51 protein-coding genes and 1 other annotated feature (2 of these 52 only partly in view) are annotated in these 57,671 nt (G+C 36.7%); of the genes, 2 read left to right on the top strand and 49 right to left on the bottom strand.

Annotation, left to right across the window (positions count from 1 at the left end):
* The 6 genes from ACTNDN_RS02870 to ACTNDN_RS02845 all read right to left on the bottom strand — a co-directional run.
* Positions 1 to 1,667: the 5' portion of a glycoside hydrolase family 2 protein gene (locus ACTNDN_RS02870; RefSeq protein ID WP_441130757.1), read on the bottom strand. 145 nt of this gene lie to the left of the window's left edge; only the first 1,667 of its 1,812 coding nucleotides appear in the window; it begins with the start codon at positions 1,665 to 1,667; its stop codon lies beyond the left edge, outside the window.
* A gap of 17 nt (positions 1,668 to 1,684) precedes the next feature.
* Positions 1,685 to 3,427, bottom strand: coding sequence for a glycoside hydrolase family 2 protein (locus ACTNDN_RS02865; protein WP_031534378.1), 1,743 nt, complete (start codon positions 3,425 to 3,427; stop codon positions 1,685 to 1,687).
* Entirely contained in the window at positions 3,427 to 3,864 is a 438-nt protein-coding gene (locus ACTNDN_RS02860) for a hypothetical protein (protein WP_031534377.1), read from the bottom strand. The genes ACTNDN_RS02865 and ACTNDN_RS02860 overlap by 1 nt, the downstream gene beginning before the upstream one ends.
* On the bottom strand, positions 3,864 to 4,709 hold the full coding sequence (locus ACTNDN_RS02855) for a carbohydrate ABC transporter permease (RefSeq protein WP_235247712.1): 846 nt from the start codon (positions 4,707 to 4,709) through the stop codon (positions 3,864 to 3,866). Before ACTNDN_RS02855 ends, ACTNDN_RS02860 begins: the two co-directional genes overlap by 1 nt.
* A 16-nt stretch (positions 4,710 to 4,725) precedes the next feature.
* Entirely contained in the window at positions 4,726 to 5,649 is a 924-nt protein-coding gene (locus tag ACTNDN_RS02850) for a carbohydrate ABC transporter permease (protein WP_331280212.1), read from the bottom strand.
* Positions 5,650 to 6,034: 385 nt separating this feature from the next.
* Positions 6,035 to 7,303, bottom strand: a complete 1,269-nt coding sequence (locus tag ACTNDN_RS02845) for an extracellular solute-binding protein (RefSeq protein ID WP_031534370.1) — start codon at positions 7,301 to 7,303, stop codon at positions 6,035 to 6,037.
* A 225-nt stretch (positions 7,304 to 7,528) separates the two neighbouring features.
* On the opposite strand from ACTNDN_RS02845, the gene ACTNDN_RS02840 reads away from it, so the two are divergent.
* On the top strand, positions 7,529 to 8,446 hold the full coding sequence (locus ACTNDN_RS02840; protein ID WP_284561029.1) for an ArsR/SmtB family transcription factor: 918 nt from the start codon (positions 7,529 to 7,531) through the stop codon (positions 8,444 to 8,446).
* Between the two features lie 109 nt (positions 8,447 to 8,555).
* On the opposite strand, the gene priA is transcribed toward ACTNDN_RS02840, so the two are convergent.
* From priA to ACTNDN_RS02805, 7 genes are all read right to left on the bottom strand, one after another.
* Positions 8,556 to 10,967 (bottom strand): primosomal protein N', encoded by a 2,412-nt coding sequence (priA, locus tag ACTNDN_RS02835; RefSeq protein ID WP_441130753.1) that lies wholly within the window; start codon positions 10,965 to 10,967, stop codon positions 8,556 to 8,558.
* The gene (coaBC, locus tag ACTNDN_RS02830; RefSeq protein ID WP_235251026.1) at positions 10,964 to 12,172 is read right to left on the bottom strand and encodes a bifunctional phosphopantothenoylcysteine decarboxylase/phosphopantothenate--cysteine ligase CoaBC; all 1,209 of its coding nucleotides are present in this window, start codon (positions 12,170 to 12,172) and stop codon (positions 10,964 to 10,966) included. The genes priA and coaBC overlap by 4 nt, the downstream gene beginning before the upstream one ends.
* A gap of 314 nt (positions 12,173 to 12,486) precedes the next feature.
* Positions 12,487 to 12,705 carry a DNA-directed RNA polymerase subunit omega gene (gene rpoZ / locus ACTNDN_RS02825; RefSeq protein WP_031534362.1) on the bottom strand — a complete coding sequence of 73 codons (219 nt, stop codon included), beginning with the start codon at positions 12,703 to 12,705 and terminating at the stop codon, positions 12,487 to 12,489.
* Positions 12,705 to 13,319: a guanylate kinase gene (gene gmk, locus ACTNDN_RS02820; RefSeq protein WP_031534359.1), complete on the bottom strand. Its 615-nt coding sequence runs from the start codon at positions 13,317 to 13,319 to the stop codon at positions 12,705 to 12,707. Before gmk ends, rpoZ begins: the two co-directional genes overlap by 1 nt.
* Positions 13,320 to 13,328: 9 nt before the next feature.
* On the bottom strand, positions 13,329 to 13,592 hold the full coding sequence (gene remA, locus ACTNDN_RS02815; protein ID WP_031534358.1) for an extracellular matrix/biofilm regulator RemA: 264 nt from the start codon (positions 13,590 to 13,592) through the stop codon (positions 13,329 to 13,331).
* Positions 13,593 to 13,652: 60 nt separating this feature from the next.
* The gene (locus ACTNDN_RS02810) at positions 13,653 to 14,528 is read right to left on the bottom strand and encodes a YicC/YloC family endoribonuclease (RefSeq protein WP_441130749.1); all 876 of its coding nucleotides are present in this window, start codon (positions 14,526 to 14,528) and stop codon (positions 13,653 to 13,655) included.
* Between the two features lie 324 nt (positions 14,529 to 14,852).
* Positions 14,853 to 17,531: a calcium-translocating P-type ATPase, SERCA-type gene (locus ACTNDN_RS02805; protein WP_441130747.1), complete on the bottom strand. Its 2,679-nt coding sequence runs from the start codon at positions 17,529 to 17,531 to the stop codon at positions 14,853 to 14,855.
* A gap of 332 nt (positions 17,532 to 17,863) precedes the next feature.
* Here ACTNDN_RS02805 and ACTNDN_RS02800 point away from each other — a divergent pair, with 332 nt between their 5' ends.
* The gene (locus tag ACTNDN_RS02800; RefSeq protein ID WP_031534356.1) at positions 17,864 to 19,576 is read left to right on the top strand and encodes an Rqc2 family fibronectin-binding protein; all 1,713 of its coding nucleotides are present in this window, start codon (positions 17,864 to 17,866) and stop codon (positions 19,574 to 19,576) included.
* Between the two features lie 280 nt (positions 19,577 to 19,856).
* Here ACTNDN_RS02800 and pyrE read toward each other — a convergent pair whose 3' ends face one another.
* The 36 genes from pyrE to ACTNDN_RS02620 form a co-directional block, all read right to left on the bottom strand.
* Positions 19,857 to 20,474, bottom strand: a complete 618-nt coding sequence (gene pyrE / locus ACTNDN_RS02795; RefSeq protein WP_031534354.1) for an orotate phosphoribosyltransferase — start codon at positions 20,472 to 20,474, stop codon at positions 19,857 to 19,859.
* Complete coding sequence (gene pyrF / locus ACTNDN_RS02790; RefSeq protein WP_441130744.1) at positions 20,471 to 21,187, bottom strand: orotidine-5'-phosphate decarboxylase; 717 nt, start codon at positions 21,185 to 21,187, stop codon at positions 20,471 to 20,473. The genes pyrE and pyrF overlap by 4 nt, the downstream gene beginning before the upstream one ends.
* Positions 21,159 to 22,100, bottom strand: coding sequence for a dihydroorotate dehydrogenase (locus ACTNDN_RS02785; RefSeq protein WP_441130742.1), 942 nt, complete (start codon positions 22,098 to 22,100; stop codon positions 21,159 to 21,161). The genes pyrF and ACTNDN_RS02785 overlap by 29 nt, the downstream gene beginning before the upstream one ends.
* Positions 22,097 to 22,876, bottom strand: coding sequence for a dihydroorotate dehydrogenase electron transfer subunit (locus ACTNDN_RS02780; RefSeq protein ID WP_031534348.1), 780 nt, complete (start codon positions 22,874 to 22,876; stop codon positions 22,097 to 22,099). The genes ACTNDN_RS02785 and ACTNDN_RS02780 overlap by 4 nt, the downstream gene beginning before the upstream one ends.
* On the bottom strand, positions 22,873 to 26,085 hold the full coding sequence (carB, locus tag ACTNDN_RS02775; protein ID WP_235251061.1) for a carbamoyl-phosphate synthase large subunit: 3,213 nt from the start codon (positions 26,083 to 26,085) through the stop codon (positions 22,873 to 22,875). The genes ACTNDN_RS02780 and carB overlap by 4 nt, the downstream gene beginning before the upstream one ends.
* Positions 26,072 to 27,169 carry a carbamoyl phosphate synthase small subunit gene (locus ACTNDN_RS02770; protein ID WP_031534344.1) on the bottom strand — a complete coding sequence of 366 codons (1,098 nt, stop codon included), beginning with the start codon at positions 27,167 to 27,169 and terminating at the stop codon, positions 26,072 to 26,074. Before ACTNDN_RS02770 ends, carB begins: the two co-directional genes overlap by 14 nt.
* On the bottom strand, positions 27,166 to 28,452 hold the full coding sequence (locus tag ACTNDN_RS02765; RefSeq protein WP_441130740.1) for a dihydroorotase: 1,287 nt from the start codon (positions 28,450 to 28,452) through the stop codon (positions 27,166 to 27,168). Before ACTNDN_RS02765 ends, ACTNDN_RS02770 begins: the two co-directional genes overlap by 4 nt.
* Positions 28,418 to 29,356, bottom strand: a complete 939-nt coding sequence (locus tag ACTNDN_RS02760; protein ID WP_031534340.1) for an aspartate carbamoyltransferase catalytic subunit — start codon at positions 29,354 to 29,356, stop codon at positions 28,418 to 28,420. The genes ACTNDN_RS02765 and ACTNDN_RS02760 overlap by 35 nt, the downstream gene beginning before the upstream one ends.
* Before the next feature lie 265 nt (positions 29,357 to 29,621).
* On the bottom strand, positions 29,622 to 30,947 hold the full coding sequence (locus ACTNDN_RS02755; RefSeq protein ID WP_031534338.1) for a solute carrier family 23 protein: 1,326 nt from the start codon (positions 30,945 to 30,947) through the stop codon (positions 29,622 to 29,624).
* 179 nt (positions 30,948 to 31,126) lie between these two features.
* Positions 31,127 to 31,669 (bottom strand): bifunctional pyr operon transcriptional regulator/uracil phosphoribosyltransferase PyrR, encoded by a 543-nt coding sequence (gene pyrR / locus ACTNDN_RS02750; protein WP_031534336.1) that lies wholly within the window; start codon positions 31,667 to 31,669, stop codon positions 31,127 to 31,129.
* A gap of 197 nt (positions 31,670 to 31,866) precedes the next feature.
* Positions 31,867 to 32,778 carry an RluA family pseudouridine synthase gene (locus ACTNDN_RS02745; RefSeq protein ID WP_031534334.1) on the bottom strand — a complete coding sequence of 304 codons (912 nt, stop codon included), beginning with the start codon at positions 32,776 to 32,778 and terminating at the stop codon, positions 31,867 to 31,869.
* The gene (lspA, locus tag ACTNDN_RS02740) at positions 32,747 to 33,280 is read right to left on the bottom strand and encodes a signal peptidase II (protein ID WP_081836525.1); all 534 of its coding nucleotides are present in this window, start codon (positions 33,278 to 33,280) and stop codon (positions 32,747 to 32,749) included. Before lspA ends, ACTNDN_RS02745 begins: the two co-directional genes overlap by 32 nt.
* A 92-nt stretch (positions 33,281 to 33,372) precedes the next feature.
* Positions 33,373 to 33,654 (bottom strand): hypothetical protein, encoded by a 282-nt coding sequence (locus ACTNDN_RS02735; protein WP_031534331.1) that lies wholly within the window; start codon positions 33,652 to 33,654, stop codon positions 33,373 to 33,375.
* A 327-nt stretch (positions 33,655 to 33,981) separates the two neighbouring features.
* Positions 33,982 to 36,741: an isoleucine--tRNA ligase gene (ileS, locus tag ACTNDN_RS02730; RefSeq protein ID WP_251627342.1), complete on the bottom strand. Its 2,760-nt coding sequence runs from the start codon at positions 36,739 to 36,741 to the stop codon at positions 33,982 to 33,984.
* Positions 36,742 to 36,866: 125 nt separating this feature from the next.
* Positions 36,867 to 37,096, bottom strand: a binding site (T-box leader).
* Positions 37,097 to 37,154: 58 nt separating this feature from the next.
* Positions 37,155 to 37,652, bottom strand: coding sequence for a DivIVA domain-containing protein (locus ACTNDN_RS02725; RefSeq protein ID WP_016201026.1), 498 nt, complete (start codon positions 37,650 to 37,652; stop codon positions 37,155 to 37,157).
* A gap of 203 nt (positions 37,653 to 37,855) precedes the next feature.
* Positions 37,856 to 38,629, bottom strand: coding sequence for an RNA-binding protein (locus ACTNDN_RS02720; protein ID WP_441130735.1), 774 nt, complete (start codon positions 38,627 to 38,629; stop codon positions 37,856 to 37,858).
* 54 nt (positions 38,630 to 38,683) lie between these two features.
* Positions 38,684 to 38,947: a YggT family protein gene (locus ACTNDN_RS02715; RefSeq protein WP_031534325.1), complete on the bottom strand. Its 264-nt coding sequence runs from the start codon at positions 38,945 to 38,947 to the stop codon at positions 38,684 to 38,686.
* A gap of 6 nt (positions 38,948 to 38,953) precedes the next feature.
* Entirely contained in the window at positions 38,954 to 39,445 is a 492-nt protein-coding gene (locus ACTNDN_RS02710; protein WP_251627343.1) for a cell division protein SepF, read from the bottom strand.
* Between the two features lie 12 nt (positions 39,446 to 39,457).
* Complete coding sequence (locus ACTNDN_RS02705) at positions 39,458 to 40,135, bottom strand: YggS family pyridoxal phosphate-dependent enzyme (RefSeq protein ID WP_031534322.1); 678 nt, start codon at positions 40,133 to 40,135, stop codon at positions 39,458 to 39,460.
* Positions 40,119 to 40,961, bottom strand: coding sequence for a peptidoglycan editing factor PgeF (pgeF, locus tag ACTNDN_RS02700; protein ID WP_441130730.1), 843 nt, complete (start codon positions 40,959 to 40,961; stop codon positions 40,119 to 40,121). The genes ACTNDN_RS02705 and pgeF overlap by 17 nt, the downstream gene beginning before the upstream one ends.
* 338 nt (positions 40,962 to 41,299) lie before the next feature.
* On the bottom strand, positions 41,300 to 42,079 hold the full coding sequence (gene sigG, locus ACTNDN_RS02695; RefSeq protein ID WP_441130728.1) for an RNA polymerase sporulation sigma factor SigG: 780 nt from the start codon (positions 42,077 to 42,079) through the stop codon (positions 41,300 to 41,302).
* 149 nt (positions 42,080 to 42,228) lie between these two features.
* On the bottom strand, positions 42,229 to 42,948 hold the full coding sequence (sigE, locus tag ACTNDN_RS02690) for an RNA polymerase sporulation sigma factor SigE (RefSeq protein ID WP_016201019.1): 720 nt from the start codon (positions 42,946 to 42,948) through the stop codon (positions 42,229 to 42,231).
* A 45-nt stretch (positions 42,949 to 42,993) separates the two neighbouring features.
* Positions 42,994 to 43,926, bottom strand: coding sequence for a sigma-E processing peptidase SpoIIGA (gene spoIIGA / locus ACTNDN_RS02685; protein WP_031534315.1), 933 nt, complete (start codon positions 43,924 to 43,926; stop codon positions 42,994 to 42,996).
* A 477-nt stretch (positions 43,927 to 44,403) separates the two neighbouring features.
* Entirely contained in the window at positions 44,404 to 45,570 is a 1,167-nt protein-coding gene (gene ftsZ / locus ACTNDN_RS02680; protein WP_031534313.1) for a cell division protein FtsZ, read from the bottom strand.
* 173 nt (positions 45,571 to 45,743) lie between these two features.
* Entirely contained in the window at positions 45,744 to 47,027 is a 1,284-nt protein-coding gene (ftsA, locus tag ACTNDN_RS02675) for a cell division protein FtsA (RefSeq protein WP_441130725.1), read from the bottom strand.
* Between the two features lie 344 nt (positions 47,028 to 47,371).
* Entirely contained in the window at positions 47,372 to 47,737 is a 366-nt protein-coding gene (locus ACTNDN_RS02670) for a small basic family protein (protein WP_031534310.1), read from the bottom strand.
* Complete coding sequence (locus ACTNDN_RS02665) at positions 47,737 to 48,444, bottom strand: DUF881 domain-containing protein (protein ID WP_031534308.1); 708 nt, start codon at positions 48,442 to 48,444, stop codon at positions 47,737 to 47,739. The genes ACTNDN_RS02670 and ACTNDN_RS02665 overlap by 1 nt, the downstream gene beginning before the upstream one ends.
* 55 nt (positions 48,445 to 48,499) lie before the next feature.
* Positions 48,500 to 49,198 (bottom strand): DUF881 domain-containing protein, encoded by a 699-nt coding sequence (locus tag ACTNDN_RS02660; RefSeq protein ID WP_284561008.1) that lies wholly within the window; start codon positions 49,196 to 49,198, stop codon positions 48,500 to 48,502.
* Positions 49,188 to 49,967 carry a cell division protein FtsQ/DivIB gene (locus tag ACTNDN_RS02655; RefSeq protein WP_031534303.1) on the bottom strand — a complete coding sequence of 260 codons (780 nt, stop codon included), beginning with the start codon at positions 49,965 to 49,967 and terminating at the stop codon, positions 49,188 to 49,190. The genes ACTNDN_RS02660 and ACTNDN_RS02655 overlap by 11 nt, the downstream gene beginning before the upstream one ends.
* Positions 49,968 to 50,084: 117 nt before the next feature.
* Positions 50,085 to 51,188, bottom strand: coding sequence for an undecaprenyldiphospho-muramoylpentapeptide beta-N-acetylglucosaminyltransferase (gene murG, locus ACTNDN_RS02650; protein ID WP_235251112.1), 1,104 nt, complete (start codon positions 51,186 to 51,188; stop codon positions 50,085 to 50,087).
* A gap of 504 nt (positions 51,189 to 51,692) precedes the next feature.
* Entirely contained in the window at positions 51,693 to 52,793 is a 1,101-nt protein-coding gene (gene spoVE / locus ACTNDN_RS02645) for a stage V sporulation protein E (protein ID WP_031534299.1), read from the bottom strand.
* Positions 52,794 to 53,102: 309 nt separating this feature from the next.
* Positions 53,103 to 54,455 carry a UDP-N-acetylmuramoyl-L-alanine--D-glutamate ligase gene (gene murD / locus ACTNDN_RS02640; RefSeq protein WP_235251121.1) on the bottom strand — a complete coding sequence of 451 codons (1,353 nt, stop codon included), beginning with the start codon at positions 54,453 to 54,455 and terminating at the stop codon, positions 53,103 to 53,105.
* Positions 54,455 to 55,429, bottom strand: a complete 975-nt coding sequence (mraY, locus tag ACTNDN_RS02635) for a phospho-N-acetylmuramoyl-pentapeptide-transferase (protein WP_031534297.1) — start codon at positions 55,427 to 55,429, stop codon at positions 54,455 to 54,457. Before mraY ends, murD begins: the two co-directional genes overlap by 1 nt.
* 1 nt (position 55,430) lies before the next feature.
* A complete protein-coding gene (locus ACTNDN_RS02630) occupies positions 55,431 to 55,871 on the bottom strand; it encodes a hypothetical protein (RefSeq protein WP_048719127.1) in 441 nt (146 codons plus the stop codon).
* Positions 55,855 to 57,336: a UDP-N-acetylmuramoyl-L-alanyl-D-glutamate--2,6-diaminopimelate ligase gene (locus tag ACTNDN_RS02625; RefSeq protein ID WP_441130721.1), complete on the bottom strand. Its 1,482-nt coding sequence runs from the start codon at positions 57,334 to 57,336 to the stop codon at positions 55,855 to 55,857. The genes ACTNDN_RS02630 and ACTNDN_RS02625 overlap by 17 nt, the downstream gene beginning before the upstream one ends.
* A 326-nt stretch (positions 57,337 to 57,662) precedes the next feature.
* On the bottom strand, positions 57,663 to 57,671 hold the final stretch of the coding sequence (locus ACTNDN_RS02620) for a stage V sporulation protein D (protein ID WP_031534292.1). Its footprint extends 1,902 nt past the window's final position; 9 of the gene's 1,911 nt are visible here — the last part of the coding sequence; its start codon lies off the right edge, out of view; the stop codon is at positions 57,663 to 57,665.

Below are 57,671 nucleotides of genomic sequence, written 5' to 3'. Positions count from 1 at the left end.
CATAGTCCTTTTGATTGGAAAATTGCTTCCATAATCTTGCGGTATTCTGTTATATAATCCTCTGCGTTCTCTACGGAAGTATAGCCCCAGCCGCTTTGATCACCCATTTTAAAAGCAATTCCTCCGAATTCTGTTAACAGGATTGGTTCCCCTTTATGAGCGTGATTTGCTGCATACACATCCCATTTACTATGAGCATGGGTAAGTAAATTTTCAACCGTTGAAATAGACTCCTTGAAATATTGATATTTCTCCTTCTCCTCTGCATTTCCATGGGCGTAATTATGAATCGCACAAATGTCTGTAACGGTTGCTTCCCAGCCATCATTGGAGATTACAAGGCGTGTGCCATCAATGGCATGGAGCATATGATACATAGTTGTTGAAAAATGCTGCTGTGTTTTATCAGAATGAATATCTGGAATACCCCAGCTTTCATTAAGTGGCACCCAAGTGATAATAGACGGATGATTATAATCTCTCTCCACAATTTCCATCCATTCCTTCATTAATCTTGTCGCAGCTTCTTTCGTATAAACAGGAGCTGATGCGCATTCTCCCCATACTAAGAAACCTAATGTATCTGCATAATGCAAGAATAAAGGATCTTCTGTTTTTTGATGCTTTCTACAGCCATTAAATCCCATTTCTTTAGCGAACTCGATATCTTTTTTAAAGTCTTCTGCTTTCGGCGCTGTTAATAGTCCCTCTGGCCAATACCCTTGATCAAGAACCAGTTTTTGATAATATGGTTTATTATTTAAATAGACCATGCCCTTTTCCGTATGAACTTTACGATAGCCGAAATAGGAATCCACCCGATCTAAAACTGTTCCACTTTCATCACAAAGTTCAAGAGAAACATCAAATAAATTTGGATGCTCTGGTGACCAAGTGTAGCCATCATCATGAAAATTCGTACGGAAGATTTTATTTTGAATAATGTCAACTGCCCGTTTTTCAGCTATATTATTCATTCTAATTCGGTCTTCTGCAATCAAAGTATCCTTAAACATCATTTTATAGTTCACATAATAAGAGGCTTTTGATATTTCTGTTTCTTCATTTAACGATAAATCCATCCATACGACTCCGTGGTCAAAATCTGATGTAAATCGAACTTTATCAATATGTTCTTTATTTACTTGTTCCACCCAAACCGTTTGCCAAATTCCTGTCGAATTCGTATACCAAATCGCCCGGGGCTCCTCTTCCCAGAATTGTTTGCCCCGCGGAATCGTTTCATCTTTTAAAGGATCATAGACCTTAACAGTAATAATTTGATTTTCTTCTGCTAAATAATTGGAAATATCAAATGAAAACGAAGTATGCCCGCCTTCATGCTCTCCAACGAATTGTCCGTTCACATAGACCTTGCAATAATAGTCTACCGCCCCAAAATGCAAGATTGTTTTTTTAGCAGAATCATTAGAAATAACTACTTCTTTTTTATACCATACATATTCATGGACTACTCTTTCTCCAATTCCACTTAACAGAGATTGGTAAACAAACGGAACTTGTATTTCTTTTTCAAATGTTTCTTTATTAAAATACTGCTTTTTTTCTCCAATATTGTCATCATCAAACTGAAATTGCCATGTTCCATTTAAGTTAATCCACTCATCACGCACAAACTGAGGGCGCGGGTACTCTTGTCTCGTCATCTTATACACTCCTATGATTATAATCTTCGAGTATTTACTTGTCTTACTCTCTCAACAGAAACTTTTGGTTTTCTATCGATTGTAAGCAAGCCATTTACTTCTTGTTGGACATCTGTTAGTTGTGTATAACAATAACCACATACATATTCTAAATCCTGAACTGCATGATGGATGTCTTCAAAACGTTTAAAAAACGCTTCTTCATCCTTCACTTGATTCCCATATCCCCAGCCTTCCTCTGTTTGAAAAGCAATTCCGCCAAATTCAGAAATAAGGATTGGCTGACCTTTATATGGGTAATTCTTTGCAAAGGCATAGAAACCTTTATTAAACTGGATGGAATTCGACATTAATTTTTCTTTATCTTCATATCTACTTGCAAGAAGCGCTCCAAATTCTTCATAGTCATGCAATGTGATAATATCGGAAACAGTATGTTCCCAGCCGTCATTTGTGATTACAGGACGATTGCTATCATATGCTTTTGTTAAATGATAGATACTTTCTGTAAAAGCTTGTTGCTGTCTGTCATGATGGATATTACCAATACCCCATGATTCATTAAATGGAACCCATGTGATTACACTTGGATGGTTGTAATTTTGCTTTACAATTTCTAACCATTCATTGGTGAAATTCCGAACAGCTTTGTCACTAAACCCATACGTTGAACCAACCTCTAACCAGACAAGAAGACCTTTTTTATCCGCTAAATATAAAAATCTGCTGTCCTCTACTTTTTGGTGCTTCCGTACTCCGTTATAACCCAATTCTAATACTTTATCGATATCTTCTTCTAAAGCCGAAACACTTGGTGGAGTTAAATCCGATTCTTCCCAATAGCCTTGGTCTAAAATTAAGCGTTGATATAGCTCTCTATTATTCAGAAGGATTCTATTTCCTTCAATAGATATCTTACGCATTCCAAAATAGGATTGGACTTCATCCAGTAATACATCTTGATGGTACAATTTAAGAGTCAAATCATATAGATTAGGATTTTCTGGACTCCACACCTTCATTGTCCATGGATCCAGTCTTTCTAAAACACTTCCTTTAAGTATTGCTACATTATCAACTATATTTGCCGTTAATTCATTGATTACTTTGCCATTAAATTGGATTGTTGCTACTACTTTATATCCTTCTGCTGTAAGCGGGATGTCTTTTGTTTCTACTTCTATCGCTACTTTTTGCTCATCAAATAATGGTGTAATTTTAGCATGGTTTAAGTGAGCTTCATTTACATACTCCAACCAAACCGGTTTCCATATTCCCGTTGTTTGAACATACCAGCAGCCAAAATTTTCATCATGCCAGCGTTGTTTTCCTCTCGGTTGTGCACAATCCTTTGAATCTTTGACTTTAACAGTCAGTTTATTCTCGCCAGTTGTCACATAGTTAGCTATATCTACAGAAAAACCATGGTAACCTCCTTGATGAATTGTTACGAGATGACCATTTACATAGATAAACGCCTCATAATCTACTCCTTCAAAATGGACAATCGGATGCTTTTGTATATCATCGATTGTAATCGTTCTTTCATACCAAACCGTTTCGTGATGTTCTTGCTGATTAATCCCACTTGCTTTCGTTTCATAGGTGAACGGCACATTTATGGTTGTGCTCTTTGGAAAAGATGCATACCACTTCTCCTTCTCCCCTACTTTTTTATCATCAAAAGCAAATTTCCATTCTCCGTCTAGTGAAACCCATTCCGCTCTGTGGAATTGAGGATTTGGATGCCATTCATTCATTAATTTATACCTCCAACTTGTTCATTTCTTGTCCTATTTATTTTTCGTATAGATTTATTTTTTGCTAAAACTAAGATACCCGCCGACATACATAAAACTAGACTTATAATATCCATGATCGTATAAGATAGTGCCCCACATACGAATAGCCAAACTGCGACCTTTACATGGACTTGATCATCTATCATATATTTTTTTGCACAAACTAAATTAATTAACCCGAGACCGATTAACAAGGCACCAAACATCCCTATAAATATATAGATACTTCCTACATACGATTCCATTGCTTTCATATAAGCGAACTTAGAATCCTCTACAAGCTTTGCACCTTCTACCTTTTTTAATGTCCCATATAGCAAGATCGTAAAGAGACCATCAACAATTTGCCAAACACCCACAATTCTCACTAAATTTCTTTCTAACTTTCTATTCATTATCCTTTCACCCCTGCAGATAACGACATAGATTCCAAGAAATACTTTTGTGCGAATAGATATAAAATAAAGGTTGGAATAATCGCAAACAATGCACCTGCCATTAATAAAGTCGGTTGTGCTTGATACATTCCTTGCAATAATTGTAGACCTGGTGTAATTGGCATCTTTTCTATATCATTAAATACAATGGACGGCCATAAGAAGTCGTTCCATGATCCCGTAAAGGAGAATAAGGCAACAACCAAAAGTACTGGTTTTACCAATGGCAATATTACTTTTCCTAAAATTTGAAAATCATTTGCACCATCCATACGGGCAGCCTCATCAAATTCGAGGGGAATATTATTCATAAACTGTCTAACTAGGAAGATATTAAATACTCCAGCAGCTCCAGGAACAATCATCGCAATCGGTGAATTCACCCATCCAAGGACATCGATAATTTTATAAAGAGGAATAAGATTTACTACTCCTGGAAACATCATCGTTGCCATTAAAAAAGCAAACAAACCGTTTTTACCCCTAAAATCCAATCTGCTAAATGCGAACGCAGATAATGTAACAACAATTAAAACTAAGATTGTGTGTGATACAGAAATAACAACTGAATTTGTAAACCAACGTACCAATGGTGTACTTGTATTATCAACTAATAATGTTGTGTAATTTGTAAGTACCCATTCAATCGGTAAAAATTTAAAGCCCACTGTTTGTAGTTCTATTTCTGATTTAAAGGAGGTTACAACTCCCCATAATAAAGGAATAATCCAAATCACAGCCATGACAAGCAAAAAGGCAAAAGCAATTATTTTCGGTAGTGGATTGGTTCTTTTACTACTCATACTCTTCCTCCTCTAATTAATTCTTTCTCTCTCTTAAGAAAAAGAATTGCAATGATGCAACAACCATTATGCAAAGTCCAAGAATAACAGCCATTGCAGACGAGATTCCAGCAATCGATTGACCTGAACCAAAGGCATTTTGCTGAATATCCATTAATAACACTCTCGTTGAGTCTGTTGGGCCACCACCAGTTAACATTAATGGCTGACCATAGACATTAAATTGGGCAATGGTTGTGATAACAACCGTATAAAGAATTTGCCCTTTCATACTTGGAAGGGTGATTTTAATAAATTTCTGGAAAGAAGAAGCGCCATCAATGTCTGCTGCTTCATAGTAATCTTTCGGAATGCCATTCAGTGCCGCTTGGTAAATGATCATATTCCCACCAATCGTCCACCAAACCGTTACTACTACTAGTGCAATCCATGCAAACGGCTGTGTACCAGTCCAAACTGTTTCAAGATTAAATATATTATTAATTGGACCATACGTTACGTTAAACATAAGTCCCCAAATGATAATGACAGCAGAAATTGCGAATAATGATGGTAGATAGAATAAAGACTGAAAAACTTTCCACAGAGTCGGTTTTGTATTCAATGCCGCTGCAAGAAAGAGAGGTACAAGAATACAAAATGGGACGGTAAATAGAACAAATAAAAAGGTGTTTTTCAAACCACTATGAAGTTGTTCATAAAAGACGGAATCAGATTGAAGTAATAGTTCTTTATAATTATCCAATCCAACAAAGGTTGGGGAACTAATCAAATCCCATTCTGTAAAAGAGATATAAATTCCAAAAAAGATTGGAATCAGAAAAAACACTCCAAAAATAATCAAATGAGGTGCTAAAAATAGCCATGGGGCAAAGGAGGTATTCCTAGTATTTTTCATTTTCATTTGATTCACATATTTCGTAGTGGAAACAGTTTCCATACACCCTACTTCCTTTCCTCTTGCTTTTATTAAAGTAAGATTCGTAGATCCTATACAATTAAAACTTATAGTCTAAATGCACTTATTTTCTTACTAGCAACTTTGATTTCTGTATGTAGGCTGTTGACTATTCTAAATAGATTGGGCCGTTTTGTTGATATTAGCTGCAGCTGAATACACTTCGCTTTTTGCTGGCAAGGTTTTAGTCATCGCGAGCATAACTAGTCATGTTTCCACGTATCTCGCTCGTTTAACCCGGTTGCGCCTTTCGTGTATTCAGTCTGCTTAAGATTGGCTATCCTTCCTTTTCCTGCATGTTTTCAATTATCTAAAAACCCCTAAAATCCCAACTCAAAAAGTAAACACTTTCATTTTTATTCGAAAATCAATTATTCGAATTATCTTTTTCTACCTTTGCAGATATTTCTTTTTCCATATCCTCTAATGCTTTGTCCGTTTCTGTTTTGGAGAATACAACATCGCCCGCTTTCGAATCAAGCAATTCAGAAACATAACCATTGTATTTGTAGTCAAATATTTTTAATGTTGCTTGTTGTTCTGGTGTTGCTAAAAAGAATGATTGCGGCATTGCTTTATATTCTTCATTTTCTAATAGAGAAAGCGTTGCTGGGTTTTGACCGGATTTTGCCCATTCCATTGAATTATCACGAACCCAATCTAGAAACTCAACGACACCTTTTGCTTTTTCTTCGCTACGAGAATCATCTTTAAACATGACAAATTGGTGTGAGGAAGACCAGTTCACTGCTTTAGATAAGTCATCTGATAATTGCGGAGCGTTTGTTAATCCCCAATTTATCTTTGACTCTTTAATTTGGTTTTGCATCCAAATTCCTTCTGGTAGAAAAACAACTTTTCCAGTTAAGAACATTTGCGTAGGATCTTCTCCATCCTTTGTCGTATAGCCAGCCTTCACATAATCTCTCCACAAATTAAAAGTATCTTTCGCTGCTTGGTTAACTAAAGTTGGTTGAATGCCGTCTTCTGTTAGCTCACCGCCATTTTGTGCATATAGTGACAAGAAATTAGGCTTCAGCCATGTTACCCCTAGTGCTCTGATTTTATCCTTTTGCGCTTGCTCACCAACTTGTTTAATCTCATCAAATGTTACAATATTATCATCCAATGCTGTCGGTAAATACTTATCCACTAAATCTTTATTGTAATAAAGTCCGAAAGTATGAATATCTAATGGAATACTATAACGCTCTGAATCTAGTTCTCCAATCTTCCAAGCCTCCGCAACATAATTGTCTGCCTTAATTTCTGGAAAATCGGCGAGCAAATCATTATAAGCAGTTAACATGCCATTATCTTTAAACTGTTTAATTCGTTCTGCATGGACGATTGTTAAATCTGGAATATTCTTTTTGGAGTTTACAATTGTCGGAATCTTCGTATACATGTCCGTTTCTTTTAATGAAACGTTTTTAATTTTGTATTCAGGATTCGTCTTATTATATTCATTTACCATTGCCTGCATGTTTTTCCCGTCAGGCCCTGTGAATGGATTCCAAAACGTAATTTCGTTTTTGGAACTGCTACTAGCTTCCGAATCTCCACAGCCTGCTAAAATACCAATTGAAAGCCCAATTACCCCAAGATACTTCCAAAGCTTACTCTTTGCCCCCACAATAATTCCTCCTTTTTATTTAACTCATTACTCAACTAAATTCTTTAACTAAAAAGTTAAAGTTTATCTTTCAAACCTTTTTACATTACTAATTTAACAACTCAAGAAAGCGTTGTCAATGCTATTTTGTCAATATTTAAAGTGTTTTCTATTGCGGTTAAACACTACGAATGATATAATAAATAAACAAGCTATTGTTTAACTAAATAGTTAAAGGAGGTCCCCATGCAAATACAAATTTCAAAGGATTATTTTCATATTTACCAAGCACTTGCTAGCGAAACAAGAATTGAGATTATTGAAATCCTTGCTAAAAACAATATGAATATATCTGATTTAGCAAAACAATTAGGCATAAGTGCCGCTATCGTTACCCGTCATATTCAAAAGCTAGAAGAAGCAGGAATCGTTAAATCGGAAAGAACCCCGGGAAAATCAGGACTGCAGAAAATAGTCTATTTAGCGATAGACAATATTGAAATTCATTTTCCAAGAAAAATATTTAAAGAATATCAACTCCACCAGACAGATTTAAGAATTGGTCATTATACTGATTTTTCCGCTATGCCTACTTGCGGAATTGCAACAGAAAAAGAAATCATCGGGAAAGCGGATGATCCTAAATTTTTTATGGATAGCCAAAGAGTAGATGCACAGCTATTATGGTTATCTAAAGGATTTGTAGAGTACAAAATCCCAAATTTACTAGGACCAAATGAAATTCCAGAAATGGTAGAAATCAGTCTAGAGCTTGCATCTGAGTTTCCGATTTCCAATAATGTATGGCCAAGTGATATAACGTTTTACTTAAATAACGTGGAGATTGGCACCTACACTGTGCCTGGAAATTTTTCTGATGTGAGAGGTCGCTATACGCCAAAATGGTGGAATGATAAATTTAGTCAGTACGGCCTTTTAAAAACAATCAGGGTAAATAAAATGGATACAGGTATTGATGGGGAGCCGTTTTCTAGTGTCACGATTAATGATTTACAATTAGAGAACTCCCCCTTTCTCACTTTGAAAATTGCGGTTAAAGAAGATTCAGAAAGAGTTGGTGGGATGACTTTATTTGGGGAACATTTTGGAAACCATAAGCAAAATATACAGATTGGGATATATTATTTGGAGAAGGAAAATTAATATAGCAAAATAAAAAGAAATGACCGTTTCCATTCTGTCATTTCTTTTTATTTTCATTTTCACGTTGAAGGTTAATAGCCAACAGTAGCATCGTTTGTAGCAGTCATCACTACATCAAAATAAACGGATTAACATCAATCGAGATCTGCAATCCATTTGTGCTTATTTCAGTCTGATAATGATCTAAAATTGACTTTAGAACTTCCTCTAAGTTTGGTTCTTGTTTATATTTTATTAGGCATTGATAGCGATATTTATTTTTTATTCTAGCGATTGGTGAAGCGACTGGTCCTAAAATAACCGTTTGCGGTGATAATCTATTTCTGACGATCTGCGTAATTTTTTCCGAGACACCGACTACTTTCATCAGCTCTTCATGACTAATCGTAATCATCGTAAGAAAATAGTATGGAGGATAGGCATGCTGTCTGCGAATCATCATCTCCGTTTCATAAAAACGGTCATAATCCTGTTCACTCGCAAGCTCAATACTGTAATGCTCAGGGGTATATGTTTGAAAAATAACTTCTCCCTTTAATTCATGTCTGCCCGCTCTTCCGCTTACTTGTGTCAGTAATTGAAAGGTCTTCTCCGATGAGCGGAAATCTGGCAAATGGAGCATTGTATCAGCTGACAGTACGCCAACTAGCGTAATTCTTGGGAAATCTAGTCCTTTGGCAATCATTTGGGTGCCTAATAGAATATCTGCTTCTCCATCTTGGAATTTTTGCAGCAGCTTTTCATGGGCTCCCTTTCGACTAGTTGTGTCCACATCCATCCGAATAACTCTTGCTTCTGGCAGGATTTTCGCCAGCTCTTCTTCTACCTTCTGCGTACCTGTTCCAAAATACCGAATATGCTCACTGCTACATTCTGGACAAGTGGTAGGCGTATATGTTTCATATCCACAATAATGACACTTCATCTGATTTTGAAAACGGTGGTAGGTTAAGCTAATATCACAATTCGGACATTTAACAACATACCCACAGTCACGGCACATGACAAAGGACGAATGCCCTCGCTTATTTAAAAATAAGACTGTTTGCTCTTTCTTTTCAAGGCGATCTTTCAGCTTATCTAGCAATGCTTCGGAAAACATGGAGCGATTGCCGGTTCGAAGTTCTTCCCGCATATCAATAATTTCTACATTAGGAAGGGATTGGTTATTCATTCGATTAGGAAGGGATAGTAAAGTATATACGCCTTTTTGGGCTCGTGCAAAGCTTTCTAAAGAAGGAGTTGCACTACCTAAAATAATCGAACAACCATGCTTTTTCCCTCTTTCGATGGCAACGTCCTTTGCATGGTAACGTGGATTCTCCTCTTGCTTATAGGTCATTTCATGCTCTTCATCAATAATGATAATGCCAAGATTCGTAAATGGAGCAAAGATGGCGGACCTAGCTCCTACGACAACTTTCACTTCGTTTCTTTGAATTTTTCGCCACTCATCATACTTTTCTCCCACTGACAATCCACTATGCAAAACCGCAACAAGTTCACCAAATCGCCCTTTAAAACGGTTAACCATTTGGGGAGTTAGAGCGATTTCAGGGACAAGCACAATCGCTTCCTCTCCCTTTGCCAATACTTTTTCAATGGATTGCAAATAAACTTCTGTTTTCCCGCTACCGGTTACACCATATAAGAGAAACACTTCATGGCGCTCCTCTTTGACCGCCTGATGGATCGGTGCAACAACTTTCGCCTGATCATCTGTTAAAGGCAAGGCATATGTTCTTTCAAACTCACGCTCTTGATAAGGATCTCGATATACTTCTTTATCTATTTCGCCGAGAAGACCTTTTTCGACTAGCCCTTTTATAGCAGCTGTAGAAATCTTTAATTTCGTTAAGAGCTGTTTTTGTTCAATTGGTTCTGGATGCTCACTAAAAAACGCAAGTAATTCTTTTTGTTTTTTTGCGTTTTTATTCAGCGATTCTTCGTAATCGGTTAAATCTTCTCTCTTTACCAAAGGATAAATATGCTTTACCTTTTTCTTTTGACCTCTTGATTGAACCTCGTAGGAAACTTCTATTGTTCCTTTTTTCACTTCCTTTTGCAGAGCAGAAAGAGATACATTCTTTAGAGCTTCCTCCCACACTACTTCTTCCATATTGCGAAAAAGAGCAGCTACCCCTTCTGCCATGTCTTGTTCTTTTCCCGTTACCCTTTTTACCTTGCGCTCATATTTAGCCTTTAAAGCCGGCGGTAGCATCGCTTGAAAAGCAGAAATTTTATAGCAAAGGGTAGAATGAGACAACCAATCAGCAAGGGATAAAAGCTCTTTATTTAAAACAGGTACTAAGTCCATCGGCTCGATTATCTTTTTAAGTGATTTAAAACTAGACGTTTCCTCCAAGCTTTCCACAAATCCTTGAACCTTTCTAGGACCGAATGGAACAATAACTCGCATGCCTGGTTGAATAACCTCCTCCAGTTCTTCTGGAATGAGATAATCATAGGGTCTGTCCGTTTGTTTTGCCGGAACATCGACAATTACTTTCGCTACAGTCATTTCTGAACAGCTTCCTTCATCAAGACCGCTTGTTCCAAGATTTTTTCCGCTACTTCATCTTTAGAAAGAAGGGGAAGTTCGATGGAAGTCCCATCTTTCTTATACATTGTTACTAAATTTGTATCTGTTCCAAAGCCAGAATCCTGCCTATTTACATTATTAGCAACAATCATATCCGCATTTTTCCGCTTTAATTTATCCATTGCATACGCAGCCATATTTTGCGTTTCTGCTGCAAAGCCAATCAGAATTTGTTGATTTTTTCGCGACCCAAGTTCTGACAAAATATCCTTCGTCCGTGTAAATTCGATTGTTTCTGGACCGCTTTGCTTTTTCACTTTATGATCATATACTACCGTTGGCTTATAATCACTAACTGCTGCAGTTTTAATGATAATGTCAGACTTCTCGCTATAGCTTATCACCGCATTATACATCTCTTCAGCACTTTCCACAGAAATTACCTGTGCACCCTTTGGTGGGGCAAGATTTGTTGGTCCGGATACTAAAATAACATTTGCCCCATATGCAATTGCCTTTTTTGCAATACTATATCCCATTTTTCCAGATGAATGATTGGAAATAAAACGAACAGGATCAATTTTTTCTCGCGTCGGTCCAGCAGTTACGAGAACGGTTGTACCACTAAGGATGTTTTTCTTCCCAGAGAAATAATCCTCCATATGCTGAATAATCATTTCTGGTTCTTCCAATCTTCCCTTCCCCACATACCCGCATGCTAAATAACCTTCACCCGGGTTAATAAATCGATACCCATAGTCATGAAGCGTATTAATGTTTTTAATAACTGCGGGGTGATCATACATATGAACATTCATGGCAGGAGCAATCCAAACATCACTTGTCGCTGCAAGCAAGGTGGTTGTAATCATATTATCAGCAATGCCGTTTGCTATTTTTCCTATCACATTCGCTGTTGCCGGTGCGACTAAAATCAAATCAGCCCAATCTGCCAAATCAATGTGGGCAATCACTTTCGGATCTTTTTCATCAAATGTGTCCGTATATACTTCGTTTTTAGAAAGTGCTTTAAAGGTTAAAGGATTCACAAATTCCATGGCCGCTTCCGACATGATAACCTTCACATCCGCGCCCTTTTGCGTTAATTTACTTGTTAAAGCACATGCCTTATAAACCGCAATTCCTCCCGTAACACAAAGAAGAATCTTCTTTCCATTCAACATTATGCGCTTCCTTCCTTTCTTTCTGTTCTAAGAGTTTATGATAAATAATATTGTTTTATTTGTATTCCGTGGGGACAGCACGATTCACTGGGACGAGCGCCGAGCCGCTTCGCCAAATCTTAAATCGGAAACCAACCTGCTTAGTTAGAATTTAAACATTTATGGGAACACCATTATGTAGTCTTTCATTACTTCTATTATTGTTAAGCATATAATTAAATAACCATTATGTCCATGAAAAAAGACTTAGTAAATGGAATTGCTCCTTTTACCTAAGCCTTTTAGTTTGTACTATATTTTTCAAAAAAATTTAATTATTCCTCGCTTGAACCACTTGGAGTATTTACACGGTAAGTTAGCTGATCTTTATTAATCTCTTCTAATGCTTTTCCTACATTTTTATGAGAAACATATTTTGCTAATTGTGGTCTCGCATTTGTTTGTAGCTTTCTTGCTCTCTTTGCAGCAACAGATACTAATGAATATTTAGAATCGATTTTTGTCATTAATTTATCAATGGATGGATATAACATTATTTAGCCTCCAGCATTTTCTTGTATTTTGGTTCTACTCTTTCTCTGCGACAATGTTCAGCAACAATGATTGCTTTAATTTTTTCACAAGCATTCTCTACTGTATCATTTTCTACGACATAATCATATAAGTGCATCATTTCAATTTCTTCTCTTGCCACATTCATACGGTTGTTAATAATCTCTTCTGACTCTGTACCTCTTGTCACAATACGATTCTTCAACTCTGATAGGCTTGGCGGGCTTAAAAAGATAAATAAGCCGTCAGGAAACTTCTCACGAACCTGCTTTGCACCTTCTACCTCAATTTCTAAAAAGACGTCTTTCCCTTTTAATGTTGTTTCTCGTACGTAATCAACTGGTGTACCGTAGTAATTTCCTACAAATTCTGCATATTCTAGTAATTTCCCTTGTTCGATTAAGCCCTCAAATTCTTCTCTCGATTTAAAGAAATAATCTACACCATCTACTTCACCAGCGCGCGGAGCTCTAGTTGTCATGGAAATAGAATATTCAAAGGATGTATTTTGTTGTGAGAATATTTCCTTTCTCACTGTTCCTTTCCCTACACCAGAAGGTCCAGACAAAACGATTAAAAGTCCCTTTTCTACCAAATCTTTCTCCTACCCTTCGTCTATAATCTCATCACGATCATTTAATCGATGTGCAACCGTTTCTGGCTGAACTGCTGAAAGAACAACATGATCGCTATCCATTACGATAACCGCTCTCGTTCTTCTGCCATATGTAGCATCTATTAATGATCCTCTATCCCTAGCATCTTGGATAATGCGTTTAATGGGGGCAGATTCTGGACTGACAATAGAGATAATTCTATTTGCAGAAACTATGTTTCCAAAACCAATATTAATTAACTTAATGGACATTTGCCTACTCCAATCCTATTATTTTTAGTTTTAACTAGGAAGATTTATTCTAAACCCTATTTATTCAATGTTTTGGATTTGTTCTTTCATTTTTTCCAAACAGCTTTTCACCTCGACAACAATTGCTCCAATTGCTGATGAATTAGCTTTAGAACCTATCGTATTGATTTCTCTGTTCATTTCCTGCAACAAGAAATCAAGCTTTCTTCCAATCGGGCTTTCTTCTTCCATAATTTGATAAAACTGTCTAATATGACTATGTAATCTAACTAATTCCTCATTAATATCTGCTTTATCTGCAAAAATTGCCACTTCTGTAATGAGTCTTGCTTCCTCTATCGGTTCCGGCAAATAGCTTTCTAGACGTGCTTTCAGCTTTTCCCGGTATTGTGTAATCACTTCAGGAGCTAATGACTGTAATTGTTCAACCCAAGTCTCTGTTTGCTTCAGGTTGTTTTCTAAGTCTTTGGATAACTCTAATCCTTCTATTGTTCGCATATTATTTAACTGGACAACCGCTTCTTCAACTGTAGTAAGTAATACTTCTGATAGTTCTTCCATGTCAAGTTCCCGTTCTACTATCTGAAAACACTCTTCTTGATTTAAGAGATCTCGTAGGGAGATAGGCTCTTCAATGGAATATTTGTCTTTTAATTGATGAAGTAATTGGTAATATTGATCAAGCAATGGCCAATCGACGATCATTTCATGGCCCTTCTTCTCTTCATCTTCTAAGCTTACAAATACTTCTACTCTACCTCTATGTATATAGTTTGAAATAATTTTCTTTATTTGTTCTTCCAAATATAGAAATTGCTTTGGCATCCGAATAATCTGATCGCTAAACCTGTGATTGACCGATTTCATTTCAATGTGAAGTGTTGAATGATGATATTGTTTTGTTGCTCTTCCAAATCCAGTCATACTTTTTATCATGCTAACACATCCGTTTTCTTAAAATGTGCGAATTAATGTTGCTCATGCTTTTCCCGCAAAGTTTCGCTACTAACCCGCAGCCTGAATACACTTCGCTTTCCGTGGGGCGAGCGGTGAGCCTCCTCAGCTTCTCCTCCGGGGTCTCACCTGTCTCGCTAATCCCCGTGGTGTCTCCGTGTATTCAGGCTGCTTTATTATTCTTTAATAATTTCTCATCATACTTGCATAGCGTCGAATATTTTAGAAAAAACAGCATTAAAAACCACATTAAATAAATAAAAGGTAATAGAGTGGTCTCTACTACCTTTTGGATTATAACATATTTTATTTTGATTTACTTAATAAAAATGATCCTGCGAGTAAAAAAGTTGGTACGGAAGCGAATCCGATGATCATTGGCCAATCTTTCATTGCTATTGGCAGTGTATGGAAGATTTCTTGTAGGAATGGTACGTAAATGACAACTAGTGCAAGTACAAGGGATGAAATAACGGCCCATACAAGATACATATTGCCAAATGGGTTTCTTGAAAAAATTGATTTTTCACTGCGGCAGTCAAAAACATGTATTAACTGAGCAAGGACTAATGTGATAAATGCCACTGTTTGGGCGTATTCTAGATTTTCTGGATTATTATCATAGGCAAACATAAACGCTAAAATTGTGGAAATCCCGATTAAAAATCCTCTTGAAATTACCTTCCAGCCGAGCCCTCTTGAAAATACACCTTCATTCGGACTTCGCGGACCTCTTTTCATGACATTGTCTTCTGGTCTATCCAAGCCTAAGGCCATTGCTGGCAATCCATCTGTTACTAAATTCACCCATAGAATTTGGATTGGTACAAGTGGTAAAGGTAGAGCTAATAACATCGCAAACAGCATAACCAGTATTTCCCCAACATTTGAAGCTAGTAAATAACGGATAAATTTACGAATATTTTCATAGATATTTCTACCTTCTACGATCGCTGCTTTAATGCTTGCAAAATTGTCATCCATTAATACTAAAGAGGATGCTTCCTTCGCTACATCTGTACCTGTAATTCCCATTGCAATACCGATGTCCGCCTTCTTGATTGCTGGAGCATCATTCACTCCATCACCAGTCATAGCTACGACATGTCCTCTATTTTGGAAAGCTTGAACAATCTTCAGTTTATGTTCTGGTGAAACGCGAGCGAATACAGCAACATCTTCTACAATATCCTCTAATTCTTGTAAACTTAAATCTGTTAGCTCTTTTCCTTCCATTACCTTGGAACGGTTATTGGCAATGCCAAGCTGCTTAGCAATCGCTTTTGCCGTAATAACATGGTCTCCGGTAATCATAACTGTCTTAATTCCAGCTTCTTTACATTCTTTAACAGCTTGTTTTACTTCTGGTCTTGGCGGATCAATAATGCCTTGGAGCCCGATAAAAATTAAATCCTTTTCCGCTTCTCTTTCGTGCATAATAATCGTATTTGGAGATATTTCCTTATATCCAATAGCGATTGTACGAAGCGCTTGGGAAGCTAATCCGTTAATCGCTTCCTGCACTACTTTCTTCTGCTCACTTCCTAATACAGTGGAACGATTTTCAAAAAGAATCGATTTACTTTGACCAATCAACACATCTGGTGCTCCTTTTGTTACGACAAACTGTCTTCCAGATGGGTCCTTTACGATCACACTCATCATTTTTCTTGTCGAATCAAAAGGAAATTCATTCACTATCGTAAATTGATTTAATAATTGAGAGCGCGAAAATCCTGCCTTCATACCAGCAACTAGTATAGCGCCTTCTGTCGGATCACCGTTTAAAACATATTCTCCGTCTTTTTGCAGTATCTCTGCATGATTACAAAGCAGTCCAAATGTTAAAAGCTGTTGTAACGCCTTATCTTTAGCAGGATCGACTAATTTTTCATCTGCATAGTATTTTCCTTGTGGTTCGTATCCTGTTCCATCTACTGTATACGTTTTGCCACCAATCCATGTTCTTGTAACCGTCATTTTATTTTGCGTTAATGTACCGGTTTTGTCTGAACAGATTACAGAAGCACATCCCAGCGTTTCTACTGCAGGCAATTTACGGACAATTGCATTTTTTCGGATCATTTTCTGAACACCAAGAGATAAAGCAATTGTAACAATTGCCGGTAGCCCTTCTGGTATTGCAGCAACTGCTAAGGATACACCTGCTAGAACCATTGTGTATAAATCATGTCCTTGAAGTACACCAATTACTACAACTAATACTGTTAATAGCAAGGCCGTTACAATGAGAATCTTCCCTAACTGCTCTAATCTTCTTTGCAGTGGGGTTGTCACAGAATCTGCATTTTGCAGCAAGTCTGCGATTTGTCCCATCGCCGTCTTCATTCCCGTACCGATTACGACACCAACACCACTTCCACGCGAAACCATCGTACCCATAAAGCCCATATTCTCCATATCACCGAGCGCTAAATTATTATTCTTAATGGCTGATACGATTTTAGGAACAGGTACAGATTCACCTGTTAACGCTGATTCTTCGACCTCTAAACTTCTTGATTCTATTATTCTTACATCTGCACCGATTCGGTCCCCGCTAGCAAATTTAATGACATCCCCAGGAACTAATTCCTTTGATAAAATATTTATCCATTCCCCGTTGCGAAGGGCATGAACATGGGGCTGTGATAACTCCTTTAAAGCAGACAAGGATTTCTCTGCACGAATTTCTTGAAAAAATCCAAGAAAACTATTGAGAATGATGATTGCAATAATGGCAATCGCATCAATATATTCACCCAATAAACCTGAAACAAGCGTAGCAGCTAAAAGAACAAGTACCATAAAATCCTTAAATTGACTGAAGAAAATAAGCAATAGTGATTGCTTTTCTCCTTCCTCTAATTCATTAAATCCAAAATTCTTTCGTCGCTTTTCCGCCTCTTCATCCGTTAATCCAGCCGAAAAATCAGTATTCAATGTTTGTTCTACTTCTTTTTCGTTCATTTCATGATAGTTCATCCGGCCATCTCACTTCCCCCTTTTTCATTCACCGTTCGCGAATAGCACTTTTGCGAAATAATTACGTAGTAGTTCTGAACAAAGGTTAGCAATTCTAACTAACATACATAGTTGTCCCAACACCACTCTATGGAAATCATATTCAGGCTTGGCCGAAAAAATGCTATCAGGGTTAGATTTTTATTTCGTTTTAAAACTAAAAATAATTTTTTGGCCATTTCTTCTTATCACAAGATGCTAATTTTTCTTCATTAAGGCTACCAAATCCTTGTATTTCTTTGTAATTAAAGATAGAGTAAAGAGGGAAATTATTATAAATGAGGTTGTTAGTTATGTCATTTGATGGTTTATTTACAAGAGCAATGTCCCTGGAATTAAAAGAGCTGTTACTAGGAGGCAGAATTAATAAAGTTCAGCAGCCTTTTACAAATGAAATTATTTTATCTGTTCGTGCAAATGGAAAAAATCAAAAGTTGCTTTTATCTGCACATCCGAGCTATGCACGAGTTCAAATTACCGAGGAAACATATGAAAATCCGAAAGAGCCACCAATGTTTTGCATGCTTTTACGCAAGCATTTAGAAGGTTACTTTATAGAAGACATTTATCAGATAGACAATGAACGAATCATTGTTTTTGAGATTAGAGGAAGAAATGAAATTGGCGATACTTCCTATAAAAAACTGATGATTGAAATAATGGGACGACACAGCAATATTATTTTGATCGATCGCGACAAAAATACAATTTTAGATAGCATTAAACATATTTCCTATGCTGTTAATAGCCATAGAGCCATACTACCTGGCTATGAGTATAAGGCTCCACCAAAACAAGAAAAACAAGATCCTTATACAGCTACAGAAGAAGATGTTTTAAGAGCAATTGATTTTAATAGCGGAAAGTTGGACAAGCAGCTTGTACAGCAGTTCGCTGGATTCTCCCCTTTAGTTGCCAAAGAAATTTTCTATCATGCTGGTCTTGCGAACCGCGATACACTGCCAAAGGCTTTTCTTGCTATAATGGATCCAATAAAAAAAGGCAGCTATGCTCCTTCTATTATGGATACTCCCGAAAAAGAATATTTTTACTTTCTGCCAATAGAGCATGTGAAAGGTGAAATTAAAGCTTTCCCTACTTTAAGCAAAATGCTTGATCGATATTATTTCGGAAAAGCAGAACGGGATCGAGTAAAGCAACAAAGCAATGATTTAGAACGTTTCATTGTGAATGAACGGGATAAAAATAGCAAAAAGATTAAAAAGCTAGAACGTTCATTAATGGAAGCAGAGAACGCAGAGGAATATCAATTGCTTGGCGAACTCTTAACAGCAAATTTATATGCAGTTAAAAAAGGCATGTCAGAGGTAGAAGTTCTAAATTACTACGAAGAAGATGGGGTAATGATTAAGATTCCCCTTAATCCAAGACTATCTCCTTCTGAAAATGCGCAAAAATATTTTACGAAATATCAAAAGGCGAAAAACTCTATTGACATTATTAAGGAACAAATTCAACTAGCAGAACAAGAATACGAGTATTTTGAAACATTATACCAGCAAATTCTTGCTGCCTCACCGAAGGATATTCAAGAAATTCGTGAAGAGCTAGTAGAAGAAGGATACTTAAGAGAAAGGCAAAAAAAACAAACGAAAAAACAACAAAATGTAAAGCCAGTACTAGATTATTATTTATCTGATGATCAAACAGAGATTATCGTTGGCAAAAACAATAAACAAAATGATTATTTAACCAATCGTGTAGCTGCCAGGGATGAGATTTGGCTGCATACGAAGGATATCCCTGGATCCCATGTCGTTATCCGGAGCAAGGAACCTTCGGAGGAAACAATTCTACAAGCTGCCAAATTAGCCGCTTATTTCAGTAAAGCTCGCCAATCAAGTTCTGTTCCAGTGGATTATACCCTAGTCCGTCATGTGAAAAAGCCAAGTGGCGCAAAACCCGGTTTTGTAATCTATGATAATCAACAAACAGTTTATGTAACCCCAGATGAGGAAACTGTGATTCGGTTGAAAGCGAAATAAAAAACAAATCGCGAGAGGCAATGCTGCCTCTCGCGATTTGTTTTATTGGTTACACTGGTTTTAGTTTATGCATAAGGAAAATTCAGCTTGAAGGGTTGGCTTTTTGAGACTCTCATGCCTTTGATGAAGACCAGTTTTGTGTCTCCTCCTCTTCTTTTTTGTTTTCATCCACCTTATGAACACCATTTACCAACTAGTTATTTTCATTTATAGACTTTTATCCAAGCCCCAAAAAAACGACACTTTAGTTAACTAAAATGTCGTTATAAACATCATCCACTTACCACTTCTCTGGATTTTCCTTCCAAGCATTCAAGCTCGCTAAATCTCTTTCTTCAATATAGCCATTTTTCTGTGCTACTTCTAATAAGCTCGTATAATCTGTTAATGAGTATGCTGTAATTTCAGCCTCAGCAAGCAATTCTTTCCCCTTTGGCAATTCGTATGTAAAAATCGCAACAACCCCAAGTACATCACTGCCTGCTTCTCTTAAACTATTAACTGCTGTAATGACACTTCCCCCTGTTGAGATAAGATCTTCCACCACTACTACTTTTTGCCCTTTATCTACCTTGCCTTCAATCTGATTCCCTTTTCCGTGGGCTTTTGCTTTGGAACGTACATAGGCCATCGGCAAATCAAGAAGGTCACTTACCCAAGCTGCATGAGGAATACCTGCTGTTGCTGTCCCTGCCACAACTTCTGTTTCTGGAAATTTATCTTTGATTAAACTAGCTAATCCTGTTGCGATATTTTTACGCACCTTCGGATAGGACAAGGTTAAGCGATTATCACAATAGATTGGCGACTTTAATCCTGAAGACCAAGTAAACGGATCATTTGGCTGTAAAAAAACTGCTTTAATATCTAGTAATTGTTCGGCAATTTCATGTTTCATAACGTGATGCCCTCCCACTCGGATTTAAATAATGAATAGCTTTCATATGGATTTGCTGCTCTTGTAATCGAGCGACCAACAACAATTGCTGATACCCCATTTTCTCTCGCAATCTTAGGCGTTGCTACCCGAACTTGATCCTGTACTTCATCTGTTTTTAAACGAATGCCAGGCGTTACAGTTAAAAAGGTATCCCCTAATCTTTCACGAATTGCGAAAGCTTCTAAAGTGGAGCACACGACTCCATCCAGTCCAGCCTCTTTTGTTATCGTTGCATAGTGTAATACCGATTCATGTAAAGGAACTTGAATTAATTGCTCTTTTTGCATGCTCGCTTCAGAAGTACTTGTTAACTGAGTCACACCAATACATTTCGCTCGTTTCATGCCAGATGGTGTACCTGCTTCAAGCCCCTCCACTGCACGAGCCATCATGTCGATTCCACCAGCTGCATGAACATTCACTAAATCAACGCCTAAGCTAGCAATATTTTTCATCGCACTTCCAACTGTATTTGGAATATCATGTAGCTTTAAGTCTAGGAAAATTTGGTGATTTTGTTCCTTTAATTCCTGAATGATGCTTGGTCCTTCTTTATAAAATAGTTCCATACCTACTTTTAAAAACAACGATTCTCCGTTAAATCCTTTTAAAAAAGAATGTACCTCGTCCTTACTTGCAAAATCAAGCGCGATGATAAGCGAATGGTTCATGCTTTCCCCAGCTCCTTCCCGTTACTTCTGAAATATGTTCAAATCCGTATTTGTCTAATAGCTCAGGTAATTCATCTATTATTTTCGGGCAAATAAATGGATCTACGAAGTTTGCTGTACCAACTGCTACTGCACTTGCGCCTGCATAGAAAAACTCTAATACATCTTCAGCAGTGGATACTCCCCCCATTCCGATAATCGGTAGGTTTACTGCTTGACTTACTTCATAAATCATTCGGATTGCTACAGGCTTTACTGCAGGACCAGATAATCCTCCCGTTTTGTTGGCTAGGATTGGCTTGCCTGTTTTTAAATCAAGACGCATGCCAACAAGGGTGTTAATCATGGTAATCCCATCTGCTCCTCCAGCTTCTACCGCTTTTGCCATCTCGACAATATTCGTTACATTTGGTGAGAGCTTTACATATACAGGAACTTCTGACACTTCCTTCACCTTTTTCGTTAATTCCTTAGCAACTTCTGGAATTGTTCCAAAAGCAATGCCTCCTGTTTTTACATTCGGACAAGAAATGTTTAATTCTAGTGCCTTAACATTCGATGCTTTTGATATCTCTTTTGCAACAGCAACATAGTCCTCTTCCACCGATCCAGCAACATTTGCAATAATTGGTACATCGAATTGGCTAAGCCAAGGTAATTCTTCGCCAACCACTTTTTTTAGTCCAGGGTTTTGAAGACCAATGGCATTTAGCATCCCAGAAGTAGTCTCAGCTACTCTTGGTGTTGGGTTACCAAAGCGTGGTTCTACCGTAGTTGCTTTTATCATGATGGCACCGAGCTTGCTTAAATCATATAAGTTACTGTATTCCCGTCCAAATCCAAAACAGCCAGAAGCAGGCATGATTGGGTTTTTAAGCTCTAATCCAGGAAGCTTTACTTGAAGTCGGTTCATAGGACAACCTCCCCTGTTCTAAATACTGGTCCATCTGTACATACCTTTTTATAGCTGAATCCTGTCGGATCATCTGCTGTGTGACATACACATGCAAAGCATGCACCAATCCCACATCCCATTCTTTCTTCTAGAGAAATAAACACCTTTTTAGTAGGAAATGTTTTTTCTAGATTTTTAAGCATTGGCGTTGGTCCACAGGAGTACAATACGTCAAACTCCAGATTTTCTTGAAAAATAACGTCTGTGACAAAGCCTTGTGTACCATGACTACCATCTACTGTAGCGATATACGTATCCCCAAATGAGGCAAACTTTTCTTCATAAAATGCAACGGATTCTGTTTGAAAGCCTAATACAGCAACAACCTTTACCCCTTTTGCAACTAGTCGATTTGCTAATTCATATAAAGGTGGCACACCAATTCCTCCGCCTACTAATAAGGCTGTTTGCCCTGACTTGCTTGCTTCAACGGGGAATCCATTTCCTAATGGACCAAGAATATCAACTGCTTCCCCAGCTGTTTTTTGGGCAAGAAGCTTTGTGCCCGCTCCTTCAGCGCGGTAAATCATCGTAAATGTTTTACTTTCCTGATCAATCCGGCAAATACTAATGGGACGTCTTAATAAAGGTGTAGCATTATCACTTACTTTTATATGAACAAATTGACCTGGCTCGTTCATTTCAGAGACAAGCTCACCTGTTAAGGTGAGCTCCATAATATTTTCAGCTATTTCTTTCTGTTCGACTACTGTACAGATTTCGTTTTTGATCATACTAACACTGCCTCCGGTTGCGTTTTGCTTGGCTCCATTGCATCTGTAGAGAATGTCATCGATTCTACTACTCGAAGGATAGCCTCTGCTGTATCTAATGAAGTTAAGCATGGAATGCCATTTTCAACGGATTCACGTCTAATTCGGAATCCATCTCTTGCTGGCTGGCTTCCTTTGGAGAAAGTATTAATGACAAATTGTGCTTCCCCATTGCGGATTACATCTATTAATGTATGTCCTTCTCCACCGATTTTACCGACTACTTTTACTGGAATGTTATTGCTTTCAAGGTACTCTGCTGTTCCACTTGTTGCCATCAAGCTATAGCCGATATTCGTAAATCTTTTTGCAAGCTGTAAAGCCTCTTCCTTATCTTTATCCCCAATTGTCAAAAGAACCGTTCCAAATGTTTTTATCTTCATTCCTGAAGCAATTAAACCTTTATACAGTGCTTTTTCTAGAGTAATGTCTTTCCCCATTACTTCTCCCGTTGATTTCATCTCAGGGCCTAATGTGATATCGACTCTACGTAATTTTGCAAAAGAGAATACTGGGACCTTCACATACACACCAGACTTCTCTGCTACTAAGCCCGATTGATATCCCTGCTCTTTTAAGGAAGTACCCAAAATTACTTTTGTAGCGATTTTCGCCATTGGCACATTCGTAATTTTGCTTAAGAAAGGTACTGTTCTACTAGAGCGTGGATTTACCTCTAGTACGAATACTTCACCTTTGGAAACAACATATTGGATATTTAGTAAACCTACGATTTTTAAACCTTTTGCAAGTCTCGTTGTATAATCTACTAACGTTTGCTTAATTTCAGCAGACAAGCTTTGTGGTGGATAGACAGCGATCGAATCGCCTGAGTGTACTCCTGCACGTTCGATATGCTCCATAATTCCTGGAATGACAACATCAGTTCCATCACAGATTGCATCCACTTCAATTTCTTTCCCTGTTAAATAACGGTCAATTAAGATTGGTTGACCTGGACTTGCCTTAACCGCGTTTTCCATATATGGAATCAGCTCTTCTTCTTTATATACGATTTGCATTGCTCTTCCACCAAGTACGTAAGATGGTCTTACAAGTACTGGGTAGCCAATTGATTTTGCTACAACAATTGCATCTTCAACTGTTAATGCTGTTTTTCCGTCTGGCTGTGGAATTCCTAATTCTTGCAGACTTTGTTCAAACTTATCACGGTCCTCTGCGCGATCTAAGTCTTCAAGTGATGTTCCTAAAATTTTGACCCCACGCTCTGCTAGTGGGCCTGCTAGGTTAATGGCTGTTTGCCCCCCAAACTGAACCACTACTCCTTCAGGTTTCTCTAAATCGATGATATGCATTACATCTTCAATCGTCAGTGGTTCAAAGTAAAGTTTATCTGAAATACTAAAGTCTGTTGAAACCGTCTCTGGATTGTTATTAATGATAATTGCTTCATATCCAGCTTCTTTAATCGCCCATACAGAATGAACGGTTGCATAGTCAAACTCTATTCCTTGGCCAATGCGAATTGGTCCAGATCCAAGCACAACAATGCTTTTCTTCTCTGTTACAATCGATTCATTTTCCTCTTCATATGTTCCATAATAGTAAGGTGTTTCAGATTCAAACTCAGCCGCACAAGTATCAACCATTTTATAAACGGGCACAATGCCTTTTTCTTTTCTCCAGTTATATACTTCAAGCTCTGTTGTATTCCAAAGCTTTGCAAGTTGAATATCAGCAAATCCCTTTTCTTTCGCTTCTTTTACATATTCCTCATCAAATGGATGATTGATTAACTCTTTTTCGAACTTTATGATGCCTTCAAGTTTGAAAAGGAAGAATAGGTCAATCTTGCTCCACTCATGAATCGTTTCAATACTCACGCCACGATTAAGTGCTTCTGCTATATAAAATAATCTTTCGTCTCCGGCAACTCTTATTCGCTTTTCGAGTAATTCGTCGCTTGTTTCATCTGCTGCATTTAAGGAGAAATGATATACTTTTGCTTCAAGAGAGCGAATCGCTTTTAGTAAAGATTCTTCAAAAGTACGACCAATTGCCATTACTTCTCCCGTTGCTTTCATTTGTGTTCCTAAGTTACGTTTTGCTGATTCAAACTTATCGAAAGGAAAGCGTGGAATCTTACTTACTACATAATCAAGTGCTGGTTCAAAGCTTGCATAAGTTTTTCCTGTAACAGGATTCATCATCTCATCTAATGTTAAACCTACTGCGATTTTTGCCGCTAGCTTTGCAATCGGATAGCCAGTTGCTTTACTTGCAAGGGCAGATGAGCGACTCACTCTTGGGTTAACTTCAATAATATAATATTGGAAGCTATCTGGGTCTAATGCTAGCTGTACGTTACAGCCACCTTCAATTTTTAGTGCACGGATAATTTTTAAAGATGTATTTCTTAATAATTGATATTCACGGTCACTTAACGTCTGACTTGGTGCGACAACGATACTGTCACCTGTATGAATCCCAACTGGATCGATATTTTCCATGTTACATACTACAATCGCGTTATCATTGCTATCACGCATTACTTCATATTCGATTTCTTTAAAGCCTGCGATACTTTTCTCTAATAAACATTGCGTTACTGGGCTATTTTTCAAACCACTTGTTACAATTTCTTCTAACTCCTGATCATTATGGCAAATACCGCCGCCTGTTCCACCTAGTGTGAAAGCAGGACGAACGATTACTGGATATCCGATTCTCTCTACAAATGCTCTTGCTTCCTCCATATTATGGATGATATCACTATCTGGAACAGGTTCTCCTAATTCATTCATCAAGTTACGGAAAAGATCTCTATCTTCCGCTTGCTGAATCGCGGAGAGCTTCGTTCCAAGTACTTCTACTCCGCATTCTTCTAACACGCCTGCCTCTGATAGCTCGACTGCAAGATTTAAGCCAGTTTGCCCTCCTAATGTTGGCAAGATAGCATCTGGTCTTTCTTTGCGAATAATTCTGCTGACAAATTCAAGTGTTAATGGTTCAATGTACACTTTATCGGCCATTTCTGTATCTGTCATAATCGTTGCAGGGTTAGAATTTACAAGAATAACACGATAGCCTTCTTCCTTTAAAGCGATACATGCTTGCGCTCCTGCATAGTCAAATTCTGCTGCCTGCCCAATGATGATTGGTCCTGATCCGATTACTAATATACTTTTAATACTTTTAAGCTTTGACATATGCGGCACCTTCCTGTTTGTGAGATTGTATCATTTCCATAAAACGATCGAATAAATAGTTAGCATCCTCTGGTCCAGGTGAAGCTTCTGGATGGTATTGCACGGTAAATGCTGGGTATTCTTTATGCTGCAAGCCTTCGATTGTTCCATCATTTAAAGCAATATGTGTAACTTCTAAGTTTGTGTGATTAATAGATTCTTCTTCTACTGTATAGCCATGGTTTTGAGAAGTCAGAGAAACCTTCCCTGTTAATAAATCCTTTACTGGGTGGTTTGATCCTCTATGACCAAACTTCATTTTCTCTGTGTTTGCCCCACTTGCAAGTGCGAACAATTGATGACCTAAGCAGATTCCAAACAGCGGCACTTGCCCAATAATTCCTTTAATTGCTTCAATAGACTCGGGCACATCCTTTGGATCCCCAGGTCCGTTCGATAGCATCACGCCATCTGGACTTAAATTTAGAATATCTTCTGCCGTTGTATTATATGGAACGACGATTACATCACAATCTCGTTTATTTAATTCTCGTAAAATTCCATGCTTCATTCCATAGTCTACTAACACAACGCGACTTCCACGGCCAGGACTTGGATAAGGTTTTCTTGTAGAAACTTGCTTTACTTGATCTGTACTTAACGTAATCCCTTTTAATTTTGCAATTACTTCCTCTGCATTTTCCTCGATGCTGCAAATCGCACCCTTTAAAGTTCCATATTGGCGGATAATGCGCGTTAATTTTCTTGTATCAATTCCCGCTATTCCTGGGATATTCTTTTGTTTGAAATATTTGTCTAATGAAAGCTCGTTACGCCAGTTTGAAGGAAAATCACACACTTCTTTTACAATAAATCCATGAATGGCTGGCGTTATCGATTCAAAATCATCTCGATTGATGCCATAATTTCCTACTAACGGATACGTAAGTGTGACAATTTGTCCACAGTAGGATGGATCGGATAGAATTTCCTGATAGCCTGTCATTCCTGTGTTAAATACTACTTCACCAAATTTTTCTGAATCGGCACCGAAGCCTTTTCCGATAAATACCGTGCCATCTTCAAGAATTAATTGTTTTTTCATGCGTGTACACTTTCCTTTCTCCAAGCAATCTTTCCACCAACAATTGTTGCAGCCGGCCAGCCCTGACATTCCCAACCAGCAAACGGGGTATTTCTTCCTTTTGATAAAAATGTTTCTGGGTCAATTTTATTTGTATCTTCTAAATCAAGAATGACGATATCTGCAGTTTTTCCTGCTCCTAAAGTTCCAGCATCCAATTTAAAGCTTTGAGCTGGTTTTATTGTTAGATAATCTATTAATTGTTGTAATGTCATCACCCCTGTTTTTACAAAGTTCGTATAAAGAAGAGGAAATGCTGTTTCTAAACCGACAATTCCAAATGGTGCAAGCTGCATCGACTGTGCCTTTTCTTCTGCTGTATGCGGTGCATGGTCTGTTGCAATAAAATCAATTGTTCCATCTAACAATCCTTCAAGTAAGCTTTTTCGATCCTCTGTTCCTCTTAAAGGAGGATTCATTTTATAATTCGTATCAAGAGAAGGAATATCTATATCTGCTAATAGTAAGTGATGTGGCGACACCTCTGCTGTAACTCTAATTCCAGCTTTTTTTGCATCTCTTACAACGCGCACTGATTCTTTTGTACTGATATGGCATACATGATAATGACAGCCTGTCGCTTCTGCTAAAAGAACGTCTCTTGCTATTTGGACTGATTCACAAACACTTGGAATTCCATTTAAACCTTTCGCCTTTGAAAATTCTCCTTCGTGCACACAGCCTTTATTGATAAGGCTATTATCTTCACAGTGAGCGACAATTGCCATATCTAATGCAGCCGCTTGCTTCATCGCCTCGAGCATTTGACCTGCTTCTTGGATTCCTACACCATCATCTGTAAAAGCAAATGCTCCTAATTCTTTTAGTGCTTTAAAATCAGTAAGTTCAGTCCCTAATTGTCTAATTGTAATGGATGCATACGGTAAGACATTTACATTTGCCGTATTTCGAATTCTTTCATTTAAATTATGTAAATTTTCAACTGTGTCAGGAACAGGTCTTGTGTTTGGCATATTGGCAATCGTTGTAAATCCACCTCGTGCTGCTGCCATCGTCCCTGTTGCAATCGTTTCTTTCTTTTCGCCGCCTGGCTCTCTTAAATGAACATGTAGGTCAATAAATCCTGGCGCCACAACTTTTCCAGCAGCATCAATCACTTCATCTGCATTTGAAGTTATTTCCTTTGCAATCGTCTTAATTGCTCCATTTTCAATCAAGATGTCCTTCTGTTCTAATTCCCCTGTAGTATTAAGCAACTGGCCATTTTTGATAAGTATTGACATGTTCATTTCTCCCTCCGATATTTTCTAATGATCTTTTTAGCACACTCATGCGGATAAACACACCATTTTCCATTTGCTTAAAAATTCTCGAGCGTTCGCATTCAACCAATTCATCAGCAATTTCTACATCTCTGTTTACAGGTGCAGGATGCATGATGATGCTTCCTGGCTTCATTTTTCTTTCTCTTTCTACTGTTAATCCATATAGTCTGTGGTAGCTTTCTTTGTCAAAAGCAGCTCTTTCATCTCCATGTCTTTCATGTTGGACACGTAGCAGCATGACAACATCGGATGTTTCAATCGCTGTATCAATATCTTCATAATTTGCATCTTGTAGGACTGTTTCATCAAACCATTCTCTTGGTCCAGAGAAAACGACCTCTGCCCCGAGTCGTGTTAGGGCATCTGCATTTGATCTTGCTACTCGGCTGTGGCTGATATCACCAATAATACTTACTTTTAAGCCATTGAAGCGTTGGAATTCCTGCTGTATCGTCAGAAGGTCTAGTAGAGATTGTGTAGGATGATGACCACAGCCATCTCCTGCATTAATGACTGGTATGTTTACCTTCCCTACTAATTCATCAAAGTAATGATCCTTTTCATGTCTTATAACAATAGCATTTACTCCTACTGATTCCAGCGTTCGAACAGTATCATATAATGTTTCTCCTTTAACAACACTTGAGGTTGTCGTTTCAAATGGGATTACCTCAAGTCCTAACTTTCTCTCCGCTACTTCAAAGCTGCATTTTGTTCTTGTGCTAGCTTCGAAAAAAAGGTTTGCCACAAAGCTTTGATTTGCCGGTCTCCAAGTTTCTCCATTAGCAAATCTTTGTGCATCTCTTAAGATTTCTTTAATCTCTGTAACGGTTAACTCAGTCGTAGTTAATAAGTTTTCCATGATACTACCTCCCGTTATTTGCTGCTTTTAACTTAGCCCGCAGGCTAAAATACACTTCGCTTTCCGTGGGGCGAGCGGTGTCTACGTGTATTTTAGACTGCTCAGTAATTCTCTAATCCCCAAAAAAAAACCACCCTAACAACTCGTTAGGGCGGCAAAAATCATGATTTTCCATAGATTTAGGCAAAGTGAACCTAGCACATACAATCTATGCATCATTTTTGACACCCTTATAAGTCTCTCTGTACTTGTTTAAAAGGTGTTATTATTTAGTTTCGTCTACTGCGATTGGTTCTTCGAATAAATCGTCCTTTGCTTTTTCTCTACCTGGCAATACTAAATTTAAGATAATGCCTAGGATTGCGGCAAAAGCCATTCCTTCTAGTTTAAAATTTTCTCCCATATGAATGGAGAAGCCTCCAATTCCTGTTACAAGGATAACGGATGCAATCACTAAATTGCGATTTTTATTAAAATCAATCTTTGCTTCTACAATAATTCTTAATCCAGAGGAAGCGATAATTCCGAATAGAAGGATGGAAACTCCCCCCATTACCGGCGTGGGGATGGATTGAATTAATGCTGCGATTTTTCCAATAAATCCAAACCCTATTGCAAGTACTGCAGCTCCTGCTAATACATAAACGCTGTATACTCTTGTGATTGCTAATACTCCAATATTTTCGCCATATGTTGTTTTTGCAGGACCTCCCATTAAAGCGGAAAGAATAGTTGCTGTTCCATCTCCCAAAATACTTCTATGCAATCCAGGATCTTTAATATAATCTTTACCAACAACTTTACTTAACACTAGCTGATGACCGATATGCTCTGTTAATGTAACAATTGCGACCGGTACAAAAATAGTTAGTAGCGCAAGATTAATTGTTACAGGATAATCTACAAACGGGAAGATAAAATCTGGCATTGCAAACCATTTTGCATCTAGCACTTCTTGGAAGTTAACAACACCTACTAGCAAGGCATATACGTAACCTACAACGATTCCTGCTAAGATTGGGATAAAGCTAAATACTCCCTTGCCAAACATGGTGAAAAGTATTGTTGCTAGTAAGGTTACTAGCGCAACAGAGATATAAAGCAAACTATATTCTTGATTCTCACTGCCATTATTTACATACATTGCTTGCCCTACTGCTGTGGAAGCTAATGCTAGCCCGATAACCATGATTACTGGTCCAACAACAATCGGCGGTAGGATATTCATAATCCAACGATAACCAGCTTTTTTGATGATTAAGGAAACGATGCCGTATACAATCCCGGCTATAAATGTTCCAATCATGGCTGCCCCTATACCTCCACCAGGCATTGTCTTTGCTGCAATTACCGGTGCGATAAAGGCGAAGGATGATCCTAAGTAGGCCGGAACCTTAAATTGCGTAATGATTAAGAATGCGAGTGTACCTACACCACTTGAGACTAAAGCAACCGCAGGGCTCATTTCTATTAAGAATGGTACTAACACTGTTGCACCAAACATAGCGAATAAATGCTGTAAGCTTAACGTTACCCACTGAAGGGCACTTGGTTTATCTTTAATTCCTAATAAGGGTTTTGATTCGTTCATTGCTGTCTCCTCTTTCTGTTTAAAAAAATTACTTGTATAATTGCTATTAATATCCCCTATTACATAAATAAAACCCCTTTTCAGCGCAGCTGAAAAGGGGTTTTATACAGGCTTAAAGAAACCTGACGAAAAAAACTCCCCTTCTCAGCCTCACAGGACTGCTATTAAAAGGGCTCTATTTAATTTTCAAAAATATTCACTTCATCATATCCATCCACTTCAGTAAGTTCTACCACAATTTTCTCCGAGCTGGAGGTAGGAATGTTTTTCCCGACATAATCTGCTCTTATTGGCAGTTCTCTATGTCCTCTGTCTACTAGGACCGCAAGCTGTATGGATGCTGGTCTTCCCATATCCATTAGTGCATCCATGCCGGCACGAACAGTTCTTCCTGTATACAAGACATCATCTACAAGGATGACCTTTAATCCTTGTATATCTTTCGGGATATCTGAGCCTTTTACTAATGGCTCCTCATTTTTCGTCTTTTTTGATAAATCATCTCGGTATAAAGTAATATCCAATTCACCAACTTCAATTGGCTTTCCTTCAATTTGAGCAATTTTCTCTGCAAGGCGATTTGCGATGTATATACCTCTTGTTCTTATTCCAACAAGAATACAATTCTCAATCCCTTTATTTTTCTCGATGATTTCATGAGCAATTCTTGTTAATGCTCGTCTTATTGCTTGATCGTCTAGTACAAGTGCCTTTTGTGACATCTCGCTCACCATCCATGCTGTGATTCAATCATATTTTCTAAAAAAAAAATCCTCTCACCCTTTTGGATGAGAGGATAGACGTATACCAATATAGCTATTGCTTAAAATAGCTAGGATCCGTTTCCTTCTCAACCTCACGGGATTGATTTAAAGGACTTATTCAACTAACGTTATCTTAATATAAAATTAAAAGCGTGTCAACGATTATTTCGTAATGTATCTAGAATATTCTCATAGTCTTTAGGAAGTGGTGCTTCAAACTCTAAATATTCCCCTGTGCGCGGATGTTCAAATCCTAGAATTCCTGCATGCAGTGCCTGACCGCCGATATCCAATGTTTTTCTTGGGCCATATTTAGGATCTCCTACAAGTGGATAGCCAATATACTTCATATGCACGCGGATTTGATGGGTGCGTCCTGTCTCTAATTGGCATTCGATAAACGTGTATCCATCCATTCTTTCTAACACATGGAAATGAGTAACAGCATGCTTGCCCTTATCTATAACCGTCATACTTTGTCTATCTTTCGTATCACGGCCAATCGGGGCCTCAACCGTTCCATAATCATGGGGGATAGAACCATGTACCAATGCTTTATATTTTCTCGTTACTGTTTTTGCTACTAATTGATTAACAAGACTCTCATGTGCAGCATCATTTTTTGCAACCATTAATAGTCCAGATGTATCTTTATCGATTCGATGAACAATTCCTGGTCTCATCACGCCATTTATACCGGAAAGATCTTTACAATGAGCCATCAAGCCATTTACTAATGTACCTGTCACATGTCCAGGAGCTGGGTGCACAACCATTCCTTTTGGTTTATTCACTACGATGACATCACTATCTTCATAATAAATATCTAAATCCATTTCCTCTGCTTCTACATCTAGTTCGATTGCTTCTGGTACTTCAATTGTAACTAAATCATTTAAAACACCTTTATACTTTGTTTTAACCGTTTGCCCATTAACTGTAACATGACCGTCTTTTATCCACGCTTGAACCTGTGTTCTCGACCAATCACTGTTAATCATTGAAACGATTTTGTCGATCCGTTCATTTACTTGCTCACTTTGAATGATATGTTCCTTTTTTTCCATGTTTCTTCTCCTTCTTTGCGTCTCTATCCTCCTTCAGCATAACTAGGATTAATAAAATAACGCCAATTACTAAAGATGAGTCTGCAATATTAAATATTGGGAAATCATAATTAAAGATATACGTATTGATAAAGTCTACTACATATTGATGGCGCGCGCGGTCAATAAAATTGCCGATTGCCCCCCCTAAAATAAGACCAAGAGAAACACCATAAAGAATTTTCCCTTTCGTACCTGTCTGAATTAAATAAATCAATCCAATTACAACGATAACAGTGATAATATAGAAGAACACCATTTGATTCTCAAGCATTCCCCAAGCTGCACCACTATTACGATGGGATGTCAGATAGAAAAAATCTTTTATTACTTCGATACTTTCTCCTAGTTCCATATTTTTTACAACTAACCATTTCGTCCATTGATCAAGAATAATAATTATAGCTGCAATTATGTAATAAAACACTAAAGTTTCCTCCAATTCTCGAGTCTCCTTTAGCATTTTAGCATAAACCAGTTGAAAACGATAGCTTGGTTCATTATTTTAAATGGCTGTTTTCGTAAAGTACCCCTTTTTGAATAAAAGCTATTCTCTTAATGAATGGACTTTCTATAATAGGATTGAATGCTATTTATATCCTCTTTCGTTCGAATCGTTGGAATCATTTCCAGCAAATCAACAGGAAGTAACTCTCCTGACATTTCGCACATTCCGAAATTGCCATTTTCTAGTTTTTGCATGGTTTCTTCTACATCTTTTAATTCCTCTTCAATATATTTATTAATTTTCGAGTCTCTTTTAACCCTTAATGTCGTTGCTAATTCGATTTGTGTTATACGGAGTTCTGTATAAAGCTTTTCAATAGTTGAATTCAATTCCATTACCTCCGTTTCTTTAATTATCTTTAGCATTTCCATTGAAGAATACATAAACCGATTAAAGATTTAACAGCCATAACAACTATTAACGGAGGTGGAAGTATTTCTCTTTCTTACCTATGTATAAAAAACTCCACCAGCATCAAGATAATAGACAGACATAACTTTCTCACTATGTAATTATATATTCTTCTTTTCCTTTCCCAATAAAAGGCTTTTACAAAACTTTTTTCCTTGCATTTTTTCTTTGTTTTAAATTATCTTTTAAACACACAAAAAAACCGACAAACTATTGAAAGTTTATCGGTTTTTAAAATTTATCTCTTAATAATTTTCTTCTACTACATGTGCACATCTTTCACATAATGTTGGATGAGCTTCGACTGTGCCAATGTCTGTTGTAACAGTCCAGCATCTTTCACATGTTTCACCGTCTGCTTTTGCTACAACTATTGCAGCATTTTCTAGCTTTAGTGCCTCTTCTGGTGCATTATCATATTTCCCAGCAATTTCAAAACCTGATACGATAAATAATTGCTGTAAGTTTTCTTGAATAGAATTTAGTAGTGTATCTACTTCTTCATTCACATACAGTGTTACTTTCGCAGCAAGGGATTTACCGATGACTTTTTGGTTACGTGCTTCTTCTAATGCTTTAAGCACATCGTCACGTACAGCCAAGAATTTATTCCACTTTTCTTCTACTGCATCACTATTTTCATACACAGTAGATTCAGGGAAATCAGTCAACTGGACACTTTCTTCCTTTACAGAAGAAATATGATCCCAAACTTCGTCAGCAGTATGTGGTAAGATTGGCGCAACTAACTTTGTTAAGCTGATTAAACTTTCATAAAGAACTGTTTGAATAGCTCTTCTTTCTTTGTTATTTGTTGCTTCAATATAAAGGACATCTTTTGAGAAATCAAGATAGAATGCACTTAAATCCAATGTACAGAAATTATTAATATTATGATAAATAGTAGAGAATTCATATTTATCATAGGATTCTGTCACCGTTTTAATGAGCTTATTTAGCTTGATCATCATAAATTGATCCACTTCACGTAATTCCTCATAAGAAAGAGCATCTGTTTCTGGGTTAAAATCAGCAAGGTTTCCTAATAAGAAACGGAAAGTATTTCTGATTTTACGATATCCTTCTGTTACTTGTTTTAAAATAGCATCAGATACACGTACATCTGCTTGGAAGTCTACAGATGCTACCCATAAGCGTAAAATATCTGCACCTAATTGGTTCATTACTTTTGCAGGTATCATGACATTCCCTAATGATTTACTCATTTTGCGTCCTTCTCCATCTAATACGAATCCATGGCTTAAAACAGCCTTATAAGGCGCCTTTCCAGTTACTGCAACACTTGTAGATAGGGAAGAGTTAAACCAACCACGATATTGGTCAGAACCTTCTAGATATAAATCAGCAGGACGTTGCAGATCCTCTCTTTCTAACAATACAGCTTGATGAGAAGAACCAGAATCAAACCAAACATCCATAATATCTGTTTCTTTCGTAAATTCCCCATTTGGGCTGCCTGGATGTGTAAATCCTTCAGGCAATAATTCCTTAGCTGACTTTTCAAACCAAATATTGGAACCATTTTCTCTAAATAAATTCGAGATATGCTCAATTGTTTCATCAGTAATAATACTGTCACCATTTTCTGCATAGAATACAGGAATTGGCACACCCCAAGCACGTTGTCGAGAAATACACCAGTCCCCGCGATCACGAACCATATTATACAATCTAGTTTCGCCCCATGCAGGTACCCATTGTGTTTCTTTAATTGCATCTAATAGATCATTTCTAAAGTCTTTAATAGAAGCAAACCATTGTGCTGTCGCTCGGAAAATAACTGGTTTTTTCGTTCTCCAGTCATGTGGATAAGAGTGTGTGATAAATTGAAGCTTTAATAATGCGCCAACTTCTTCAAGCTTTTCTGTAATTGGCTTATTTGCTTTATCATAGAATAACCCTTCAAATCCAGGTGCCTCTTCTGTCATAACCCCTTTATCATCGACAGGACAAAGAACTTCTAATCCATATTTTTGACCAACTAGGAAGTCATCTTCCCCGTGTCCTGGTGCTGTATGAACACATCCAGTACCAGCATCTGTTGTTACATGCTCCCCTAGCATTACTAAAGAATCACGTCCATAAATTGGATGAGCTGCTAAAATGTTCTCGAGCTCTGCACCTTTTACTTCTTGAACAACATTCGCCTCTTCCCAACCAATCTCTGTTTTAACGCTTTCTAATAAATCTTGTGCAACAAGATACTTGCTTCCTTTTTCCTCGACGACTACATACGTCAAAGTAGGATGAACAGATATACCTAAGTTTGCAGGAATAGTCCAAGGTGTAGTTGTCCAAATAACAATTTGTACATCACTTGCCAATACTCCTTTTCCATCCTTCACTTTGAATCCAACATATATGGATGGAGACTTTTTGTCTTTATATTCAATTTCTGCTTCTGCAAGAGCTGATTCACTTGTTGGAGACCAATAAACTGGTTTTTTGCCTTTATAGATATAGCCTTTTTTCGCCATTTCTCCAAACACTTTTATTTGTTGTGCTTCATAGGCAGGCTTTAGCGTTATATATGGGTTCTCCCAATCACCACGAACACCTAAGCGCTTAAACTGTTCTCTTTGACTGTCAATTTGTTCTAAAGCATATTCTTCACATAACTTACGGAATTCTGCAACGGTCATTTCTTTACGTTTAACGCCTTTATTCGTTAAAGCTTGTTCAATAGGAAGTCCATGTGTATCCCAACCAGGCACATATGGTGCTTGAAAGCCTGTCATGGATTTATAACGAACAATAAAGTCTTTTAAAATTTTATTCAGCGCATGTCCAATATGTATATCACCGTTTGCATATGGTGGGCCATCATGAAGAACAAACATTGGACGTCCTTTTGTACGGTCTTGAACTTTTTCGTAAATATTCATTTCTTTCCATTTCGCTTGCATATCAGGCTCGCGATTTGGTAAATTCCCTCTCATCGGAAAGGCTGTTTTTGGCATCAGCAACGTATCTTTATATTCCATTTTCTTCCTCCAGCATTATTATCTTTTTTTCATCATGTATGCAAGCAATATATTCCGTATTCTATTATAGACATTTCTGCTTTTTTAGAATCAGTATACACAGCAAAAAACCTTCTCATCCCCATGAAAGGGACGAGAAGGTTTTTAAAGGTTCCCGCGGTACCACCCTTATAGATAAAAAGAACTCTTATCCACTTAGACATTTTTTAACGGCAATGAACCGCCTTTTCTTACTTCTATTTCAGAAAAGGACTCAAGGGTGATTTTCAACTTCCAACTTATATCAGGCTTACACCGCCCCTGATTCGCTACTTTAAGTTTCACGGAAATCTACTATCCCTATCAACGCTACATGAATATCTATTTGTGAAAAATTATATTTCATCAATCCATCATTCGTCAAGACTTGGGAATTATTTTGTTGAATTTAATTCAGATGCATCTAATTCATATTCTAATAAATGATCCCAATCATCATTATTAAGCATATCTAATTGTGCTTCAATTAGCATTTTGAATCGAGTACGGAATACTTTTGATTGCTTTTTCAATTCTTCAATTTCAAGAGCAATCTTTCTAGCTTTCGATAGCGATTCATTGACAATGCGATCAGCATTTTTTTCTGCTTCTTTAATAATTAGTTTTGCCTCTTTTTGTGCATTTCGCTTAACTTCTTCGGCAGCTTCTTGTGCTACTACAATGGATTTATTTAACGTTTCTTCAATGTTATTATAGTGGCCGATACGGTCCGTTAACTCATTTAATCTTTCTTCTAGTTCTTTTTTCTCACGGATAATATTTTCATAATCTTTAATTACCTGGTCAAGAAATTCATTTACTTCATCTTCATCATAACCACGGAAGCCTTTGGCAAATTCCTTGTTATGAATATCTAACGGCGTTAATGGCATAAAGCCACCTCCCAAACTTCGATTTCTTTATGTATCATCCTAATTTCGACAGTATTACCGGATTTCCTGCATTATTTTTAAAAAATAAGAAGAAACGTGAAAAATAATGCTACTAAAAAATATTGTAACATATATAGACAATAAAAAAACTATGTTTTTTGTTTGCAGGAAAAATTATGGGACCTTATCTTCCTTCTTATTATCTATTTCAATTTACCTACCACTACCCTCCATTTATCTTTTTTCGTTTTTCCTTCAATGGATTTAATGGTAGCTCGTCCTTCTCCCCGAACAGAAAGCACATCTCCTTCTTCACATATAAATGCAACATTTTCTATTAAAGTAAAATTCACTTTTACAAGTCCTTGTGCAATGTAAGTCTTTGCTTTTTCTCTTGAAAAATTATAGATTGCTGCAATTAGTGTGTCGAGGCGAAGGGAGGAAACAGTCGTCGTCATTTCTGTCCAATGTTCTTCTTTGAAAATTATTTTATCTAATGAAACTTCTGTTAGACTTATCTTCGCTTTCCCAATCGATTCAAGCTGAAGCCTTACATAATCCTCGACTTCTCCTGCAACAATGAATTGAATTTCCTCATCTACAACCAAAATATCACCGAATTTATTACGATTTAACCCAAGCGACATTAAGCTACCTAAAATATGGGGATGCTCAATAGTGACAAATTTCTTTGGATAATTCACTTCTAATAAAGTCAAGTTAAAATCCTTTATGTCTGCCTCGTAATATTCAGGGTATAGAAGTGCCCGTTTTCTTTCTGCCTGATCATGTCCTCCAAAAAATTGAAACTTTACCTCATGATGCTCACCAATAATCATACCGAGGACTTTTTGTTCTCTTGGATCTAAAAAATCGGTTAATTTCGGGGCATAGGTATTCTCGACATAGCTTCGCCAATTTTCTACTTGATCGATAAAGTCTCTTTCTTCAGGACGAAAATGTTGATAGATTGACATGTTTTTAGCTCCTTTTTTGCATAGAAAAAGGGCTATATTAGCCCTCTTAAATACTTATATAAACCACATTCCTAATTGCTGAATTCCCATTCCAGCAAGGTTTAAAACAAAGATAGCAACAATCGGTGAAATATCTAGCATACCAATTGGCGGAATAACTCTCCGGAAAACTTCTAAGTAGGGCTCACAGACTTTTGCAAGAAAAACACCAATAGATGTTTCGCGTGCACTTGGAATCCAAGACATTAGAATGTAAATAATTAAAGCATAGGAGTAATACTGTAATAATTTTGCTAAAACTAAAATAATAAATGTCATTCGTTGTTACCACCTCGTATTTTCGTATTCTGCATCCTGCAGGATTTGCGATATATTTCCTGATACTTCCACATTATCTGGCGTACATAAAAATATATCTGTACCAATTTTTTGAATATCTCCACCAATCGCATAAACAGTCCCACTAAGGAAATCTACTATTCGTTTACCTTGGTCCTTTTCAATCCGCTGTAGATTAACAACGACAGCCCGACGGTTTTTCAACTGATCTGCAATATCCTGTGCTTCTGCATATACCCGTGGCTCCACCAAAAATACTTTTGATGATTTTTGGATACTTTGTAGACTTACTACATTTTGGTTATTAGTTTTCGGCTGTTGAACATGTTGATTTTGCTGATTATGATAATTTTGCTGAACAGGCTGTTTATAATGTCTAGCAGGCTCGCTTGGCTCGTCTTGATAGTTAGCTTGCTCTTCTTCGTAATCTTCATCTTCTAAAAAAAAGAACGTTTTTATTTTCGATTTTATACTCATTTCACTTGCCTCCTATTTCTCGCTTCCTACTAAAGCAGTTCCAATTCTTATCATCGTTGCTCCCTCTTCGATCGCAATGGAATAATCATTCGACATGCCCATAGAAAGCTCTGTGCATGGAGCATATGGTAATTGTAATCCTTTTACATCTTCTTGAATGCTTTTTAATTTTTGAAAGCATTGACGAAGTAATAATTTATCTTCTGTAAATGGTGCCATTGTCATTAATCCAACTACTTGAACATTTGGATAGTTGGATAATTGTTTCACAAAATCAATTACTTCTTCTGGTTCCATTCCATGCTTCGATTCTTCTTTCGAAACATTAACCTGTACAAAACACTTTATGGTACGATTCGCTCTTTTATGTATTTCTTTTGCCAAAGATAGTCGATCCAAAGAGTGAATATAGTCTACATAATCTATAATACCTTTTACTTTTCTAGTCTGCAATGATCCAATAAAATGCCAAATTGGCTTGTCCTGAAGAACTTCATACTTTGCCAGTAAGCCTTCTTCACGATTTTCACCTAGATGAACAATTCCAGCATCTAACGCTTCTTGTGCTCGCTCTATTGTAACATACTTTGTCACAGCAATAAGTGTTATCTCTTCTGGATTCCGATTTACTTTTTCACACGCATGCGCAATTTCCTGCTTTATAACACTAAGATTATCTTTCACTAACATTTTCGTTTCCTTCTTCCTCTCTCCATCCAATATAACTCATCATTCTTCCTGTTTTCCCCTTATCCCTTCTATGAGAGAAAAAATAAGCGTCATCTTCATAGGTACAATAATTAGTTAGATGAATATTGCTTTCCAGCACTCCTGTTTCTAATAAAATCTGCTTATTTGCTTCTTGTAAATTCAGTCTGTATTGCCCCGGAGAAACAGTCGTATATGACTTCGCTTGAGAATGTAACACCATATCTATTTCATTGATGACTCGGTCATCCACTATATAATGACGATCTGTAATGGAAGGACCAATAACAGTAAGCACCTCATCAACAGGTATACCGTGTGAAGCAAATACATTGATCATTTCCCTAGCAATGCCTTTAACCGTCCCTTGCCAGCCTGCATGTGCAATCCCAATTGCCTTTGTAACGGGATGAATAAAATATAACGGAACACAATCTGCAAAACATAGAGTTAATAATATATTTTTTTCTAAAGTAAAAAAACCATCTGTATCCTTTAACGCACTTTCATAATCTTTAGCACCCATACCTAAATGATCATTTGTCACTTTGGCAATATGGACTTTATGCGTTTGTTCTGCACCAACCCATCGTTCCAAAGGAAACATTAACTTTCGCGCTACCTCATCGCGGTTAGCTATAACCGTTTCCTTCTGATCATTCACATGAAACGCCATATTTAAACTAGCATAATCGCCTTTACTTTTCCCATCATTTTTTGTTGTGAAACCAGCTAATAAATTTGGGAACTGCTGCTCCCATAAATCAAGATTGAAAAACTGTTTATTTTGTAAAGTAAAAGGTTCCATTATCTAACCCCATCTTTTTGTTTTAGTTTACCATATGGACCTATAATTGGTCACAGAAAAACATGATTTTCTTTGGAAATAAGATTGCATTTTATAAAATGGGGGTTATTTTTTCTAATCCGAGAATCTTCTAAATTAACTATGCTAATTGGTGGCGTCTTATTTCGTTACCTAATGGATAGCAAAGTCACTATTAGTTAAACTAGCACTCAAAACTCGCATGATCCATTTCTATAATTATTTATGTATTTTATTAAAAAAAAGCATTTTTCCAATAGAAAAGGTTAGACAATCATTAAAGTATCATACTTTAAGAAGTCTAACCCGCTATTCCTATTTTAGCTTTGAATATTTTTATTCATTTGTTTAATAGCAGCCTTTTCCAATCTTGAGACTTGTGCTTGTGAGATGCCGATTTCATCTGCAACTTCCATTTGTGTTTTGCCTTGGAAAAATCGCTTTCGCAAAATCATTTTTTCTCGATCATTTAATCGGCGCATTCCTTCTTTTAATGCCAATTCTTCCACCCATTGTATGTCTTTATTTTTTTCGTCACTTAATTGGTCCATTACATAAATCGGATCTCCACCATCATTATATATTGGTTCAAAAAGAGACACTGGATCTTGAATAGCATCTAACGCAAAAACAATATCCTCATGGGGAATGTCTAACTCTTTGGCAATTTCCTCAGCTGTCGGTTCTTTTGATGTTTTATTCATCAACCTTTCTCTGACCTGTAGTGCCTTATAAGCAATGTCTCTCAGAGATCTGGAAACCCTAATTGGATTATTATCGCGGAGATACCTGCGAATTTCACCAATAATCATCGGGACAGCATAGGTGGAAAACTTTACGTTTTGACTTAAATCAAAATTATCGATAGATTTCATTAGACCAATACAACCCACTTGAAATAAGTCATCCACGAATTCTCCTCGATTATTAAATCGTTGAATCACACTTAATACGAGGCGGAGATTTCCATTTACGAGACTTTCTCTTGCGGATATATCTCCCTCATGCATTTTCTTGAAGAGCAATCTCATTTCTTCGTTTTTTAACACTGGAAGCTTTGATGTATCAACACCGCAAATTTCTACTTTATTTCGAGTCAATCTATTTCCCTCCTCACAGGAGCTGCTGTACAAAAAACAGTATCTCCCCGAGAAGGAAAAATATGCATGAGAAGAATTTTTGTTAAATTTCCAATTTACGCTAATTTCAGTTGGAATTATGTGGGACAAGGATTTCTAAACAAAATTTTTTAAACCATTTTATTAAATTCTTTTTGAAGTCTCTTAATAATTCTCTTTTCTAATCTGGAAATATACGATTGAGAAATGCCTAGCATGTCTGCTACATCTTTTTGGGTTTTTTCTTCTCCTGTTCCTAAACCAAACCGTAATTCCATGATTTGTTTTTCTCTTTTAGAAAGTTGATGTAATGCTTTTACCAAGAGCTTTTTATCCACACTTGCATCTAAATCCTTCGTAATAATATCATCTTCTGTTCCCATCACATCTGATAGAAGTAGTTCATTTCCATCCCAATCAATATTCAACGGCTCATCAAATGAAACTTCTGAGCGAATTTTATTATTTCTCCGCAAATACATTAATATTTCGTTTTCAATACATCTGGAGGCATATGTGGCAAGTTTAATTTTTTTCTCTGGATTAAATGTATTAACCGCCTTAATTAATCCAATGGTGCCAATACTAATTAGGTCTTCAATATTAATACCCGTGTTTTCGAACTTCCTCGCAATATAAACAACAAGACGCAAATTTCTCTCAATAAGCATCGAGCGAGCTGCTTGATCCCCTTTTGGAAGTTTTTCCAAAAGCATTTCTTCTTCTTCTTTCGTTAACGGAGGAGGCAGTGCTTCACTTCCACCAATATAAAATACTTCGTCTGTTTTCAATCCAATTTTAATTAAAAATTTGTACCAATAATAAGATAAGCGAAGCTTCCATTTCTTCATGTGCATTTCCTCCTTCTAAACGATGTTTTTCGTGAGTATAGTATATTAACTAACCTTTTCCTCCACTGATTTTTTCCCTAATAGCATTTTCGGATGAACAATACAATCAAATGCATCCTCAGCAGAGAGAACTTGGTTTGTAAACGAAATCAATCCTTTTTCAACAATAGTTACTTCCTGCTCTTTTTTCAACAGCAAAACATCTGGTTTCACTGCTATAATTAGTTGGTGATCCTTGCCGACTACTTTATATGGAATAATGCGCATCTTACTTTCCCACTCTGGAGCAATTGGCTCACTTCCATAAATAACCTGTTCTGGCTGTTCTGATAAACGAATTAATTCTGCCGGCATATCATTTCCGATATTCTTCAAGGAAACAAACATAACCGGAAGACGAGAGATTGGATCATATACTTGATTTCCGCTATCCACCAATCCCTTTACCGAAAACTCTTTTCCACCAATTTGAAAAATCACATCAATTATTTGCTCATATTGAATCTTTGTAACTTCAATCCCTTCCACATTTCTGCGTGAAAAGTACCAGGCAACAGGAAAGCCAAGAAGGACAAATAGCCAACTAATAGGATCACCAAATCCTTTTACACTTGCAAGAAGTACAGAAGAAGACAGTTGAAAATCAAACTGTATAAAATAATGGGCGCCTATCAATGTTCCTCCAATTAAAAAGGTAGCTAAGTAAAAAATCATCAACGCTTGAAGATAGGTGCGAAATCGCTTATATCCAAAAGCAGTTGCTACCATGATAATCGAAAATAGTAGCTTCGATACAGGATGACTTGTATAGGGACTAAGCGATGTGATGGATAACAAAATAATTAGGGAACCAATAAATCCTCCAAGCAAAATTCTCCAATGAATGATTTTTTTCTTTAAAAGAATTCCAGTTAAATATAGTAATAAACTGTCAAATAGAAAATTTAATAGCCATATTACATCTAGATAAATGGCCAAACATGTAACTCCTCCTCTCCTTCATCGAAGCTTTGTAAATGACTGACCTTATCCTTATTCATCTGCATTATAACTAGAAAGCAATCAAGATCCTCACAGTTCTTGCAAATGAAAAAGGGATCATCGCCAAAGCCACAAAAGAAGTAAATCTTCTCTCTATTAATCTGTTACGAAAAAGTATAACGTACTTGTTCTTGAAATTCTGTCACTTTCTGTAATCAAAAAATCAGAAATTTCCTCTATTTCTAACGGTTTTTGTCACTATATCTCCTAACTGAATATTTTTTAGTTCTAGCGAAATATTATCAGTTTTTTTAATAATTCTAAGCAATATTAAATGGAAAATGAGAAAAAGGATAATGGATGAATGCAATTAAAAAGGGGATTTTTATAGCTAGCTTAAAAAATCTAGACTGCAAAATAAAAAACCTCTCCATTATTGTAAAAATAACAGAAAGGTTTTTGCTACAGAAGTAATTATCTTCTGCGGTTTCTATTTCTTAAGAAGGTTGGGATATCTAAAGTATCCTCTGTTTGTTGTACGTTTGTACTTCTCGGTTGTTCTTTTTGAACATTTGGCTCTTCTCTTTTAGGTTCTCTAGTATTAGCTTGATTGCTGTTTTGGCTTGCATTATTGGCATTTGGCTTTAACCCTCCAAATCCAGGTCTGCCTTGCTGTGGTTGAGATAAGTCTTGGTTGAAGCCTGTAGCAATTACAGTAACAACTATTTCATCTTTTAAATTATCATTGATAACAGAACCAAAAATCATATTTACATCTTGATCTGAAGCTGATGCAACAATATCTGCTGCTTCTTGTACTTCATACAAGCTTAAATTCGATCCGCCAGTGATATTCATTAATACCCCTTGTGCTCCGTCAATAGAAGTCTCAAGAAGTGGAGAAGAAATTGCTTTTTTCGCTGCTTCAGCTGCACGATTTTCTCCAGAAGCAACCCCTATACCCATAAGAGCTGAACCTTTGTTTACCATAATAGTTTTTACATCAGCGAAGTCTAAGTTAATTAGACCTGGTGTTGCAATTAAGTCAGAGATACCTTGTACACCTTGACGCAATACATTATCTGCTTCTCTAAACGCTTCAAGCATTGGAGTTGATTTATCTACAATTTCAAGTAAGCGGTCATTTGGAATTACAATTAACGTATCCACTGCGTCTTTTAGTGACGTAATACCACTTGCAGCGTGGGTAGATCTTTTTCTTCCTTCAAAAGTGAATGGTCTTGTTACCACTCCGACTGTTAAAGCACCTAAGTCATGGGCGATTTGAGCGATAACTGGTGCAGCACCTGTACCAGTTCCTCCACCCATTCCAGCCGTTACAAAGACCATATCTGCTCCCTTTAAAGCCTCTTCAATTTGTTCTTTGCTTTCCTCAGCAGCCTTCTTTCCTACTTCAGGATTGGCACCTGCACCAAGGCCTCTCGTCAACTTGCCGCCAATTTGCATTTTTATTTCTGCTTTCGATAAATTTAATGCTTGTGCATCTGTATTCACAGCAATAAACTCTACCCCTTGAACACCATGTTCAATCATTCGGTTAACAGCGTTATTACCGCCGCCACCTACTCCTATTACCTTTATTACAGCTAGTGAATCTATATTTGTATCAAATTCCAACATGACAAATCCTCCTAATTCGTCGATATTCAGCAGTATCGAACTGTCCGCATCTCAAGTCTTGGTGATATGGAGTAACATACCATTTAAAAATATACCTAGACTGACCCTAAACGACTCTCAGCCTTCTCGAAGTTCTTTTTATTAATACATGTCCATCCTATTAAAGCCATTCATTAATCGAAGAAATAACCCATAAATTTCTTAAACTTTGAAGGTTCCTTCTCAACTTGTTTTTTCTCATATGCTGGTTTTTGGGTTGCTTGTTTTTGAACTTTTTCCCTATTTTCAGCAGGAACGGTGACAGGATTATGGATATTTCCACCTTGAAGTTTACTATTTTTATAGGAGAATTTAATTAACCCAACAGCAGTTGTATATTGTGGCTCTCTTACTCCAATATAATCAGGAATAGCAATTCTAACACGGCTTTGGAAAACACCTTGTGCCAATTCTAAAATTCCTTTTGTACTAGCAACGCCACCAGTTAATACGAATCCTCCTGGAAGATCGTATACCCCGTATCTCACTAGTTCGTGACCAACCAGTTCAAAGATTTCTTCTAATCTAGCTTCTATGATATCAGAAATCTCTAATTGATTAAATTGTTGATGCTGATCGCTTCCTATAATAGGAACACTAAATACCTCCTCTTCAGAAGCATGATCATAAAAGGCATATCCATACTTTATCTTGATTTTTTCTGCATCTTCTGTCGTAGTACGAAGACCAATCGATAAATCTTTTGTGATGTGGTCTCCTCCTATAGGAATTACACTAGTTGCTTTAAGAAAACCATTTTCAAATACAGCAATTGTGGTGGAACCACCGCCAATATCTATTAAAGCAACCCCTAAGTTTTTTTCATCTTTTGAAAGTGCGAAGGAGCCTGAAGCAAGTGGCTGCAAGGAAATATCCTGAATTTCAAGTCCAGCTCTTTCCACACATCTTAAGGTGTTATGTAGTATGGTTTTACTTCCTGTTATTATGGTACCTTCCATTTCCAGTCGTACACCTATCATTCCTCTTGGATCGGTAATTTCGTCTAATCCATCAACAATAAATTGCTTAGGAATAATATCAATAATTTCTTTTTCTGGGGGAATAGAGACTACTTGTGCTGCATCCTTTACCCTAATTACATCCTCAATTGTAATTTCGCGATTTTCACTAGAAACTGCAACTACCCCACGTGAAGTTTGCAGATTTACATGATTTCCCGAAACGCCAACAATTACTTGTTTTATTTCCATCCCAACCATTCTTTCGGCTTGCTCTATTGCCTGTCGAATAGAATGAACGGTTTCATCTATATCCACAATTGAACCTTTTTTTAAACCTTCTGATGGAACGATGCCTACACCAATAATATTTAAAGATTCGTTAATCATCTCGCCAATGATAACTTTTATGCTGGATGTACCGATGTCTAGACTTACATAAAGTTCATTGCTGTTCATTCTCGGGCACCTCCTTTTGCATTTTAAATAAAGTGAACAACAAATTATGTCATACAGTAGAAAAATAAAATTTCAACATTTTTATTAAGAAGTAACGTCTTCTATTTTCATCGTTTTTTGATATACATAAGATATAAGATAAATTTCATCTATAACTATTCTATTGTATACCAGGCAACACCATATTTTCACTAAGTTTTCACTTAGTGTCAATAAAATTTTAGACTTTTTTACTATAAATAGGACTAATTACTTATTCATTAAAGGAATTTCATCATTCACTTTGACATTTCTATTAATATTTAAATTATTCGCCAAAACTAATATATTCCCTTTTTTCTCTGTCAACTTTTTTCAATTTTTTCGGGAGAATTAGTATTTGATTTCTTTAAAATAATACTTCTAATTACAGCAATGTTTTGAAATAGTCTCACACCAAATGCAAAAATCGCCGCTAAGTATAAGTCTACACCAAGATGAACACCTAGAAAAGCTAAACTTGCTGCAAGGACAATATTAAAAAAGAAGCCTGTTACAAACACCTTTTCATCAAAAATATTTTGCAGATGTGCTCGAATCCCACCGAATAAGGTGTCCAATGCTGCTAGAACTGCAATCGATAAATAATTCGCATATTCTTCTGGTACTTTTATATCGGTTAATAGTCCAAAGACAAGCCCAACAATCAACCCAAATATAGGAAGCCACATTATGAATCGCCTCCTTCATTTGTATTTGCAGGCTCCATATTATGGATAGTAACAGCCTTACTGTATGCTGGAATCGTGATTGCCTTCTCTGGTTTTTCTACATTTAATAAAAGATTGGAAACAAAAAATTCATCTGCTGATTTAGAAACCTTCATGTAGTTAAACAATTTTTCTGCAGTACTAGCATCTTTCGCTATTACCTTTATTTCAATCGGCAGCTGATTAAGGGGATTTCCATCCATTTTCAACACATTATTTATTTCACGGATAACAGTTGTATTCACATAGCGATTATCATTGATCGCTATCTCCTCTGCCCCATATAAATTCAACTCATTTACCAATCGCTGTAATAATTCAGATGTCACTTCTCCAGGTTCTTCCCCTAATAGAATTTCTGTATTAACAGATGCAATTTTTAAGATGATTCCATTTCCAGTTACTTCTGTTAAACCAGCTTCCTGCTTTAATTCTTTTAGCGTATCTTTTAATACCTCTGCTTTACTTTCAGAGGTTTCATTTTCATACTCATCTAATTTTGCGTTTATCGATCGAATTTCATTAATAAGCTGCAATTCTAATTTTTTTTCATTTATTAAATCTTCTCTTAGTTCCCATGTATCTCTTGTATCCCGTACTACCGGTTCTTTTATTGTCTGAAATTGTACTGCAATCATAAATCCGACAATAAGCGTTATTCCAGTCATTGTTATAAAATTCTTATTCAAAGCGCATCATACTTTCTACTCATCATACTTACTGTTAATTTACTTTCAAAGGTTCCATTTGAATCGACCGTTTTTTTTCCAGGCTAAATCTAACATTATCATTTACTAACAAATCTTTTACACCACCATTAATATTGATTGCACCTTCTAATACATCGCTATCACCGATTGCCGTAATAACAAATGGAGCAGGGTGTTGGTAACCATCCACTTCAATTACCGGTCCATTACAGAGAATATATGAATTATGGGATAGTCTTTGCCCGTTGATACTAATTGCTTGTGCACCTGAAACATATAGCTCATTAATCACTTTAAACACATGATGTTCATGGACCAAGTAATTATTCACACTATCTTCCTTTGGATTATATTCTCCATCTTCTAAGGTAATTTGCACCCCTTCTCCTTTTACAGCAACTTTTCCTAAATAGATACGATACTTTTGGGCATCTTCTGCTAAGTTAGAATAGGTTTCTGCTTCATTCGAAAGATTCTTCTCTAATTGAACAAGTTTCTTTTGGGATTCCTTTAATTCCTTATAAAGATCGTTATTTTTTTCTTCCTGCTCTATTAATTCGTTCCGCAATTCCAAATCTCTTTCAAATTGGCTCTCACTAATTTCTTGCTTTTCGTCCTTTTTTGTATTTTGATACGAAAAGGAAATCATAAATCCAAGTACGAGAAAAACCAAGGAGAAGATAACATTTCTTCTTCTTTTATTAGTCTTCACTCTTCTTTTCCCCTTCCGAATCGAAAGCTTTGAAATAAGAACCTACTTCTAAATCAATTACTCCCTTTTTGTCTGTATTTAGCTGTGCAATAATGGATGGATAATGCTCCATTTTATCCGAAAAAGAAGATAAAGAAGCTAATACTTGATTTCCGTCATTCATATAAACGGTAACATGCCACTTATCGGTATCTTTAGGAGTATACCTTATTTCAGAAATCGCATTATACACACTTGCTGGAAGTTTACTTAATTCCTCCCCTATTTTCGTTATGACAGTGTCATTTTCGCTCTTTATATCTTTGATAATAGGAGCATCGTAGGGACTGTTTGTCATCGCTCTATCATGTAGCATATCACCATTTTCTAGAAGCGGAATAAATTCATTCTCCACTTCAAAGTAAGCAATCTTCCTATATTCTTTTACGTCAATTTGAACAGTATTTGGAATAGAGATGGAAACTTTTGCAGACTTCATTCCACCAGCATCTTTCAGTTTTGATGCTAACTGATCTTTTTTGATTGTCCAAATATTTGTTTCGGTTGTAATTCCACTCATTTTCTCTAAGTCTTCATAAGTATATAAATGATTCCCAGTAATTTCGATTTTTTTTACATGACTTAAAGGTGATTGGAAATAGATAACGCAAACGATGATAAGGAAGAATAGAAGGAGAAGGAAAATAAGTCGACGATTCGCCTTTTTTCGTCTCTGTTCTTTTAATTTTGGAATTCGATCTTCTAAAGAAACAACCTTCCCATTTTCCAAAAAATCACCCCGGTATTTTTAAATAAGGAAATAGTAAAAAACCATTCAAAGGTTGTCCACCTTTTTATTCGCAAACCGAAAATTTGCTTTCTAATCAAATTTCCGATTTGCAATTTCCTACTTTTTCTTGTTATCGATAACTTCCTTCATTACATTATATAACCTCATTGCCGCATCAGGAATCCCTAGTTTTTTGGATGCCTCCTTCATACCTTTTAACACATTAGGATTCAGCATAATGGCATCCATTTCTTCCACTAATTTTTGTCCATTCATATCCTTTTCTAGAAGTATTTTTGCTGCTCCATTGCTTGTTAGTGCAGTCGCATTTTTTTCCTGATGATTGTTCGTCACATAGGGACTCGGCACAAGAATACTTGGAATGCCGAGCGAGGTTAGCTCGCTTAGCGTTGTTGCGCCTGCTCTCGCAACAGTCAGGTCAATGCTTGTTAATACTTCTGGCATATTATGAACAAATGGCTTGATAATTACATTTTTAGGATTTCCTACTAACTCTACTTCTTTTTTTACCGCTTCATAATGCACTTCTCCGGTTACATAAAGTACTTGATATGGTTTATCCCCTAATTGGGGTAACGCTGTAATAACAGCATCGTTTATCGGTCTAGCACCTCTGCTTCCACCAACAATAAGAACAGCTGGGGTTTTCAATTGTAAGCCAACCGATAATCTTCCTTTAATGCCATCCTGATTTAACACTTCTGAAGCTCTAGGATTCCCTGTCATCACAACTTTTTCTTCTGGAAAATAAGAAGCCGCTTCTTCAAAGCAAGTAGCTACTTTATCAACATATTTGCTTAAAAATTTATTCGTTAATCCTGGAACACTATTTTGTTCATGAATGATGGTTGGTATCCCAAGCTTAGCAGCTGCATAAACAACCGGACCACAAACATATCCGCCTGTTCCTATTACCACATCTGCCTTAAACTCTTTTAATATCGCCTTACTTTTTTGTACACCAGCAATAAATCTCCAAACTGTTTTTAAATTTTCTGGAGACAGTTTCCGTTTAAAGCCTGTAATATGTATTGTTTTAAAGGGAATATTTTCCCTTCTGACTAATTTATTTTCTAGTCCTTGCTCTGTTCCAACATAAAGAAACTCAGCATCTTTCACTTCTTTTTTTATTTCGCGAATCAATGCTAATGCAGGGTATATATGTCCCCCTGTTCCTCCACCACTTACAACTATCTTCATTCTTTCCACCTCAAAATACTTCTCTTCTCTACTTTGAAAAATATGTTATTTTTCTTTTCTTTTTACATTATAGCTTCAATTAATGAAAAACAGAAATAATCTTCTGCTATTTTCTAAGAATTTTTTTACTTTCCGGTCAACCCCCAACTAATAGATACCTTATTGTACTATATTTTAAACACCCTTTATGAATATCTTGAAATTGATAATGAAATGTAACACATTCCCCTTTTCCGCACCATTTTTGTCATGATTGCAAAAAGTTTATCATATGTGCGAAAAAAATAAATTTTTGATATTCTCAGCTTTCTTATGATGTTTTTCAGGTAAACAAGCTATTTATTAGCTATGGTAAGTATTTATATTAATCCCTTATGGCTTATGTGTGCCCCAAGGGAAGAGAATGGAATTACCTGCGAGTTCTTCCTTTTTAAAAAGGCAATAAAAAGAACCTAGTGATGGGAATAAGCACCATACACTAGGTTTCAAAATTTTAAATAACGTTTAATACCTTGAAAATCTGCTGACATTTAAAAGAATACCAATCGCGATTAACATGAGGGTTAAAGAAGATCCTCCATAGCTTAGAAATGGAAGGGTAATCCCTGTTACAGGCATTAGTCCTGTTACAACTCCGATGTTAATCATAACTTGAATCGCAACCATAGAAATAATTCCAACCGCGACAAAACTACCAAACAAATCTTGTGCGCCTAGAGCGATTCTTATTCCTCTCCAAAGCAAGAGGGCGAATAATAATAAAATCAGCGAGCCACCAATAAATCCTAATTCTTCTGATAGAATCGCAAAAATGAAGTCTGTTTGTGGCTCCGGCAGGTAGAAAAACTTTTGCCGACTCTCCCCAAGACCTAAACCAAATAATCCACCTGGACCAATTGCATACAAGGACTGAATGATTTGAAACCCGCTTCCTAATGGATCAGACCAAGGATCAAGGAAGGAAGTAATCCTTTTAATCCGGTAAGGAGCACTCGCAACCAATCCTACAAACCCTGCAACACCAATAAGACCTAATATCACAAAGTGACGAATTCTAGCACCAGCAATAAAAATCATGACAATACTTGTACCAACCATAACCGTACCAGTACCTAAATCTGGCTGAAGCATTATCATTCCAAACGCCAGGAATACTAGCCCTAATGAAGGGAGCAAGCCTTTTTTAAATGAAGTAATATGCTTTTGATTTTCTGACAGAAACTTCCCCAGGAAAATAATCATTGCTATTTTCATAAATTCAGAGGGCTGAATAGAAAATGCACCGACTCCAATCCAGCTTTGTGAACCATTCCGAACTAAACCAACGCCAGGAATTAAAACGACTATAAGCAATACAAAACAAACAATAATAATCTGTTTAGCCCAAGAACGCCATATCCAGTAATCAAGATTCATTATAAATAGCATTGCTGCAATTCCGACGCCCGCAAAAAGCATCTGTCTTTTGGCAAAGAAGAAAGAATCACCTAAATTTCGTTCGGCCATTACCGCGCTAGCACTATACACCATGATTAACCCTATTGCCAGTAACGTAAATGTGAGAATCATTAGAATTATATCTGGAGTCGTTTTTTTTGATGGCACCATTAACACCTCGAATTGCAAGATTTGGGCTTGAAGAAAAGAAAAGCGCGTGGTATCCAAATTTCATGTGTTCTCGAAATCGATTCAAAAAAAGAAAGCTCTGTAAATTAACGGTTGAGAAGTAGCAAAAAGTTCAAAAGTCATTTCATTCCCGCATGGCATAAAATAAACTTTCTCCTTTTCTCTACTACCCTTGTTATCATTTACAGAGCTTACTTCAGGTAAGAACGTTTTATCCTGTTAGATCATTGATGTGTTTGTTCATACAAATCAAATTTTTTCTTTCAACGCCTACTTACAGACAAGCCCTTATTTAAGCATATGCACCGCATTAATAAAAATGTCTCCTCTGACCTCAAAAGTTTTGTATTGATCCCAGCTTGCACATGCTGGGGAAAGGAGAATTACATCTCCACTTTCTGATAAGTCATAAGCAACAGGTACTGCTTTGTCCACATTATCGACGCGTTTAATTGTTTTTATTCCTGCAAGTCTACCTGCCTTCTCCACTTTTTCAGCAGTTTGTCCAAAAGTAATCATGGCCTTCACATTTTTAAGCGATGGAATTAGTTCATCAAATTCATTTCCTCGATCCAAGCCACCTGCCAGTAAAATAACTGGCTCATTAAAGGCTGCAAGGGCATTTTGTGTTGCTAAAATATTGGTTGCTTTCGAGTCATTATAAAATTTTCGCCCATGTAATTCTTTAATAAATTGTAGACGATGTTTAACCCCTTTAAATGTACTTAGTACTTCAAAAATACTTTCATTTGACACTCCAGAAAGCTTAGCCGCAGCAACGGACGAAAGGATATTTTCTAAATTTAAGGCACTTAAGTATGTAATATCAGAAAGTTTCATTATTTTTTCCTCATTAAAATAGATGACATTATCTTTCACATATGCACCAAACTCTAATTCCCGTTTTGCAGAAAAAGGAATAATTGTCGCATTACTGTTTTTCGCGATATTCATTACTACCTCTTGCTCCACATTTGCAATTAAATAGTCATTTGCATCCTGATTCTTCGTGATATTCCCTTTTGCCTTTGCATATTCGTCTTTTGTTCCATGATAATCCAAATGCGCCTCATAAATATTCGTAATGATTGCAATATGTGGCTTGAATTTCTCAATACCCATTAATTGAAAAGATGATAATTCGATAACAATTTTATTATCTTCCTCTGCAACTTGAGCCACATTCGAAGCAACTGTACCAATATTTCCGGCAATGAGTGGCTTTTTCTTATCTGCTTCTAACATATCAAATAATAATGTCGTTGTTGTCGTTTTCCCATTTGATCCAGTGATGGCAAAAAACGGAGCTTCAGAAACTCTGTATGCAAGCTCTACCTCTGTAATAACGGGAATATCGCGTTCTATTGCCCCTTTAATCATTGGATTAAAATAAGGAATCCCTGGATTTTTTACAATAAGCTGGAATCCTTCTTCTAATAATTCAATGGGGTGGCTACCGCATATTACTGTTATCCCTTGCTCCAATAATCCTTGCGCCTCCGGATTCTCATCTAAAGGTTTACTATCATTTACTGTTACGAAGGCACCTAAATTATGTAGTAATTGAGCTGCGCTTACTCCACTTTTGGCAAGACCTAATACAAGTATTTTTTTATGATGATAATCGTTAATCTGTTTCATTATAACCACACCTCAATATAAATTCCTAAAGCGGCAAATAATAATCCAACCGTCCAAAATGTGACAACTACTCTCCATTCTGACCATCCAACCAATTCATAATGATGATGCAGTGGACTCATTCGGAAAATTCTTCTTCCTGTTGATTTAAAGGAAATAACTTGAAGAATAACGGAAAGCGTTTCGATAACAAATACTCCACCAATTAGTATCAGTAGAATCTCTAGTTTTGTCAAAATTGCAATGGCAGCAATCGCGCCACCTAGTGCAAGAGAACCTGTATCTCCCATAAATACTTTAGCTGGATGGGCATTAAAAACTAAGAATCCTAATACTGCTCCAACAATCGCTACAGAAAAAATACTAATTTCAAACTGAGATTGGCTCCAAGCAAGAACAGCAAATGCACCAAAAGCAACAGCAGATGTACCGGAAACTAAACCGTCCAAGCCATCTGTTAAATTAACAGCATTTGAAAATCCAACTAACCAGAAAATAATAAACAATGCATAAAACCAGCCTAATTCCAATGGTTTATCAACAAATGGAATCGAAATAGCGGTCGAGAATTCATTTTCACGTAATACAAAGTAAAAAATAAGGGAAATGATAATCTGACCTAGCAGCTTTTGTCGAGATGTCAATCCTAAGTTACGCTTCATCACTACTTTTATAAAGTCATCTAAAAACCCTAATAAACCAAAACCAACTAAAACTAATAATAATAAATATGTCTTAATTGTTGGCTCTGAGAATTTATTAATCATTACTAAAGTTGTTACAACAATAGAAAAGATAATCATTAACCCACCCATTGTTGGTGTTCCCGTTTTTTTCTGATGGGATTTCGGTCCTTCTTCCCTAATGCTTTGTCCGAATTTCAATCTTCGCAAGAAGGGAATAAAAAAGGGAGAAATCAATACGGTTATTAAAAAGCCTAAAAGAATCGTAAAAAAGATTACTTTCTCCTGCATTTTAGTTCCCTCCTTTCATTTGCGTGCTCGTTTTTAATACATGCTCTCTAATTACCGGTATATCATATGATTCCATCATGGAATGCAGACTGTTTTCTTTCAAAAAAATAAATTTTGTTGTACTTTCTTGTGTTTGCAATTGTTTCTCATAAATTTCAATCATTTTTAATATGCCTTCCTTTAAATCTTTTGTATAAAAAATAGGGAAATGATTAGGTGTATAAGATGGGAGATCCACCCCTTCTTCCCAAATCGCTCCTATTGCTCCATTCGCTATTGCAATGCTCAAATCACCAGAATTCTCCTCATAAAAAGGAATAAATAGCCCTTTCGACTGCTTCGTGTCTGCTATAAATGTCACGGTTTGAAAAAGTAAATCTTCCTTTACAAACCCTTTTGCTTTCGGTATTGCCTGAAGGATTACATTATAGGACAGTGTCATTTTTTCTCTCTCCTATCGCTTCTTTTGCAACTAAACGGTCATCAAAATCTAACACATCAGAACCAATAATTTGATATGTTTCATGTCCCTTTCCTGCAATTAAGATAACATCGCCATGCTGTGCTTGATTTACCGTTAAAGTAATAGCCTCTTTTCGATCAGGAATTATCGTATAATTTTGTTCTTCCTCCACTCCTGCTTCCATATCTTTTAATATGGCAATTGGATCTTCACTCCTAGGATTATCAGAAGTAAGAATAGCATAGCTCGCTTCCTGACAAGCAATTTTTGCCATTAAAGGGCGTTTTGTTTTGTCTCTGTCTCCCCCACAGCCTACAATGACATAAACTTTATTCTCGGCAAATTCCTTCACCGTCTGCAGGGCATTTTGTAAACTATCAGGTGTATGGGAATAATCAACAATCACTGAAAAGTCTTGCCCAGCATTCACCGTTTCAAATCTTCCTGCAACTCCTTCTACCTTTTCTAACGCTTTAATTGTTACTTCTAATGGAATATTGCTTGCAATCGCTGCACCAATGCTTGCTAACGAATTATACACATTGAATTTGCCAACCATTTTCAGTTGGACAGTTTGCGTTCCAAGCGGAGTATGTAAATCAAACGATGTACCAGCAGCTGTTATTTTTATATTTTTCGCCATAATATCCGCATCTTTATCAATTCCATATGTAAGTATATGAGCAGCTGTAATGGTTTCATACTCGTTCGCTGCTGCATCATCTTTATTTAGGATAGCAAACTTCGGCTTTTCCCCTTGAAAGGCATTTCCTAATCTTGTAAACAACAGCCCTTTTGCTTTTTTATATTCCTCCATCGTACCATGATAATCTAAATGATCCTGACTTAGATTTGTAAATACAGCAATATCATAATCACAGCCAAATACTCTGCCTTCTACAAGGGCATGTGAAGATACTTCCATTACAGCTGTATCCACTTTTTGTTCCACCATTTGATGGAACACCTTCTGAAGTGTCACGGCTTCTGGAGTAGTATTTTTTGTTTCTTGAATTTCCTCACCGATTTTTGTATACATGGTACCGATGATTCCTGTTTTTTTATGCGCCTCTTTTAAAATAGCATCTATTAAATGGCTCGTTGTCGTCTTTCCATTTGTTCCTGTTATCCCAATAAGCTTGAGCTTTTGTGTTGGATTTTGATAAAACACATCTGCAAGCACACTACTAGCCCTTTTGGTATCTTTTACTACGATAACTGGAATAGGCAAGGACAGTTTTCTTTCAGCAATGACAGCGACTGCGCCAGATTCATATGCATTCTGGGCAAAATCATGTCCATCGACTGTATATCCTTTTATACAAATAAAAAGACTGCCTTCTGTTACTTTGCGATTATCATTCTCTATTGATTTTATTTCCACATCTTCTCCAACATAAGGAGTGTATGGCTGTAAACTCTCAATAAGTTTTTTTAATTGCATCGCTTTTTGATTCCTCTTTTCTCTAGCTCTATATGTACTCTAAATCACTCATAAATATTAATTATATACTAAATAATGAAGCAACCATATAGATTATACAATTTTCTTAGCGTATTTTATTTTACATGATTAAATAAAAATTATCTATGTTGTACCTTATTGTTGGAGAATTTATATTAGAAGAATAATTTTTTAATGGAGGGTATTTTTATATTTAATTTGCTCTCCCCTTTTCCTTTTAGAAAAAGCGCATAAGGGGGTCTACTTTCATTCCTGTCTGATAAAAAGAGAAGCGGCACGAAAGATACCGGCCGCATTCTATCCAATTAATTAAA

The sequence above is a fragment of the Niallia sp. HCP3S3_B10 genome (assembly GCF_052064465.1).
In the GTDB taxonomy this organism is placed as follows: domain Bacteria; phylum Bacillota; class Bacilli; order Bacillales; family Cytobacillaceae; genus Niallia; species Niallia hominis.
The sequence above is the reverse complement of the archived record's forward strand: the minus strand, read 5'-3'. Positions and strand labels throughout refer to the sequence as shown.

Bases quoted from the DNA above. Each gene is read 5' to 3' on its own strand.
- ACTNDN_RS02865 (WP_031534378.1), bottom strand. From the start codon at position 3,427: ATGAATGAATGGCATCCAAATCCTCAATTCCACAGAGCGGAATGGGTT.
- ACTNDN_RS02860 (WP_031534377.1), bottom strand. From the start codon at position 3,864: ATGAATAGAAAGTTAGAAAGAAATTTAGTGAGAATTGTGGGTGTTTGG.
- ACTNDN_RS02855 (WP_235247712.1), bottom strand. From the start codon at position 4,709: ATGAGTAGTAAAAGAACCAATCCACTACCGAAAATAATTGCTTTTGCC.
- ACTNDN_RS02850 (WP_331280212.1), bottom strand. From the start codon at position 5,649: ATGGAAACTGTTTCCACTACGAAATATGTGAATCAAATGAAAATGAAA.
- ACTNDN_RS02840 (WP_284561029.1), top strand. From the start codon at position 7,529: ATGCAAATACAAATTTCAAAGGATTATTTTCATATTTACCAAGCACTT.
- priA (WP_441130753.1), bottom strand. From the start codon at position 10,967: ATGACTGTAGCGAAAGTAATTGTCGATGTTCCGGCAAAACAAACGGAC.
- coaBC (WP_235251026.1), bottom strand. From the start codon at position 12,172: ATGTTGAATGGAAAGAAGATTCTTCTTTGTGTTACGGGAGGAATTGCG.
- rpoZ (WP_031534362.1), bottom strand. From the start codon at position 12,705: ATGTTATATCCATCCATTGATAAATTAATGACAAAAATCGATTCTAAA.
- remA (WP_031534358.1), bottom strand. From the start codon at position 13,592: ATGTCCATTAAGTTAATTAATATTGGTTTTGGAAACATAGTTTCTGCA.
- ACTNDN_RS02810 (WP_441130749.1), bottom strand. From the start codon at position 14,528: ATGATAAAAAGTATGACTGGATTTGGAAGAGCAACAAAACAATATCAT.
- ACTNDN_RS02805 (WP_441130747.1), bottom strand. From the start codon at position 17,531: ATGAACTATCATGAAATGAACGAAAAAGAAGTAGAACAAACATTGAAT.
- ACTNDN_RS02800 (WP_031534356.1), top strand. From the start codon at position 17,864: ATGTCATTTGATGGTTTATTTACAAGAGCAATGTCCCTGGAATTAAAA.
- pyrE (WP_031534354.1), bottom strand. From the start codon at position 20,474: ATGAAACATGAAATTGCCGAACAATTACTAGATATTAAAGCAGTTTTT.
- pyrF (WP_441130744.1), bottom strand. From the start codon at position 21,187: ATGAACCATTCGCTTATCATCGCGCTTGATTTTGCAAGTAAGGACGAG.
- ACTNDN_RS02785 (WP_441130742.1), bottom strand. From the start codon at position 22,100: ATGAACCGACTTCAAGTAAAGCTTCCTGGATTAGAGCTTAAAAACCCA.
- ACTNDN_RS02780 (WP_031534348.1), bottom strand. From the start codon at position 22,876: ATGATCAAAAACGAAATCTGTACAGTAGTCGAACAGAAAGAAATAGCT.
- carB (WP_235251061.1), bottom strand. From the start codon at position 26,085: ATGTCAAAGCTTAAAAGTATTAAAAGTATATTAGTAATCGGATCAGGA.
- ACTNDN_RS02770 (WP_031534344.1), bottom strand. From the start codon at position 27,169: ATGAAAAAACAATTAATTCTTGAAGATGGCACGGTATTTATCGGAAAA.
- ACTNDN_RS02765 (WP_441130740.1), bottom strand. From the start codon at position 28,452: ATGTCAATACTTATCAAAAATGGCCAGTTGCTTAATACTACAGGGGAA.
- ACTNDN_RS02760 (WP_031534340.1), bottom strand. From the start codon at position 29,356: ATGGAAAACTTATTAACTACGACTGAGTTAACCGTTACAGAGATTAAA.
- ACTNDN_RS02755 (WP_031534338.1), bottom strand. From the start codon at position 30,947: ATGAACGAATCAAAACCCTTATTAGGAATTAAAGATAAACCAAGTGCC.
- pyrR (WP_031534336.1), bottom strand. From the start codon at position 31,669: ATGTCACAAAAGGCACTTGTACTAGACGATCAAGCAATAAGACGAGCA.
- ACTNDN_RS02745 (WP_031534334.1), bottom strand. From the start codon at position 32,778: ATGGAAAAAAAGGAACATATCATTCAAAGTGAGCAAGTAAATGAACGG.
- lspA (WP_081836525.1), bottom strand. From the start codon at position 33,280: ATGCTAAAGGAGACTCGAGAATTGGAGGAAACTTTAGTGTTTTATTAC.
- ileS (WP_251627342.1), bottom strand. From the start codon at position 36,741: ATGGAATATAAAGATACGTTGCTGATGCCAAAAACAGCCTTTCCGATG.
- ACTNDN_RS02725 (WP_016201026.1), bottom strand. From the start codon at position 37,652: ATGCCATTAACGCCGTTAGATATTCATAACAAGGAATTTGCCAAAGGC.
- ACTNDN_RS02720 (WP_441130735.1), bottom strand. From the start codon at position 38,629: ATGTCAATCTATCAACATTTTCGTCCTGAAGAAAGAGACTTTATCGAT.
- ACTNDN_RS02715 (WP_031534325.1), bottom strand. From the start codon at position 38,947: ATGACATTTATTATTTTAGTTTTAGCAAAATTATTACAGTATTACTCC.
- ACTNDN_RS02710 (WP_251627343.1), bottom strand. From the start codon at position 39,445: ATGAGTATAAAATCGAAAATAAAAACGTTCTTTTTTTTAGAAGATGAA.
- ACTNDN_RS02705 (WP_031534322.1), bottom strand. From the start codon at position 40,135: ATGTTAGTGAAAGATAATCTTAGTGTTATAAAGCAGGAAATTGCGCAT.
- pgeF (WP_441130730.1), bottom strand. From the start codon at position 40,961: ATGGAACCTTTTACTTTACAAAATAAACAGTTTTTCAATCTTGATTTA.
- sigE (WP_016201019.1), bottom strand. From the start codon at position 42,948: ATGAAGAAATGGAAGCTTCGCTTATCTTATTATTGGTACAAATTTTTA.
- ftsZ (WP_031534313.1), bottom strand. From the start codon at position 45,570: ATGTTGGAATTTGATACAAATATAGATTCACTAGCTGTAATAAAGGTA.
- ftsA (WP_441130725.1), bottom strand. From the start codon at position 47,027: ATGAACAGCAATGAACTTTATGTAAGTCTAGACATCGGTACATCCAGC.
- ACTNDN_RS02670 (WP_031534310.1), bottom strand. From the start codon at position 47,737: ATGTGGCTTCCTATATTTGGGTTGATTGTTGGGCTTGTCTTTGGACTA.
- ACTNDN_RS02665 (WP_031534308.1), bottom strand. From the start codon at position 48,444: ATGACTGGAATAACGCTTATTGTCGGATTTATGATTGCAGTACAATTT.
- murG (WP_235251112.1), bottom strand. From the start codon at position 51,188: ATGAAGATAGTTGTAAGTGGTGGAGGAACAGGGGGACATATATACCCT.
- murD (WP_235251121.1), bottom strand. From the start codon at position 54,455: ATGAAACAGATTAACGATTATCATCATAAAAAAATACTTGTATTAGGT.
- mraY (WP_031534297.1), bottom strand. From the start codon at position 55,429: ATGCAGGAGAAAGTAATCTTTTTTACGATTCTTTTAGGCTTTTTAATA.
- ACTNDN_RS02630 (WP_048719127.1), bottom strand. From the start codon at position 55,871: ATGACACTGTCCTATAATGTAATCCTTCAGGCAATACCGAAAGCAAAA.
- ACTNDN_RS02625 (WP_441130721.1), bottom strand. From the start codon at position 57,336: ATGCAATTAAAAAAACTTATTGAGAGTTTACAGCCATACACTCCTTAT.